The organism is Pseudooceanicola sp. HF7, from assembly GCF_011806405.1.
GTDB lineage: Bacteria > Pseudomonadota > Alphaproteobacteria > Rhodobacterales > Rhodobacteraceae > Pseudooceanicola.
Genome location: NZ_JAATOW010000010.1, coordinates 57,672 through 111,773 on the forward strand (window position 1 = coordinate 57,672; position 54,102 = coordinate 111,773).

The window sequence follows — 54,102 nt, forward strand, 5'->3', positions numbered from 1 at the left end:
ATCGCCCGGCTGGACCTGGTCCAACATCATGGACGAGCTGAGCAAGGGCGACCGCGAGAAAACCGACAAGGTCGGCGCGGATTTCCACCTGTTCGCCCGTGTGGGCGATCCCGAGGAAGTCGCCAGTGCCATCATGTTCCTCTGCTCGGACGAGGCAAGCTTTGTCACCGGCACCGATCTTCGGGTGGACGGCGGCTACACCGCGATGGGTCCGGAACAGGCCGTTCCGGCCATCCCGCGGCTGATCGACTGAAACCAGAATAAAAGACAGGGAGACAAGACAATGAAAAAGATCACCATTATCGGCGGTGGCCAATCCGGCCTGCAACTGGCCATCGGCCTTCTGCAAAACGGCTACGAGGTCACCGTGATCCAGGACCGCACTGGTGAAGAGATCGCCGCCGGTCGCGTACTGTCATCGCAGTGCCAGTTTGATGCGGCGCTAAACACCGAGCGGCGTCTGGGGTTGTCCTTCTGGGAAGACAGCTGCCCGCCGGTCGAAGGGATCTCCTTCACCGTGCCGGCACCGGACGGGCCCGGCAAGGCCATTGGATGGGCCGCGCGCCTTGATGCCCGGGCCATGTCCGTGGATCAGCGCGTGAAGATGCCCCGCTGGCTGGCGGAGTTCGAGACCCTGGGCGGCAAGCTTGTCATTGCCTCCGCCGATATCGCGATGCTGGAGGCCGAGGCGCGCAAATCCGACCTTGTCATCGTAGCCTCGGGCAAGGGTGAGATCGGCAAGCTCTTCGAGCGCGACGCCGAAAAGAGCATGTTCGACGCGCCTCAGCGGGCGCTTGCCCTGACCTATGTCCACGGGATGACACCGCGTCCGGACTATTCTGCCGTGTCCTTCAACCTGATCCCCGGTGTTGGCGAATACTTCGTCTTCCCTGCGCTGACCACGACCGGCCCTTGCGAGATCATGGTCTTCGAAGGGCATCCCGGCGGCCCGATGGATTGCTGGAAGGACGCAAAGACCGCCGCAGACCACCTGGCCATGTCCAAGGACATCCTGAACACCTTCCTGCCCTGGGAGGCCGAGCGCTGCCGCAACATCGAGCTGACTGATGAGAACGGTCGCCTGGCGGGGCGCTTTGCGCCAACGGTGCGCAAGCCCATCGGCGTGCTCCCCTCGGGTGCGAAGGTGCTGGGGCTGGGCGATACCGTCTGCCTGAACGATCCGATTACGGGCCAGGGCGCGAACAACGCGGCGAAGGCGGCGGATATCTACCTGGATGCGATCTTGGCACAGGGCGACAAACCCTTCGATGCGACCTTCATGCAGGGCGCCTTTGATCGCTACTGGGCCTATGCGGAATGGGTCGTGCGCTGGACGAACATGATGCTTCTGCCGCCGCCGCCCTTCGTGCTGGACATCATGGGGGCGGCACAGGTTCTGCCCGGCCTTGCCCCGCGCATCGCCAATGGCTTCGACGATCCGCGCGACTTCTTCCCCTGGTTCGCGGAAGAGGCGGCGGCAAAGGCCTACATGTCAGAGCTGGAAGCCGCATGATGCCGGTCGATAGAGATGCGTTCCGCCAGGCGATGGGGCTGTTCCCCGGTGCCGTCACGCTGATCACCACGGGCCGAGGCGAAGGCCGCCGGGGGATCACCGCCACCGCCGTCTGCTCGGTCACGGACACGCCACCCACCCTGCTGGCCTGCGTGAACCGCAAGACGGGCACCTGCGCGGAAATCCTGAAAAGCGGTCACTTCTCCGTCCAGCTTTTGGGCGCCGACCAGACAGAGATCGCGCTGACCTTCGCCGGGGCAAAGGGCCAGGCGGGCGCGGAAAAGTTCGACTCCGCGCTTTGGTCCGAATGTTCGCTGGGCCTGCCAAGGGTCGATGGCGCGCTAGCCTCTCTCTCCTGTGTCGTGGAAAACACGATGCAGTCGGGCAGCCACCAGGTCTTCTTCGGTCGGATCGAAGGTATCCATGCCGGGGCGGGTGAAGCGCTGATCTATGCCCAGTCCCGCTTCCGCAGACTTGAAGCGGTGGCCTGACTCCCCGCCTGACAAGGAATGGGCGCTTTCGTCAGATCGAAAGCGCCCATTTCACATCAAGGAAAGGCGGCGAGCTTGCGTAGGGACTTCACGAAAGCTGCGCCCCGGGGCTGAGGGCCTCATGAAGTGGGCTTTCTTGACCCGCCATGGCATCTGCCAGAAGGGTTCCGGTGGTGGGGCCAAGCGTGAAGCCCTGATGACCGTGGCCGAAATTGGCCCAAAGGCCGGGCTGACCCGGCAGGGCGCCAACCATGGGCAGCATCCCCGGCAGGCAAGGGCGTGTGCCGTACCATTGCGGTTCTTCCAGCCGCGGGCCCAGTTCAATAAGTGCATCGACCGCCGCTTCGGCCCGGGAAATCTGGCGAGGCGCCGAAGGGGAATCCTGTGCCACGAGCGCCGCGCCGCTGGTCATGCGCAGCCCTGCGCGCATGTTCGACAGGACGACGCCGTTGGCAAGGTCAAGGAAAGGGCGCTTCGGGCGCAGGGGGGCGTCATAATGGGCGTGGTAGCCGCGCTTCAGGATCATCGGCACCCGCAGACCGAAGCGGCGCAGGTACGTGCCGGTCCAGGGACCAAGACACAAGACCACCTGCTGCGCCGTGACGGTCCCGTCCGGCTCATCGATGCTCCAGCCGTCCGTCCCGCGTTGAAGGGTTTCGGCATCGGCTGTCAGGATCTCTCCGCCGCGCTTCTGGAACAGCCGTGCATAGGCCTGGGTCAGGCCACCGGGGTCCGAGACGCTCCAACTGTCGGAGTAATGAATGACGCCCGCCGGGGTAAGGCGCAGGGAGGGCTCCTCTGCCCGCCAGACGGCCCCGTCCAGCAAGCGAGAGGTAACGCCATGATCGCTGCGCAACCGGTCCGCTTCCGCCGCCGCCGCATCAAGGGTGGCTTGGTCGCGGCAGAGGATGGCCAAGCCGTCCCGGCTGACCAATTTCTCTGATCCGGAGGCGGTGATCAGGGGCTGGTGGTCCTCCGTCGCGCGGCGGGTCAGCTGGCTGTAGCTGGCAGAGATCGCGCGATGTCGAGCCGGGGCAGACGCCCGGTAATAGCGCCAAAGGGCCGGCGCCATACGCCGCACACCATTGATCGAAAAGGTCAGGTCGTTGCTGAGCCCAAGCCCGAAACGCATCAGGGTCGCCAGATCACGCGGCATGGCATAGGGCTCTGCCGCTTCGACCTGGATGATGCCCGCATTGCCATGGCTGGTTTCCAGGCCCGGAGCGCGGCGGTCTGCCAGGATGACCTGGTGGCCGTGCGCCTGCAGCGCCAGCGCGGTAGAAACGCCAACCATGCCAGCGCCAAGAACAAGGACGTCGGACATCTGCCCGCCTTTCGGATGTTTCTCCAGGGACTTTGCCCGGTTGAAAGCGCACGGCTGTGCGGTCTTGGAGGCCAAGACGTCGCGCGCCGGAAGCGCCCTGCCCCGCTGACACTCACCCGGTATTCCATCCCGGTCAATAGAAGGTGCCGCCTTGCCAGTAGCCAGCAGCGTGCGCCTGGCGTTCTTTCAGAGACCGACGACTGAAAGACGGCAGGAATACTTCAAGCTGACGCAATCCGTGGTCCAATCACACCTACCGCAATCAGAGGTCTGCTCCCGGAATTTCATTCATGTTTGAAGATAATTCTCGCGTCTTGGATACACCATTTGCTCGGCTGACGTCCGGCCGTTGATCGTCAGATGCGTCGCGTATGCGGCCTGCCTGCGCCAAAATGTGCCATTGGATGTGCCGTCAGGCGCGATGATTTTACTTGAAGTATAAAATACTTTGTGGGAGGGTTGCTTGACCTTGCCAGGCAGGGCCACAGACCCTCAATTTCTCGGGAGGAAATCATGACCGATAAGGTTGTTCCAGTTGTCACCCGCGGCGCCGAGCTTGGCGACAACACGCTGCAATCCGGCGAATGCGTCCGGAAATCCGGCGTCAGCCCGCAACACACCCCCGCCACCAAGATCTGGTTCGGCCGTGTCAGCAATGAACCGGGCCACCGCTCGCCGCCTCACCACCATGAGGAATGCGAAACCGGCGGCTACGTGCTGAAAGGCCACGGCCGGATCTACTTCGGCGAAGACTACAAGGAATACATCGACATGTTCGAGGGCGACTTCGTCTTCGTGCCGCCCTACATGCCCCATGTCGAAGTCAACATGTCCACCACGGAAGAGCTGGTATGGCTGACCTGCCGCACTCCGGACAACCTTGTGACCAATCTGCCGGACGTTCCCGACGAAGCGCTTGAAGGCTACCGCCGCGCGTGAGTTGTATGACGTGAGCGGGTGGGGCCTGTGCCCCGCCCGTCTACGGCAAGAAAGGAAGACATCATGAAACTGCTTCGCTACGGCCCCGTGGGCGCTGAAAAGCCCGGGCTTCTGGATGCCGAAGGCAAGATGCGCGACATCTCGGCCATCGTTCCGGATATCGACGGTGCGGCGCTGACGCCCGAAGGGCTTGCGCGGATCGCTGCCGCTGATCTGGCCAGCCTGCCGCTGGTAGAAGGCGAGCCGCGTATCGGGTCCGCCATCGCGCGGCCGGGCAAGTTCCTCTGCGTGGGTCTGAACTATTCCGACCACGCCAAGGAAACCGGCAAGGAACCCCCCGCGGAACCGATCCTCTTCATGAAGGCTACCTCGGCGCTCTGCGGACCCAATGATGATGTCGAGATCCCCCGCGGCTCGGACCGCACCGACTGGGAAGTCGAGCTGGGCATCGTGATCGGCAGCCGTGCAAAGTATGTCTCTGAAGAAGAGGCGCTGGATTACGTGGCCGGCTATGCGCTGGTCAACGACGTTTCCGAACGCCGCTTCCAGTCCGAACGCGGCGGCCAGTGGGTCAAGGGCAAGAGCCACGACACCTTCGGCCCGGTCGGTCCCTGGATGGTCACCAAGGACGAGATCGCGGATGTGCAGGACATCGCCCTGTGGCTGGACGTGGACGGCGAACGCCGCCAGACCGGCAACACCAACACGATGATCTTCGGCGTGGCGCATCTTGTGCATTACATCTCCCAGTTCATGACGCTGGAACCGGGTGACATCATCGCCACGGGCACGCCTCCGGGTGTGGGCCTTGGGATGAAGCCGCCGACCTTCCTCTCCGAAGGCCAGGTCGTGACCCTGGGCGCTGCGGGACTTGGCGAACAACGCCAGGTCATGGTGCAGGCATGAGCGTCGACTTCCAAAAGGCCAAGGCTGCACTGACGGACCTGTCAGGCAAGACGGCCATCGTGACAGGCGGTGCCCGTGGCCAGGGCGCCGTGGAAACGGAGCTTCTGGCCACCGCCGGTGCCTCCGTGTTGATCTGCGATGTCCTGGAAGAAGAAGGGCAGGCCCTTGAGGCCCGCCTGACCGCCGATGGGTTGCAGGCCAAGTTCCTCAAGCTCGACGTGACCTCCGAAGCGGGTTGGGCCGAGGCCATGGACCTGGTCAAGGACTGGACCGGCCGGCTGGATATCCTGGTCAACAATGCCGGGATCATCAACCGCAAGATCATCCGGGACATGTCCGTGGATGAATGGCGCAAGGTGCTGGACGTGAACGCGACCGGCGCTTTCATCGGCACCAAGCTGGCTGCGCCCCTGATGGCGGAAACCGGCGGCGGGAGCATCATCAACATCTCCTCCAACAGCGGTTTCTCCGGTCACTACGATCCGGCCTATACCTCTTCGAAATGGGCATTGCGTGGTCTGACCCGGACGGCCGCGATGGAATTCGCCGAGGAAGGCATCCGGGTCAATGCGATCTGCCCCGGCCTGATCGTGACCGATCTGAACCGTGGTTCGGCGCACCTGGGCCCGATGATCGGCATGACGCCGATGCAGCGCGCCGGTGAAGCCGACGAGGTCGCCCAACTGGTGCTCTTCCTGGCTTCCGACGGCTCCGGCTTCATCACCGGTGAGGATTTCGTGGTCGACGGCGGGTTCACCGCCGGATCCGGATACCGCCGCGTGGCGAAGGAAACCGGCATCCTCTGAAAATGAAAAGGCCCCGACTTTCCGAAAGTCGGGGCCTCTTTGATTGCTTCGAGATTACTTGGCGGCTTTCTGGCGGACATCCAGCATGATGGAGATCCCCCGCGCCGCATCCGCTTCCGAGACATTGTGGAACATCTCGTCGATCCAGCGCAGATGCTCGACCGTCATTTCATCCATCAAGGTGCGCCCCTTGTCGGTGATGCGCACCAGGAAGGCGCGGCGATCCGTGGCCAGGTTCTGGCGCTCTGCAAGGCCTTCGGACACAAGGCGGTCGACGACGCCGGTCACATTGCCGTTGGAAACGACAAGGTGCTGTGACAGCTCGCTCATCTTCATGCCGGCGGGCTCTGCGTGCAGGGCAGCAAGGACATCGAAGCGCGGCAGCGTCGTGTCATAGCCAGAGCGCAGGCGTTCCCGCAGCGACCCTTCGACGAAACGCACGGCCTTAAGCATCTGCAACCAGAGGCGCAGGCGATGCCGCGCAAGGCTGTCATCGTCGATTTCGTGGATGCTTTCCTGATCCATGTGCCGCCCAGCCCCTTTGGGTCCCGTTATTTATTTCAAGTATCAACTTAAAATCGGGGAGGTAAAGCAAAAGCTGCCCGCAGGCAACCTAGGCAGGCATCACAACCATTGCGGGTGTGCTCAGGCTGCCTCAGTGAAGTTTTCTGGGCTTGCCCTCCGCATCGACAGCAACCAGAAGGACATCCGCCGTCAGGATCTCACGCAGGCTTTCCCCGTCACCACCCCATGCGGAAAGCGACAGGTTAAAGGAAGTGTTGCCCTTGCGCGTCAGCTCCGACCGGATGGCGAAGTCTTCACCGGCATGAAGCGCCGCCTTGAAGGTCAGCTCCCGGATTGACAGGATCAGCGCATCGCCGCCGGTTGCCTTGCGTCCGGCCAGGCCGGCAGCAAGGTCCAGTTGCGTCAGGATCCAGCCGCCGGTCACCGCACCGCGGGGCGTGACGGCATCGAAAGGCGCCATGGTGACCAGGACGGGTGCCGCGTCATTCATGGGGAACGACCGCGGTTGCTTCGATCTCGACCTTGGCTTCGTCTTCCATCAGCGCAACGACCTGCACCACGGCCATGGCGGGGAAGTGGCGGCCGATCACGTCGCGGTAGGCCGCGCCGAAGGCCCGCAGGTTGTCCAGGTATTCCTGCTTGTCCGTGATGTACCAGGTCAGGCGCACCAGGTGTTCGGGGCGCGCCCCGGCTTCAGCCAGAACGGCCACGATGTTCTCAAGAGTCTGGCGGAACTGGCCCACCATGTCCTCGTGCTCCCAGGTCTGATCGGCGTTCCAGCCAACCAGTCCGCCGGTAAGGACAATGCGTCCTTCGGCCATCATGCCGTTGGCGTAGCCCTTGGCCGGAACCCATCCATCAGGTTGAAGGAACATGTGCGGGGTGAGAGCGGTCATGCGTTGGTCTTTCTCATGATTGATCGGCAGAGCTGAGGTAGCGGGTCATTGCGACACGCATCTCATCCGGCCAACGGGTGGCCTTGCTCGCGCCGAGGCTGGCATAGATTACGGTGGCTTCACCGGTGAAGCGCAGTTCGCCCGCGCATTCGCAGCGCAGTTGGAAAGTGGCGGAGGCACCGCCGATGGCAGACAGGTGCAGGCTCAGGTCAAGCCAGTCTTCAAGCCGGGACGGCGCATGGAAACGGACCTGGATGTCGCCCATTGGCGTGCCCATTGCACCCTCCAGACGACCCATCTGGGCCCAGCCCGTGCCGATCGCATCGGCGAAGAAGCGCTCCATCAGCGCCGAGATCATCTCGAAATAGCGCGGATAGAAGACGATCCCGGCCGGATCGCAGTGATTGAACTCCACCTGACGGCGGATCGTGAAAGTCTGGGTCAAGTCTCACCCCCGGAAACCGAAATGCACTGGCCGGTTACCATGTCCGAGCCATCGCCACAAAGCCACAGAACGGCGCGGGCGACATCTTCGGGCGGCACCAGGCGGTGCATGGGGTTCGTCGCTTCCAGGGTCGCGCGGGCCTCTTCGGGGCTGCGGCCCGTCTTGGCGACGATGTTGGCGATCGAACGCTCGGTCATCTCCGTATCAAGGAACCCAGGGCAGACCGCGTTGACGGTCACGCCCTTGCGGGCCTGCTCCAGCGCCACGGATTTCACCATGCCGACAACGCCATGCTTGGCGGCCGCATAGGGCGCGACATAGGGATAGCCTTTCAGCCCTGCAGTCGAGGCGATGGCGATGAGCCGGCCCCAGGGCTTGCCAGACATGGCCTTCAGCCCTTCACGCAGGGTCAGGAAAGTGCCGGTCAGGTTGACGGACATCATGCGTTCGAAGGCAGCAAGCTCCGTCTTGACAAAGGGCCCGCTTTCCGAGGCGCCTGCGTTGGCCACGACGATATCCGGCGCGGCCTCCGCGATTGCCCGGGCCACGGCAGCTTCATCGGTGATGTCGCAAATCGTGGTCGTGATACCCGGCTGAGCGGAGGCCACCGCTTCAAGTGGCTCGGCCCGGCGGCCGCAGATCGTGACCTGCGCGCCCTCACGGGCGAGCAGGGTAGCGATGACGGCCCCGACACCGGAGCCCCCTCCGGTCACGAATGCGCTGCGACCTTCCAGTGTCATTGGGCCATGGCCTTTTCGCGTTCTGCCAGGGTGTTCGCCTGACGGCGGCCCCCTTCGTAGGGCGCGGGCCAAGCCTGCGAGGTATCGCCCAGGTCAACCGCGGCGTGCAGGGTCCAGTAGGGATCGGCCAGGTGCGGACGCGCCAGCAGGACAAGATCTGCACGACCCGCCATGAGGATCGAGTTCACGTGGTCGGCTTCATAGACGTTGCCTGCGACGAGGGTCGGCAGATCGATCTCGTTCCGGACGCGATCCGCGAAGGGCACCTGGAACATGCGGCCGTAGATCGGCTTCTCCGCCTTGTCGGTCTGCCCCGAAGACACGTTGATCGCGTCAGCGCCGGCTTCCTTGAACATGGCCGAGATCTGCACGGCTTCATCCGGGGTGACCGCATCGTCACCCATCCAGTCGTGGGCAGAGATACGAACGGTCATCGGCTTGTCTTCCGGCCATTCGGCGCGCATGGCGGCGAAGATTTCCAGCGGGAAGCGCATCCGGTTTTCCAGGCTGCCACCGTATTCGTCGGACCGCTTGTTGGTCACCGGAGAGATGAAGGAGGCCAGCAGGTAGCCGTGGGCCGCGTGCATCTCGATCATGTCGAAACCGGCGGTCTTGGCGGCGCGGACGCTTTCGATGAACTGGTCCTTGACCATGTCCATGTCGGCGCGGTCCATTTCCTTGGGAACCACGTTGCCTTCCATCAGCGGGATGGCGGACGCGGAAAGAAGGTCCCAGTTCTCGCCTTCCGGCAGGGCCTGGTCGATGCCGTCCCACGCCAGGCGGGTCGACCCCTTGCGGCCTGCGTGGCCGATCTGGGCGCAAATCTTGGCCGGGGTCTCTTCGTGCACGAAGTCCACCAGGCGGGTCCAGGCCGGCACCTGCGCTTCACCGATGCAGGGGCAGCCGGGGGTGATACGCCCTTCCATGCTGACACAGAGCATTTCCGTGAAGACCAGGCCGGCACCGCCCTTGGCGCGTTCCGCGTAATGGACGAAGTGCCAGTCGGTGGGCATGCCATCCTTCGCCTTGTACTGGGCCATGGGGGAGACCACGACACGGTTCACCAGGCTCATGTCACGCAGCTTGAAGGGGGCGAACATCGGGCGGCGGTCGGAGTTGCTGCCGGCTTGGGACTGGAACCATGCTTCGGCAGAGGCCAGCCACTCCGGATCCCGCAAGCGCAGGTTCTCGTGGCTGATCCGCTGGGACCGCGTCAGCAGCGCGTAGTTGAACTGCATCATGTCCAGGTCAAGGTAGCGCTCGACTTCCTCGAACCACTGGGTGGAGTTCCGCGCGGCAGAGGTCACGCGAAGCACCTGCAGCTTGCGCTCGTCCTGGTAGGTTTGCAGCGCCTCGTCCAGCGGCTTGCCGGAGTTCAGCTCATCCGCCAGCGCGATGGCGCTTTCCATGCCCAGCTTGGTGCCCGACCCGATCGAGAAGTGTGCGGTCGCCGAGGCATCGCCCAGCAGCACGACGTTCTCGAAGTACCAGTTTTCACAGGTCACGCGGGGGAACTGGATCCAGGCAGAACCGCGAATGTGGTTGGCATTGGTCATCAAGGCGTGGCCGCCCAGGTGCTTGGCGAAGATCTTTTCGCACAGCGCGATGCTTTCCTGCTGGTTCAGCTTGTCGAAGCCGAACGCCTGGTAGACCTCGGGGCCGCATTCCACGATGAAGGTCGCGGTGTCATCATCAAACTGGTAGGCATGTGCCCAGATCCAGCCATGTTCCGTCTTTTCGAAGATGAAGGTAAAGGCATCGTCGAACTTCTGGTGCGTGCCCAGCCAGACGAAGTGGTTCTTGCGCATGTCGATCTCGGGCTGGAACTCTGCCTCGTAGATCTGGCGGGTGCGGGAATTCAGACCGTCAGAGGCGACAACCAGGTCGTACTCTGCCTTGAGCTGGGTCAGGCCCTCTTCCGTGATGTCGTGTTCGAAGACAAGGTTCACGCCTACCTCGCGCGCGCGCTCCTGGAGCAGCAGAAGCATCTGCTTGCGCCCGATGCCGCAGAAGCCGTGGCCGCCAGAGGTCATGGCCTCTTCGCCGCGGACGACCTTGACGTCATCCCAGTAGGCGAAATGGTCACGGATCATCTTCTCGCTGACCGGATCGTTGCCTTCGAAATTCGACATTGTCTCATCCGAAAGGACCACCCCCCAGCCGAAGGTGTCGTCGGCGCGGTTGCGCTCGTAAACGGTAATGTCGTGCGCGGCGTCGCGCAACTTCATCGAAATTGCGAAGTAGAGCCCGGAGGGGCCTCCGCCCAGTACAGCGATCTTCATGACTCAGTTTCCCTGCTTGGTTCTGCTTCAGAGTATCGAATCCGGAAAGTACTTCAAGACTAAAATACTTTTCGCCGGAGAATTCCGCCGGACCGCCCCATGGCGGTATGTAAAATTTGTTCAGCGATTTCAGGCGTCTGCCAGGTTCTTTCGAGAGTTCTTGACCGGAGCGGCACAGCGCTTATTCTTTAGACACAAAATATTAAGCCGGGCCTTTTCCGACTCGCATCACCTTCAATGGTGCTCGAAAGGGGAGGGGCGGCAACCCTTTCAACGGAATCAGGAGGGCCCGAGATGCCGTTCACCATGTCCAAACCCATGCGCTTCGGCGATTGCGACCTGACCGGGATCGCCTATCACCCGGCCTACCTTTCCATGCTCGTGGACGTGAACGAGGCGATGTTCGCCTCTTTCGGGGTCACCTGGAAAGAGCTCATGTTCGAACGCAAGCTGGGCCTTCCCAGCGTCAAGATGAACATCGAGTTCCGCAAGCCCGCGGTCTACGGCGACGTGCTGGACTTTAACGTCCACGTCCGCAAGATCGGCAAATCGTCCCTGGATCTCTACACGGTTGTCAAGGTTGGTGAGGACGTCATCTGGACGATCGAGCAGCTGATCGTCATGACATCCACCGAGGATCACAAGTCCCATCCCTGGCCGGACGATTGCCGCGAGGGCCTGCAACAGTACCTGCACCCCGAGCTGCTGGCAGACAAAGCCTGACCCCCAGACTTCCTTCCCGCCCCGGCACACAGATGTGCCGGGGCGATTTGCTTCCAGGGTCTGGCGACCTGACGTGAAGCGGTAGCGCCGCCGCAGCGCACCCCCTCTATTTCGACATCGACACCCCTTTTGCGGCAAGGATTCGCCTCTGGCCCATGGCCTGTATGCGCTTGCATTAGTCGAACCCTAAAATTTGCATCCTCAAAGCATCAAAATATTGGCGCGTCCCGGAACCTTAGCCGGAAAAAGCAAAGAACTTGGCTTTCGAGCAAAAAAACCTCTTGCGTGATTTAGTTTAAGCTTAAAAGTATACAGAGGAAGTAGGAGCCCGTTCGATGCATACCGTGCCGTACGAAAAGTCACTGCCGCTGGCCCAGAAGGTCTATGATGGCCTCCTGCAGGATATCGTGCAGAACCGTCGTGGCGCGGGGGATCGGCTTGTCGAGGCAGAGATCGCGCGCGAGCTGGACGTGTCCCGCACGCCCGTGCGGGAAGCGCTCAACCGGCTTCTGAACGATGGGCTGATCGACAGCGCGACCTCCTCCACCGGCTACGTGGTCATCCGCCCCTCGATCGAGGATATCCGTGAGATCTTCGAAGTACGCCGCGCGCTGGAGCCGGTCGGCTTCGCAGCTGTCGTAACGCAGGCGGGCCCCGCGGATGACATCGTGATGCGGGCCCTGCGATCGGGCGTGCGCGAAGCGGAAACCGCCCCGGCCTCCATGCGGGCCAATGGCCGCTTCCGGGATTTCTGGCTGACGCGCATCCCCAACCAGCGCATGCGCAAGACGCTGATGCGGTTTCACCTTCAGGTCCAGGTCGTACGCGTCGCAACGCTGCAAACCCAGAAGGGTCGGCAGGCGGCGGCAGACGGTGCGAACCAGCTGACAGAGGCCTTCCTTAGCCGCGATGCCGCCAACGCCCATGCGGCCATGACGGAATTCGTGGATACCGCCCTGACCTATTACGAACAGGCGGACGCCGATGGTGTCCTGCTGCCTCCCCCGCTTTCACGAAGCGCCGGGCAATAATCCCATGCCACGAAAGAGCCGGCTAACGGACGTGGCACGATCAACAGTGAGGAAAACATGAAAAAATCTCTTCTCAGCAATGCCCTTGCGGCTGCCATCCTTGGGCTGTCGGCGATGTCCGCCCAGGCCGAAGACCTGATCCGCGCGATCACCTTCACCCCCGCGCAGGTGTCCTTCTCGCGCAACTTCCAGGGCTTCGTTGACCTGGTGAACGAACGTGGCGAAGGCGTGGTGCAGATCCAGGTCATCGGCGGCCCGGAAACCATCCCGCAGCCGAAGATGGGCGAAGCCCAGATGAACGGCATCGCGGACATGTTCCTGCTGCCCGCCGGCCTTTACCTGAACATCGTTCCCGAAGGCGAAGCCTTTGCCGGCTCCAATCTTGACCCGATGGCCCTGCGCGCAGCCGGTGGCCTGGAGCTGGTCAACGAGGCCTTCCACGAAAAGGGCAACGCCCATGTTCTGGCCCATGTCGACGGCGGCGCCGGTTTCCACCTCTGGACCACCAAGAAGCCGAGCGTTGGCGAAGACGGACAGCTGGACCTGAGCGGCATCCGCCTGCGGTCCTCTCCGCTCTACCGCGCCTTCCTTGAAGAGCTGGGCGCGACCATCGTCGTTCAGCCCGCCGGTGAGGTCTATACCTCGCTCGAGCGTGGCGTTGTCGACGGCACCGGCTACCCGGTCACCGGCCTGCGCGACTACGGTTGGGACAAATTCCTGAAGTACCGCATCGATCCCGGCTTCTTCCAGACCGATGTTCTGATCTCCATGAACCTGGATTCCTGGGAAGGCCTGTCGCCCGAAGCCAAGGAAATCGTCCAGCAAGCCGCCATCGACCATGAGAAATCTTCCTACGAGGCCAACGTGGCCCTCAACGTGGAAGAAAGCGAAGCCATGGCCGCCAACGGCATCGAAACGATCGAGCTGACCGGCGCACAGCGTGAACTGTTCCTCACGACCGCCTACGACATCGCGTGGGAACGCCTGAAAAGCCGTGACGCCACCCATCATGACGAGCTGAAAGAAGTCTTCTTCGAAGATTTCTAAGGCCCTTGGGGCCGGGTGGTATTGCGCCGCCCGGCCCGCTCCCGATCACACGCCGGTCCTTCGCTCCGCACCCGCCGGGGCCGATGCCGCTTGAACCAAAGGTCCCGTCATGTCCGCTTCCCTGCGCATTCTCGATGCGATCTCGCTATTCCTCTTCCGCCTTGCCTGCCTGCTGGTGCTCGGCATCGTGCTGGTCGTCACCTATGACGTGGCCTCACGGAACCTCGGACTGCCCACTGCCGTCTGGGCGGTGAACTCCGTCGAATACGCGATGCTCTACATTACCTTCCTCTGCCTGCCCCACCTCGTGCTGACCCGCGGCCACGTCTGCGTTGAAATCGTGCTGACCTACCTGCCCGCGAAGCTGCGCAAGCTCTGGGAAGCCGGGCTTCAGATCCTGTCCGCTGCCATCTGCCTTTACCTGGCCTGGCACACGGCCGGCGCCTTCCTGGAGACGCTGACCGACGGCTCATATGAAGTGCGCGCCTTCGACATGCCGAACTGGGCCATCTACCTGAGCATGCCTGTCGGCTTCTTCTTCGGCGGCCTTCAATTCCTGGCCTTCTTCCCCCGCGGCCAGAGCTTCTTCGGCGCTCCGCCCGAAGCCCACGCCGGCGTGTAAGGAGAGACTGACATGATGGACTGGACACTCTCTATCGCGATCCTGATCGGCGGCCTGCTGCTGTCCATGGGGATCGGCCTGCCCGTTGCACTGGGCTTCTTCGTGATCAATATCATCGGCGTTTTCCTGTTCATGGGCGGCGCACGCGGTATCGACCAGATGATCGCCAATGCGACCGTGGCGGTTTCGACCTATTCGCTGGCCCCCGTGCCGCTGTTCCTGGTGATGGGCGCGCTCTTCTTCCATTCGGGCCTGGCGCGCCGGGTGCTGGACGCGATCGACGTGCTGATCGGCCGCCTGCCCGCCCGCCTGTCCTACCTCACGGTGACATCGGGCACGGTCTTCGCGGCGCTCTCGGGGTCCTCCCTGGCCAATACCGGGATGCTCGGCACGCTCATGGTCCCGGAGATGATGAAACGGGGCTACAAGAAACACATGGCAATCGGCCCCATATTGGGCTCCGGCGGCCTGGCCGTGATCATTCCGCCCTCCACGCTGGCGGTGCTCTTCGGCTCTCTTGCGCGGATCGACATCGGCGGCCTGCTTGTTGCGGGTCTTCTGCCGGGGCTGGTGCTCGCGATCCTCTACGCGATCCTGATCTTCGTTCAGGCCAAGTGGGATCCCGAGGCCGCCCCAAGCTACGAATACGTGCCCAAGCCCCTTGGCGAACGGCTCTATATCTTCGCCCGGGACATCCTGCCCATGGCGATGATCATCTTTGCCGTCGTCGGCTCCATCCTGACCGGTATCGCAACGCCCACTGAAAGCGGCGCCCTTGGTATCGTCGCGGTGGCGCTTCTGGCGCTGTTCTTCAAGGCGCTGGACGTCAAGGCGATCACCACGGCCATCTCCGATGCGGCGCGCGTGACCGGCATGACCTTCCTGCTGATCACCGCCTCTTCCACCTTTGCGCAGCTTCTGGCCTTCTCCGGTGCCTCCTCCGGCATGGTTCGCTGGGCCACCTCGATGGACCTGGGACCGACGCAGACGCTGCTGATCATGGCGCTGATCCTTCTGGTGCTGGGCATGTTCATGGACCAGGTCTCCATGATGCTGATCACGCTGCCGATCTTCGTGCCGCTGGCCATGAGCCTGCAGTTCGACATGATCTGGTGGGGCCTCATCATGCTCCTGATGCTGGAGGTCAGCTTCACCACGCCGCCCTTCGGCCTGCTGCTCTTCGTGATGTACGGGGTGAGCCCCCCGGGCACGACACTGCCCGACGTCGCGAAAGCCGCATTGCCTTATATCGCCTGCGTGTTCCTGCTGATCGCGATGGTCATCCTCTACCCGCCACTCGCCACCTTCATCCCGTCGCTCATGTAGCGACGGGCCCGAGACAGAGATGACGAGACAGAGAAAACAAGGAGGGAACCATGAGTTTCCGTGACAGGGTCGCCTTCGATGCAGAGGCCGGAACCTATTTCGACGGCGCCATGCGCTACATCTACATCAAGCCAGAGGCGCTGATGGGCATTGCCCTGGCCATGCCCGAAGATCAGCGTGGCGCCGTGCTTGAGGCGATGGCAGAGAGCGTCTTCATCAACGGCGGCAAGTCCGCCAAGACCTACCAGGAAAGCGGCGCCGCCGACGGAGAGGCCCTGCTGGCCGTCATTCGCGAAACGGCCCCGCAACTGGGCTGGGGCAGCTGGAGCACGGTGGTGGACGGCGATGAGCTGACCGTCACCGTCAAGGGCTCGCCCTTCGCGATGGGATACGGTGCGGCGGACCACCCGGTCTGCGCGCCGATCCTGGGCATGTTGCGCGCGGTGTCCCCCGTCGTCCTTGGCGGACCGACAGAGGTCCGGGAAACCGCCTGCGCCGCCGTGGGCGCAGAGGCCTGCACCTTCACCGCCCGCCGCCTGACCGAGGCCCCGGAATGAGCGATTTCATCACCAGCCTGACAGATCGTTTCGGCCCCGAGGCCATCACCACCGGAGAGGCCATCCCCCCAAGATACCGCCAGGACTGGGCCGGCCTTGCGCCGGTCCTGCCCCTTGGCCTTGCCCGCCCGCGCGACACGGCAGAGGTCTCCGGCATCCTGGCGGCCTGTCATGCCGCCGGCGTGCCGGTCGTGCCCCAGGGCGGGCTGACCGGGATTTCTGGCGCGGCGCATCCCGAAGCGGCCGGGCTGGTGCTCAGCCTGGAACGGCTGAACGTGATCGAAGGCATTGACGCCGACAGCGGCACGCTTACCGCCGGGGCCGGCGTCATCCTGGAAACCGCGCAAGAGGCCGCCCGCGACGCCGGCCTGATGCTGGGCATCGACATCGGCGCGCGCGGCTCCTGCCAGTTGGGCGGGGTGCTGGCCACCAACGCCGGCGGCAATACCGTCATCCGCTACGGCATGGCCCGCGATCACGTCCTTGGGCTAGAGGTCGTCCTGGCCGATGGCACAGTGATCGACGGCATGAACACCATGCTGAAGAACAACGCAGGCCTTGACCTCAAGCAGCTCTTCATAGGCTCGGAGGGGCTGTTGGGCGTGATCACGCGTTGCGTCCTGCGCCTGCATCCCCTGCCCCCGGCGCGCGCCACCGCCTTCCTTGGCTGTGCCGACACGGCAGCGACCATCGCGCTGCTGCGCGCCGCCCGTGCCGCCCTGGGGCCGATGCTCTCCAGCTTCGAGGTGATGTGGCCCAGCTTCTTCCACTACATGTCCAAGGCCACCGGCTTGGGGTCTCCGCTTGCGGGCGAACACGGCACCTATGTCATCATCGAGGCAACGGGCTTCGATGCGACCTTCACGCGCGAAACCCTGGAAACCTTCTTCGAAAAGGCGTTCGAGGATGAGCTGGTCGAGGATGGCGTCCTTGCCAGCTCCGTCAAGGAAGAGCGCGCGCTCTGGGCGGTGCGTGAAAGCCCGGCGGAATACGAAACGGTGCTGGGTCCGGTGATCCCCTTCGACGTGGGCATTCCCATCCCGCGGATGGAAGAGGCCGTCACCGCCATCGAAGCCGGCATTGCAGAGCTTTTCCCAACCGCGCGGGCCCTGTCCTACGGCCATATCGGCGATTCCAACCTTCACGTGGTGGTCAATGTCCCCGAAGCCGGGCGCGATCAGCCTCATGGTCCGGTCAAGGCGAAGATTTACGAGATCGTGCGCGCCCTGGGCGGCACGGTCTCTGCGGAACATGGGATCGGCATGATCAAGCGGGACTACCTGCCCTACTGCCGTAGCCCGCAGGAAATCGCCATGATGCGCCAGATCAAGGCCCTGCTCGATCCGAAGGGGATCCTGAACCCCGGCAAGAGCTTCGATGAAGAGGCCGGCGCATGACAAGCCTGAGGCAGGCGATTGCGGACCGCCGGCCGCAGCGCGGCCCCTTCGTTGCCATTCCCTCGCCCATGGCGGTGGAGATCATGGCCGGGGCCGGGCCGGACTTCCTCTGCATCGACACGGAGCACAGCCCGATTTCCGATGCGCTGCTGACCGACATGCTGCGCGCCGGAGAGCTTTGCGGCCTGCCGATGCTGGTCCGTGTCCGCAGCGCCCTACCTCAGAACATCGCCGCCGCGCTGGACGCGGGCGCGACCGGCGTTCTCGTGCCCCATGTCTCCTCCGTCGAGGCGGCAGAGGCCGTGGTCAAGGCGGCCCGCTTCCCGCCTGAGGGGACACGCGGGGCCGGCCCCGCAAGGGCCGCGAAATACATGCGCAACATCGCCGGCTATCTGGAAACGGCACGGCGCGAGAGCGTCCTCATGATCCAGATCGAGACGGTCAAGGCCGTGACCGATGTGGCCGCCATCCTTGCCGTGCCGGGCATCGACCTGGCGCTCATCGGGCCGGGTGATCTGGCCGTCGATCTTGCCGCGCAAGAGCATGACGAACGCACGCTTGAAACGCTGATCGACCAGGTGATCGCCGCCGGCGGACAGGCCGGCGTGCCCATCGGCATCTTCTCTGCGGACCGGGAAGCCAGCCGGCGCTGGCTGGAACGGCTGTCCTTCGTGATCGAAGGCTCGGACGCCCTGCTGTTGACCCAGGCCTCTGACGCGGCCTGCGCGCCGCTCGACTGATCGGCTGGTTGAGCAAGACAGCGCCCTGCCGCCTGCTTCCCCGGCGGTGGGGACGATTCGAGCACCGATTGGGCAAAGGGCCTACCGGTCTCGGATATCGATGCGCGAACACGGGGATGGCTTCAGCCGCCCGCGAAGGCCCGCGCCCAAGTGCGCGGCCTGATTGAATTTTCCGGCAACTCAAGTGTGTTTCGTGGCCGTCCTTGGATAATGCGGCTTCAAGAATGTTTTAAATCTAAAGTACCGTCGAGACGATCTTCTTGATGGCTCATGTTAACGCGGCAGAAAAGCCGCGGTGCCGTGCCCAGAATCATGCCATTCCTTCGCCTTAACACAGCCGCCCATCACCTAGAGTTTTCTAATAGCCTCGGTGCCCTTTTCGCAACCAAGTCCAGTTTTTGTGCATTCGAAGCTGAACGACAGTCGCCCAGCTAAAAAATATTTTTTTTGCACATTAATTCACTTTGAACTTGAAGAATTACGGTACATGCATTTGCATATCTCTCAGAGACCACACCACTTCCAACAGGAGAGGACGCAAGATGAGCGCTCAGGATACTCTGGCCCAGCTGGCCACTTCGCTGCTCGACGGTTCGATCAAGGTCGTCGATTGCACGGCCCCCCTCGGCCCCGACACCCCGCTGCTGAAACTGCCGGATGAGATCGCCGACCAGACTCCGCCGATCGAGATCCACAAGATCTCCGAATATGGTGATCGCGGCCCCTTCTGGGCCTGGAACTGGCTGAAGCTGGGCGAACACTCCGGCACCCACTACGACGCGCCGCACCACTGGGTGACGGGCAAGGATTTCCCCGACGGCTCCGTCGACACCATCGCCCCGCAGAACTTCGTCGCCCCGGCGAACGTGCTCGATTTCTCCAAGGAAGCGGCTGAAAATCCCGGCTTCCTGCTGACCGTCGATCACGTCAAGGCCTGGGAAGCCGAGCACGGCGAGATCAAGGAAGGCGAATGGGTTCTCTTCCGCACCGACTGGGACCAGTTCAACACCGATGAAGAGAAGTTCCTGAACGACAAGGGCGAAGGCCCCGTAACTCCCGGCCCGACGGCCGAGGTCATCATTTACCTGATGGAAGAGAAGAAGGCGCTTGGCTGGGGCTCCCAGTGCATCGGCACCGACGCTGGCGCCGCCGGCGGCTTCGAAATCCCCTTCCCCGCCCACAACCTGCTGCACAAGCACAACAAGTACGGCCTGGCCTCTCTGACCAACCTCAGCGAACTGCCGGCCAAGGGCGCCGTCCTGGTCACCGCACCGCTGAAGATCGTCAAAGGCACCGGCTCTCCGATCCGCGCCCTGGCGCTCGTGCCCGGCGCATAAGGACCTGACCATGACCGCATCCGCAGATATCGCCATCGTCGGCTCCGGCATCAACGCGCTGGCCGCCGGCGCCATGCTGGCCCGATCCGGCAAACGCGTCGCCGTCTTCGAACGCGCGCCGATCGCCGGTGGCTGCATGCGGTCCGAAACACTGGCCGAGGGGGTCACCTACGATCCCCTCGCCACCACCTTCGTGCTTTGGGTTACCGGGGCCGCGCATGGCGCGCTGGCCGACGATCTTGCACGGCACGGGGTCGAATTTTGTGGCACCGACACGCCCACGGGCGTGCTGCTGCCGGATGGCCGCGCGCTGACCTACCGGATGGACCGCGCGGCGAATGTCGCGGCTTTCGATGCCGAAGCGCCGGGGGACGGCGGCCAGCTTGCCGCCGACCTGGACGCTTTCGCAGCGGATGCCGAATTGCTGTTCGGCCTGATGGGCGGGGATCCCTGGTCCCGCTCGACAGTCAAGCTGCTTGGCAAGGAGGCCTGGAAGCGCAAGCCGCGCGGCCTGGCCACCACCATGGGCGGCGCTCTGCAAAGCATGCGCGGCTGGCTCGAAACCTCTTTCAACGGTGAACTCAACCGGGCGCTCTGGGCGCCTTGGTGCCTGCACGCGGGTCTTGGCCCGGAAGCCTCTTTCTCCGGCCAGATGGGCCAGGTCATCGGCTTCGCGCTTGAGGCCGCCGGTGCCCCCGTGGTCAAGGGCGGCGCGGCCAACATGGTGCGCGGCCTGACCGCCATCATCGAAGAACACGGCGGCGAGGTGCGCTGCAACGCAGAGGTCGCAGAGATCACCCGTGACGGCAATCGCGCCACCGGCCTGCGCCTGACCTCGGGCGAAAAGATCACGGCACCGACCGTGCTGGCCTCGGTCACGCCCAACCAGCTTTACGAAGACCTGGCCCCCGCGCCGGAACGCAAGGACGACCTGCGCAAATACAAGTACGGCAAGGGAAACTTCCAGCTTCACTACCTTCTGAAAGGCCCGGTCAACTGGAAGACGGAAGGGCTTGAGAACGTCCAGCTTCTGCACCTGACCCCGGGTCTTGATGGTGTCTCCAAGGCCGGCAACGAGGCCGAGCGCGGTATGCTGCCAGAGGTGCCGACGATCTGCGTGGGCCAGCCCTGCGCCGCCGATCCCAGCCGCGCGCCCGAGGGGCAGACGGTGCTCTGGCTGCAAATGCCCGAGGCCCCGCGCCACGTGAAAGGCGATGCCGCCGGGCAGATCGATGTGCCCGCGGACGGCCAATGGACCCAGGACCTGCGCGAAGCCTATGCCGACCGGATCGAGGCGATCCTGGCGAGCCATATCAAGGACTTCTCAGAACGCGTCGTCACCCGGCGCGCGATCTCTCCGGCCGATCTTGAAGCCTACAACATCAACCTTGTCGGCGGCGATCCCTACGGTGGGGCCTGCTCGCTTGAGCAGTTCTTCCTCTGGCGGCCCTTCGCGGACAGCGTGCGCCATGACACCGGGCTGAAGGGGCTGTACCATATCGGTGCCTCCACCCATCCGGGCCCCGGCCTGGCGGGCGGCTCCGGCTTCCTGGTGGCCAAGGAACTGGGCGCATGATCGACCGCCCCGAAGAGCTTGAGGAATTCACCCCCTACCTGATGAACCGCATTATCGCGCGGTACAACAAGGGGGTTGAATCCGCGCTGAAGGAGGCTGGCGTCTCCGTAGCGCAGATGCGCGCGCTGGCCGTGCTGACCGAAGGCGGCCCCTGCACGATCGGCGAGCTTTCGGTGCTGACGGTCATCAAGCAATCCACGCTCTCGCGCACCCTCGACACGATGGAACGCGCGGGCCTCATCCTGCGCCAAGCGCAGGACGGGGACAGCCGCTATCGCATGATCAGCCTGACCCCCGAAGGACAGGCCGCCTACGAAGCCGCCTGGCCGGCCATGCTGGGGATGCGGGACACGATGCTCAAGGCCCTGAGCCCGCAAGAGCAGGAAGAGCTCAACCGGATGTTGCTGAGCATTTTCTACGACATCCGCCACCACGATTTCTGACCCGGGTCCCAACCGGGGTTTCCGACGCCGACTGCCAAGTCGATCGCCAACAAGGACAGCTACATGAAACGTGCACTCCTTATCGCTTCCATCGCCTGCCTGCCTGCCCTCGCGCAGGCCGAACCGCTTCCCGGCATGCGGGGCGTCGACCATATCGGGCTGACCGTCCCGGACCTGGACCAGGCCGTGACCTTTTTCGGGGATGTTCTGGGCTGCACGGAAACCACCGGTTTCGGCCCGCTCTCGGATCCCGAGGGGACCTTCATGCAGGACCTGCTGGGCGTGGATCCGAAAGCCGTGATCGAACAGGTCACGCTGATGCGCTGCGGCTTCGGCGCCAACCTGGAGCTGTTCCAGTACAGCGCGCCCGACCAGCAGACCATCACCCAGAAGAACAGCGATATCGGGGCCTACCATATCGCGGTCTACGTCGATGATATCGACGCCGCCGTCGCCTACTTCGACGCGAACGGCGTGAAGCACAACTGGGGTCCCCTCCCCGTCACCGATGGCCCGACCGCGGGTCAGCAGATCATCTACTTCTACGCCCCCTGGGGGCTGCAGATGGAAGCCATCACCTATCCTGACGGCATGGCCTACGAAGGCGACTCGGACACTGTCCTGTGGTCGCCCAAAGCCCCTGCCGAATAACCCTATCATCCAGGAGACCACCCATGGCAGAACGTTCTTTCGCCAAGGAAGTCCAGAAACTCAAAAAGGGTGAGGGCGAGACCTTCACCGGTGAGGGTATCCTTGCCATCACCAAGGCCCTGCTCGAAAACGGCGTGGGCTACGTGGGGGGCTACCAGGGCTCTCCCATTTCCCACCTCATGGACGTGCTGGCCGATGCCCAGGAAATCCTGGGCGAGCTGGGCGTGCACTTCGAGGCCTCGGCCTCTGAAGCCACCGCAACGGCGATGCTGGCCGCCTCCGTGCATTACCCGATCCGGGGTGCCGTGACCTACAAGTCCGTCGTCGGCACCAACGTGGCCTCTGACGCGCTGTCGAACCTCGCCTCCGGCGGTGTCACCGGCGGCGCGCTGATCATCGTCGGGGAAGACTACGGCGAAGGCTCCTCCATCATGCAGGAGCGCACCTATGCCTTCGCGATGAAAAGCCAGGTCTGGATGCTGGATCCCCGGCCCAACCTGCCTTCCATCGTCAAGGCCGTGGGCGACGGCTTCGAGCTTTCTGAGGCCACCAACACGCCGATCATGCTGCAGGTCGGCATCCGCTCCTGCCACGTGCACGGCCATTTCACGGCCTCGGACAACAAGCGCCCCGCGCAGACGGTCTCCGACGCGCTGGAAAACCCCAAGCGGAAGCTGGACCGGATCGTCCTGCCCCCCGCGACCTACCTGCACGAAGCCGAGAAGCTGACCAAGCGCAAGCCCGCGGCCGAGCAGTTCATCCTGGATCGCGGCATCAACGAACGCTTCGGCCAGTCCTCCTCCAAGGTCGGCCTGATCATCCAGGGCGGCACCTACAACACCGTCATCCGGGCGCTGAACCGCCTGGGCCTGGCCGATCTTTACGGCGAGACGGATATCGACATCCTCTGTCTCAACTGCGTCTACCCGCTGGTTGAAACCCAGATCCTCGATTTCTGCGACGGCAAGGATGCCGTGCTGATCGTCGAGGAAGGCCACCCCAACTACGTCGAACAGCAGATCGCCCACATGCTTTACCAGAAGGGCAAATCGGTGAAGCTGGAAGGCAAGGGCAAGCTGCCCATGGGCGGCGAATACACCGGCCAGGTCATGGTCGACGGGCTGGGCGCCTTCTTCTCCGAACATGCGCCGGGCCTTCTGCCGGTGGCCAAGGTTGCCACCAACGAGGAACCGATCGCCATCCCCGACCTGTCGGACACCCTTCCGGCCCGCCCGCCGGGGTTCTGCACCGGCTGCCCGGAGCGCCCGATCTTCGCCGCCACCAAGCTGGTCGAGGAAGAGCTGGGGGAACACCACATCTCCTCCGACATCGGCTGCCACCTGTTCTCCATCATGCCACCCTTCGACCTGGGCGCGACGACCATGGGCTATGGCCTGGGCCCGGCCTCTGCCGCCGCCTTCCATAACGAGGACAAGAAGGGCCGCCGCTCGATCTCCTTCGTCGGGGATGGCGGGTTCTGGCACAACGGCCTGACCTCTTCCGTGGGCAACGCGGTCTTCAACAAGTCCGACAACGTCATCGTCATCGTCGACAACTTCTACTCGGCAGCGACCGGCGGTCAGGACATCCTGTCCTCTCGGGCGGACAACAAGACCAAGCAGACCCAGAACTCCATCGTGGATGCCTGCAAGGGCATGGGCGTGAAGTGGATCCGCCAGATCGACCGCACCTATGACGTAACCAAGGTCCGCGACACGCTGAAAGAGGCCCTGACCACCGAAGAAGAAGGTCCCAAGGTCATCGTCGCCTCGTCCGAATGCATGCTGAACAAGCAGCGCCGGGTGAAGCCGCAGCTGGCCAAGGCCGCCAAGGAAGGCAAGCGCGTCATCCGGCCCCGCTTCGGCGTGGACGAAGACGTCTGCACCGGCGATCACGCCTGCATGCGCCTGTCCGGTTGCCCGTCGCTCTCCGTGAAGGACACCGGCGATCCCCTGCGCGACGATCCGGTTGCCGCCATCGACCAGACCTGCGTCGGCTGTGGCAACTGTGGCGAGGTGGCCGATGCCGCCGTGCTCTGCCCGTCCTTCTACCAGGCAGAGATCGTCTCCAACCCGACCGATGGCGAGAAGCGCCGCGCTTCGCGCGCCAACAAGGTCATCTCCTGGCTGCAAACCCGCCGTGACGCCAAGCGCGTCGCCTTCGCCTGAGGACACGCCCATGAACATGCCAGTCCAGCAACCGATCATCGCCCGCCGCTCCCCCGGTCCTGACGGGGAAAAGGTCATCACCCTTGCCGCTCTCGCCGTCGGCGGGCAGGGCGGCGGCGTCCTGACCAACTGGATCGTCGCCGTGGCCGAGGCCAACGGCTACCGCGCGCAATCCACCTCTGTCGCCGGGGTCGCACAGCGGACCGGCGCCACGATCTACTACGTCGAGATGTGCCGCGACACCGGCCGTATGCCGGTCTTCGCCCTGTCGCCCTCCATCGGGGACGTGGACATCCTGATGGCCTCCGAGCTGATGGAAGGCGGCCGTGCGATCATGCGCGGCTTCGTCACCCCCGGCCGCACCACCCTGATCGCCTCCACCCACCGGATTGCGGCGGTGTCGGAAAAGGTCGCGCCCGGTGACGGCCGCGCCAACAGCGCAGAGGTGATCGAAGCCATGGGGATCGCGGCGGACCATACCGTCGCCTTCGACATGGAGACCGTCGCCAAGGAAGCCGGCTCCGTCATCTCCTCCTCCCTGCTGGGGGCGCTTGCGGGCTCCGGTGCCCTGCCCTTCCCGCGGGAAAGCTACGAAGAGGTGATCCGCGCCTCCGGTCGCGGCGTCGAAGCCTCGCTGCGCAGCTTCGGCGCGGCCTATGACATCGCCACCGGTGCCTCCCCCGCACCCGAGGCCCCCGAAGCCCCGGTCAAACCGGTGCCCGTGCTCAACGTGCCCAAGAAGCTGAAGGCGGACTGGGACAAGGTCGAAGCGCGCGTGGCCGCCCTGCCTGCCGAAGTGCAGGAAATGGCCGGCCTGGGCATCAAGAAGGTCGTCGATTACCAGGACGTCGCCTATGGCGCGCAGTACCTCGACATGGTCGAACAGGTGCTGGCCCTGGACGAAGCCCCCTATGACATGACGATCGCCGCGGCCAAGTATTGTTCCCGCGCGCTCTGCTACGATGACCTGCCCCGCGTGGCGGACATCAAGACGCGGGCCTCCCGCTTCGACCGGGTCCGCGACGAGGTCGTCGTCAAGGATGACCAGCTGATGATGCTGACGGAATACTTCCACCCCCGTTACGAGGAATTCGCCGCCTCCATGCCCAGGGGTCTGGGCCGCTGGCTTCAGAAGCGCAAGGGGCTGGAAGCCTTCTATGGCAAGCACTTCGACAAGGGCCGCCGCATTCGCACCGACTCCCTCAGCGGCTTCCTGATGCTCTGGGTGGTCTCTTCCCTGCGTCCGATCCGCCGCCGCCTGCTGCGCCATGAATCCGAAATGGCCCATGTGGACACCTGGTTCTCCAAGGTTCTGGAAACGGCCAAGACGGACCGCGCCCTGGCCGCAGAGGTTCTGGCCAACTACCGGCTGATCAAGGGCTATTCGGACACCCACGTCCGCGGCCATTCCAAGTTCGCCAAGGTGATGTCGGCGCTCGACATGCTGAAGGGGCGAGAAGATGCCGCCGACTGGATGCGCCGCCTGCGCACCGCCGCGCTGGATGACGTCGAAGGAGAGAAGCTGGACGGGGCCCTTGCCACCGTGCGCAGCTTCGCGGCGTAACCCATGGCAGATCCGATCCTCATCATCGGCGCCGGGATCAACGGCCTTGTCGCGGCGGCGGACCTTGCCGCGCGGGGCCACAAGGTGCGGGTTCTTGAACGCGGCCCCACCCCCGGTGGCGCCGTGCGCACCGAAGAGCTGACGCTGCCGGGCTTCCGGCACGACGTGGCAGCCATGAACCTGTCGATGTTCGCCGGCTCCGCCTTCATGGCGAAACACGGCGAAGAGATGGCGAAGCACGGGATGGACTTCGTGCCCATCGACCGCCCCTTCGCCCAGGCCATGGAGCCCGGCGATTACATCGGCGTCAGCACAGACGTCGAAGAGACCCTGGCCACCTTCGCCTCAGAAGCCGACAAGACCACCTGGCGGGACCTGATGCAGGCCTTCCCGGCCCGCGTGGGCACCATCGGCGGGCTGCTTGGCACGCCGATGCGCCGCGGCGCGCTGGCGAAGTTCCTGTGGAAGACCTGGCGCGGGCTGGGCACGGCGGAAAGCCTTGAGACCGCGCGCTTCCTCATGACCTCGCCCCGCGACTGGCTGGAAGACACCTTCGAGGATCCCCGCCTGCGCACCGCGCTCTCCACCTGGGGGATGCACCTGGACTTCGCGCCCGATATCGCCGGTGGCGCCATCTTCCCCTACCTGGAAGCCATGGGCGGCCAGGCCATGGGCATGGTGATCGGCAAGGGCGGCGCGGATGCCGCCACCAAGGCGCTTGTCTCCATGATCGAAGCCCATGGTGGCACCGTCGAGTGCAACTGCGAGGTCGAAGAGATCCTGCATGCGGGCGGCAAGGTCACCGGCCTGCGGCTGGCGGGCGAAACGATCAAGGCATCGACCGTCTTCGCGGGACTTGCCCCGAAACACCTGCTGCGCCTGATCGGCCGGTCCGGTGATGCGCGCTTTGACACCGGCATGAAGAAATTCCGCCATGCGCCGGGCACCATGATGCTGCACTTGGCGCTGGATGGTCCGGTGCCGTGGAAGGCCCAGGAACTGGGCAAGTTCGCCTATGTCCACGTGGGTCGCTCCATCGACACAGCGGCGCGCACCTATGCCCAGGCACGGGCCGGCCTGCTGCCCGATACGCCGCTCCTGGTCGTCGGCCAGCCCTCCGTCTTCGATCCGACCCGCGCGCCCGATGGCAAGCAGACCCTCTGGGTTCAGGCCCGCGTCGTGCCCGCAGAGATCGCCGGCGACGCCAAGGCAGAAATCACGGCCACCACCTGGGACGAGGCCAAGGAACCGATGACAGAGCGGATCCTGTCGCTGATCGAGGAACAGGCCCCCGGCCTGCGCGGTCGCATTCTTGGGGCCAAGGCGGTCTCTCCGCTCGACCTCGAAGCGGAAAATCCCAACCTCGTCGGAGGCGACCAGATCTGCGGCTCGCATCACCTGACGCAGAACTTCCTGTTCCGCCCCCTGCGCGGCTTTGCCGATGGCAGCACCCCGATCAAGGGTCTGAACATGATCGGCGCAGCCTGCTGGCCGGGTGCCGGCACCGGGGCCGGCTCAGGCTTCTTCGCCGCAGAGACCATAAAATAAACAGGGACCGTGAAGTTTATCCAACGGAACCCTGCGTTTTAGCTTTAACTGTGAACCTTTTAAGCTCAAACTAAATTCGAAAGACGAAGTCCGGCGAACCGGACCGCTACACACCAACAGGAGTCTTGGCACATGAAAGAACTCAGCACTCTCAGCCGGCGCGGCTTTCTAGGCGCTTCGGCCGCCCTTTCGGCCTTGCTTGTCTCCGGCGTCCCGACGCTGGCGCAAGATGGCAGCAACCTGACCATCGCCTACAACCTTCCGGTCCAAAGCTGGGATCCCACCACGGGTCCCGCGGCCGTGAACCCGGCGCTGCAATCGGTCTACCTGGCCGTCTTCGACCGTTTCATCGGCCAGGCGCCCGACCTGTCCTTCGAACCCGGCCTGCTGACCGACTGGAGCTTCAGCGAGGACAAGTCCACCATCACCATGACCGTCCGTGAGGGCGTGAAATGGCACAATGGCGCGGATCTGACCCCGGAAGACGTCGTCTGGTCCCTGAAACGCGCGGCGAACCCGGAAACCGGCAACCCGATGCAGTTCGTCTGGGGCAAGATCGGCAACTTCGCGATCGACGGCCAGGTGATCACCGCCGACGTGATGGAATTCGAACCCGCGCTCTTCAAGTGGATGGCCTTCCTGACCGCCTTCGTCCTGCCCAAGGCATATTACGAGGAAGTCGGCCCCGAGGGCTTCGAGAACGCCCCCGTCGGCACCGGCCCCTACATGGTCGACGCCTTCGAACAGGGCGCCTATGTTCGCCTCAAGGCCTTCCCCGACTACTGGGGTGACGCGCCCGAGTTCGAGACCGTGACGATCAAGTTCGTGACCGATTCCGCCTCCCGCGTGGCAGAGATCGAATCCGGCAACTCCGATATCACCACGAACATCCCCTACGAAGAATACGACCGCCTGATCGCCAAGGACGGCCTGTCCGGCGAAGCGGTGCCGATCACCGACATCGGCATGATCTTCCTCAACGATATCGACGTGATGACCGACAAGAACGTGCGTCTTGCGGCCCACCACGCCATCGACAAGCAGCTGATCATCGACCGCCTGCTGCGCGGCTACGGCGTGCCGATCTCCACGCTGGAAGCACCGGGTTACGCGGCTTACGACGACAGCATCGTTGTGGAATACGACCCCGAGCTCTCCAAGGAACTGCTGGCGGAGTCCGGCTATTCCACCGACAACCCGGTCAAGTTCACCATCCAGACGACCCGCGGCTTCAAGCCCAAGGATTACGAGATGATCCAGGCCATCGTCGGCATGTGGCGCAAGGTCGGCATCGAGGCAGAGATCGAGGTCTACGAGATCGCCAAGCACTACGAGCTGCGCGCGACCGATACCCTGGCACCGGCGGCCTTCTACAACTGGGGAAACTCCATCGGGGATCCCTCGACCTCCACCGGGTTCTCCATGTTCGGCCCCTCGCCCCACGCGGTCTGGGATACCCAGGACCTGATCGACAAGATCGGCCCCCTCTTCGTCGAACCCGACGAGGAAAAGCGGATCCAGGGCTACAAGGACGTATCGAAATACATCGCGGAAGAGGGCTACGTGATCCCGCTGCTGCAATACGTGATGCCGATCGTCTATGCCTCTGACCTCTCGGTCACGCCCTATACCTCCGGCGACCTGCTGCCGCAGGCTGTCTCCAAGTCCTGATACCCGCCGTCAGGCTGGCCCGGTCCGCCCCTTCGGACCGGGCCCCAGAATTCCCGAGGATCCCATGCTGCTCAGAACCGTTCTGATCCGGTTGCTGACCACGGCCATCACCCTGTTCGGTGTGGCCGTCGTTGTCTTTACGCTTGTCCGCGTTGCCCCCGGCAACCCCATTGCCATGATGCTTCCCCCCGGTGCCACCGAACAGGACATCGCCAATCTCACCGCGCTTTACGGCTTTGACAAAAGCCTGCCACACCAGTTCGTCATCTGGCTGAGCGGCGTGGTGCAGGGGGACTTCGGAACCTCGATCACCCTGCGCCGCCCGGTGTCGGAACTGGTGCTAAGCCGCCTGCCCGCCACGCTTGAGCTTTCGGTCATGGCGCTGTTCATCGCCGTTGCGCTTGGCGGCTTCGTGGCCGTGCTTGGCGCACGCCGCCGCAATTCCGCGACCGAGGTCGGGCTGGACCTGTCCAGCGGCGCGGTGCTCTCGATCCCGGATTTCCTCTGGGGTCTGATCTTCGTGCTGCTCTTCGGGGTGCTCTGGCCGGTGCTGTCGATCTCCGGCCGCATCGATCCCCGGATCGAGTTCGATTTCACCACCAACTATTACGTGCTGGAGGGGCTGCTGCGCGGGCGTTTCGATGTCGTCGGCTCCACCCTTGGGCACATGCTGATGCCGGCCATGTCGCTGGCACTGCCCTTGGCGGCCATGATCGCCCAGCTTCTCAAGCAGAACCTGAAGGAAGAGCTGCTGAAGGATTACACCACCCTGACCCGGGTGCGCGGCTTCACCGAAACCGCCGTGATCCTGCGCGAGGCGCTGCGCAACGCCGCACTGCCCACGCTGGCGCTGGTGGGGGTGCAGTTCACCTTCCTGATCGGCGGCACCGTGATCGTCGAACGGCTGTTTGCCTACGAAGGCCTTGGCAATATGGCCATCGACGCGGTGATCAACCGGGACCTGCCGCTGATCCAGGGTATCGTGATGCTCTTCGCCGCGCTCTTCATCGTGATCAACCTTGCCGTCGATCTCTCCTACACCCTTCTGAACCCGAGGCTCCGTCATGGCTGATGTCACCGCCTCCCCCCGCAGTCGCGCTGGCCAGGGCCTGAACCTGCGCCTCTGGCTGCCGCTGACCTGGATCGTGATCCTGATCTGCGCGGCCGTCTTCGCGCCGCTGGTCGCCCCGCAGGACCCGCTGATGCAGGACCTGATGATGGAGCGCCTGCCCCCCTTCTTCATGGACGGCTCCGAACCCGGTTTCTGGCTGGGCACGGACAGCCTGGGCCGCGACGTGCTGTCCCGGATGATCTACGGCGCCCGCATCGCGCTCTTCGTCAGCGTCATCGCGGCGACCACCACCTGCCTCTTCGGCTCTGCCCTTGGCCTGCTGGCCGGCTATTACGGCGGCTGGTGGGATCGCGTGATCTCGCGTCTGGTCGATATCTGGATGGCCTTCCCGCCGGTGCTGTTCGCCGTGCTGCTGGTGGCCGTCATGGGTACCGGCCTCACCTCGGTCATTGCCGCCATCGCCCTGATCGACTGGACCCGCTTCGCGCGTGTCATCCGGGCAGAGACCATGGTTCAGGCGCGCATGGACTACGTTGACAGCGCCCGCATCGGCGGCGCGCGCCGCCTGGCCACGCTGGTCACCGAAATCCTGCCCAACGTGCTGCCCACCATCATCGCCCTGCTGATGCTGGAAATGGGCATCGCCATCATCGTCGAGGCGATCCTGAGCTTCGTGAACCTCTCGATTTCCTCCGACGACCCCACCTGGGGCTCGATGATCGCCGAGGGGCGCGGTGCCATCCACTTTGCCTGGTGGGTGCTGCTGTTCCCGCTGATCGCGCTGTTCTTCAGCGTGCTCAGCTTCTCAACCCTGGGCGAAGGCCTGAAGAAACGTTTCGATCCGGTGCTGCAATGAGCCAACAGACACAACACCGCCACGCGCTGGAGATCATCAACCTCTCCATCGCGCTGCCCAATGGCGTCCGCCTGCTGCGCGACGTCTCCCTGAAGCTGGAACCGGGCGAGGTCCGCGCGCTGGTGGGCGAAAGCGGCGCGGGCAAGTCGATGATCGGCAAGACCGTGCTTGGCATCCTGCCCGACACGCTGAAGATCACCCAGGGTGAGATCATCCTGGAAGGTCAGCACCTGAACATGATGACCCCCTGGACCCGCCGCAAGACGGTGGCCGAGATCACGGCGCTGATCCCTCAGGATCCGCTGACGGCGCTGAACCCGCTGCGCAAGATCGGTCCGCAGATCGTCGATCCGCTGATCCGTATCCGCGGCTGGGAAAAGGACCGCGCCCGGGCCCGCGCGCTGGAACTGCTGGAGCGCGTGCACATCCGCGCGCCCGAACGGGTGATGCAAAGCTACCCGCATGAGCTTTCCGGCGGGATGCGCCAGCGGATCCTCATCGCGGCAGCCTTCGCGCCCTCGCCCCGGCTGATCGTCGCGGATGAACCCACCACCGCGCTCGACGTGACCGTGCAGAAGGAAATCCTGAAGCTGATCCGCGAGCTGCAGAAGGAAACCGGCACCGCCGTCCTCTTCGTGACCCACGACATGGGCGTGGTTGCCAAGATCTCCCAGCAGGTGACGGTGCTCTTTGCCGGCAAGGTGATGGAAGACGCCCCCACGCGGGAGGTCTTCACCAACCCGGCCCATCCCTATACCCGCGCGCTGATCGCCGCGACGCCCAGCTCGGCTGACCTTGATCGGCCGTTCAGCCCCGTCCCCACGGAGCTGATCGCAGAGCTGCACGCCCAGGTCGCCCGGGACGATGCCCTTTGGCAGGGAAAGAAACGATGACTGCGCTGTTCTCCATCCGTGACCTGCACCTGTCCTTCCCGGACCGGGGCAACAAGCCGCTCTTCGGCCCCGCCCCCCGGATCGAGGTGCTGAAAGGCCTGACGCTGGACATCCCCGAGGGCCGGATCACCGGAATCGTGGGTGAATCCGGATCGGGCAAATCCACCTTCGGGCGGGTGCTCGTGCGGCTGCTCGATCCCGATTCCGGCCAGGTGCTCTTTGACGGCAAGGATATCGCCACCCTGGATGAAGAGGCGATCCTGCCCCTGCGCCGCGATCTGCAGATGATCTTCCAGGACCCGATGTCCTCTCTCAACCCGCGCCACCGGGTCTGGCGGCTGATCGCCCAGCCGCTCAAGCGCTACGGGCGCGGTGGCACCAAGGCACAGGCGACAGAGGCCCTGGCCCGCGTCGGCCTGCCCGCCGCCTTCGCCGATCGCTACCCGCACCAGCTGTCCGGTGGCCAGCGTCAGCGCGTCGGCATCGCCCGCGCCATCGCGCTTGAGCCGCGCTTCATCCTGGCGGATGAGATCGTCTCGGGCCTCGATGTCTCAAGCCAGGCTCAGGTGCTGATGCTGCTCAAGCAGCTGGCAGAAGAAATGGGGCTGACGGTCGCTTTCATCAGCCACGACCTCTCGGTGATCCGTCACCTCTGCGACAACGTGGTGGTGCTGAACCACGGAGAGATCGTGGACGCCGGCCCCGTGGCCGAGGTCTTCGAGAATCCGCAATCCGAGGTGACCCGGAAACTGCTGTCGGCCATCCCCTTGCCGGAGATGGATGACGATTGGTTCAACGATTGAACCTTCGGGGCTGCCCCAGGCAGCCCCGGGCGGATCACTCCGCCGCCAGCGCGTGGAACCTGGAGCGCGCATAGACCAGTGCGCCGCGTTCCGGGGCCAGCCGCACATCCGTGATCTTGCCGATGAAGACCCGGTGACTGCCGTTCAGGCTGTCGCTGGTGACCTCGCAGGCGATGGAGGCCAGGGCAGAGCCAAGCCGCGGCAGGCCGGATCCACAGGTCTCCCAGGCGCCCTCGCGGAACTTCTCCGCACCGCGCGCGCCCTTTGCACCGGCGAAATGCAGGGCAAGCCCCTCGGCCTCGTCAGACAATAGTTGAACGCTGAACTTTCCGGTCTCACGGATCGCGGCGCAGGTCTCTGTGCCGGCGTTCACGCAGACCAGCAGGCTGGGCGGGCTGTCCGTCAGCGAACAGACGGCGGTTGCGGTCAGGCCGCGCCGGGCCGCGCCCTCTCCGGCGGTGATCAGGGTCACCGCGCCGGGGAATAGCCCCATGGCCTCGCGGAACTGCTCACGCGTGATGGTCGCGTCGGAAAGGCTGTCGTTGGTCATACTGACATCTCCACTGTTTCGGCCAGCAACCCGTGCAACCAGGTCAGGCCGGGGTCGGAGGCAAAGCTCTCGTGGACCCAGAAGTTCACATCGAAACCGGACACGTCGAAGGGCAGTTCGGCAAACCCGAACTCGCCATGCCGGTTCATCAGCGCGCAGACCGAATGCGGAAAGAGCGCAACGAAATCAGTGCGCCGGATGATCTCCGGCACGATGGTGAAGTGATCGACCTGGGCGACGACCCGGTAGGGCACGCCCAGTTCGGCAATCCGTTCCCGCGCCATGCGGTAGCCGGTGGCATCCTGCCCGACGTCCAGGAAGGACAGGCCGGCAAAGCTGGCCGGCGTCCAGTCCTGCCCGCACAGGGGATGACCCGCGCGGAACAGGCAGATGATCCGGTCCTTCATCACCGGCCAGCCCTGGCAGCTGGTCTCAAGCAGGCGCGGCTGGTAGCCGATGGCCGCATCCACCTGCCCCGTGCGCAGGGCAGAGGCGATCGTGTCGGGCGGCACCCGGGTGGACTGGACCCGAACGCCCGGCGCCACCTTCTGAAGGGCCGCCAGCAGGCGCGGCAGGATGACGAATTCGCCGGTGTCGGTCATGGCCACGCGGAACTGGCGTTCCGCCGTGGCCGGATCAAACCGGGTTGTCGCCTGCATGGTATCCGCCACCAGCCGCAGCGCCTCCTCGAAAGAGGCGCGCAGGGTGACGGCCATCTGCGTGGGCTCCATCCCGTTGCCGGAGCGCACGAAAAGCGGATCGTCGAATTCGTCGCGCAGGCGGCGCAGGGCATGGCTGACGGCGGGCTGGGTCAGGCCCAGCCGACCGGCAGCCTGGGTCAGGTTGCCGCTTTCCCAGACCGCAAGGAAGACCTTGATCAGGTTCAGGTCGAACCTCAGAAGGGTCTTGTTGTCCATGCGCCCTGCCCCTTTTCCCGGCTCAGGGGTAGCCGCGCGGCGCGTCCAGCCCCGCCAGCACCCGGCCCGCGCTTTCCATGGTCATTTCGGTGACGGCAGCGTGCTGCGTCACGACCATGGCATCGCGCAGGTGGCGCTGCATCGGGCTTTTCTTGCTGATCACGCCCATGCCGGCAATCCGGTAGGCCTGCTGGACCACTTCGGCACCCTTGAGGGCCGCGGTGGTGGCGCTCAGGCGCAGCATGTTGACCTGGTCAAGCGGCACCGGGTCACCCTTCATCAGGCTGTCCCATGCCTCTTCGGCGGCCTCGTAGAAGAAGGCGCGGATGGAGCGCAGCTTGGCTTCGCATTCCGCGATGCCGGTCAGGAAATAGGGGCGGTCGCACAGGCGCGCATGACCCACGTTGATCTTGGCCGCGCCGGAGACGGACTTGGCGTATTCGATGGCCGCCCGGGCCAGGCCCAGGTTGCAGGCCGCGTGGACCTGCGCCTGGTAGGCCATGGCGGGGTACTTGTAGAGCGGCTCGTCGATCACGCCCGGCGCGCCGCGTTCGCAGATCCACATGTCGGCGTAGAACTTGTCCTTGACCGTGGTGTCGTGGCTGCCGGTGCCCTGCATGCCCGAGACTTCCCAGGTCTCAATGATGTCAACCTCTTGCGCGGGGGCGACGGCCATCATGACGGTGGGCGTATCCTCTCCGCCCTGGGGCGCACCGGCGATGCCGACACCGATCCAGTCAGCGCCCATGCAACCAGAGGCGAACTTCCAGCGGCCCGAGACATTCCAGCCGCCCTCGACCCGCGTGGCCTCCTGCACCGGGTGCAGACCGCCGGCAAAGACCTGGTCGGGACCATCGGCGTACATCACCGCCTGGGCCTCTTCGCAGAGTGCCGCGGTATAGGTATTGGCCGACCCGAAGGCCGAGACCCATGCAGCGGAGCCATCGACGGTGCCGATCTTGTCGACCATCTTCAGGAAATGATGCGGCGCCATGGCGTCACCGCCGAATTTCTTCGGCGTGGCAGAGCGGAAGATCCTGGCCTTTTTCATGAGGTCGATCACGTCGCGGGGGACATGGCGCAGGGTTTCGAACTCATCCCGGCGGGCTTCCAGAACCTCGAGAAGATGGGTGAATTCCGGAGTCTCGGTCAGGCGGGAGAAATCAACCGTCTCAGCCGGGGCGCCGGTCAAGGCCTTGTCTACATGGGTCATGATGCGTTCCTTTATCCTGAGACCATCCTGACCGCAGAGGGGCACATTCCGGAAATTCATATTTATTATCCTCATCATGCAGCGGATTCATTCGCGCTGGCAAGGGGGGCGAGGGTTTTCGGGAGGATTCTCTAGAGCCCTGAAATATAAGGGATTCAGGTGCGGTGGAGTGCCCGTGCAAATCGGCGCTGGCCCCTGAGAACCCGCCAGAAAAATCCCCGGACCCGCTCCAAATTTGGGCGGTTTTGCAGAAGAGCGGCAGGCCCACGGTGCTCTTTGGCGGGCGGTGTGGGCTTGCTGGGCCGGGGACTCCCGGCTTGGGCGGGGGCCGCAAGGCGCGCTGTCCGAGGGGGTCCTGGGGCCGCGGAAAGGGCCTGGAATGGCCGTCGGTGCGGCGTCTGTTTTGCGTCGGTATCACGTCGGTATTGCGCCGGTGCGCGGCGAACGGGGTGTTAGGCTTGTGTTAAGTGCTGGCGGGGGGCTTTGCCCCCCACGAAACTGGGGGGCTCGATGCCCCCCGGTTTCGTTCCCCCCAGAGTTTTTCGGCAAGAAGAAAGGCGGGGGCCGCGTGATTGGGGATTTCCCGGAGGGGGTCTTGAGGAGCAGGCAAAGGGGCTCTACCAAGGGCGGGCGTCGCGGGTGCGCAGGTCCCGGCCCTGCTGTTGCGGCCGTTCAAAATGGGGCTGGTGCCTGGGATCGTCCGGCTGCGGTTCTTGTGGGCCTCTTGCCCGCCCCCTGTGTGCCCGGTTCGCGCCTGCCCGGATCTTCGCGTTTCTCTGACTGCCCTGAAGGACCCCTCTCTTGGATCACACCTATTACGATTTCGCCGCCTTCGAACCGGTTGAGCGCTACAGGATCATGGCCAATGCGATCACCCCGCGGCCCATCGCCTTTATCACCACGCGCAGTGCGGCCGGCGTGGCCAATGCCGCGCCCTTTTCCTTCTTCGGGCTGCTCAGCCACGATCCGGCCACGCTGGCCGTGGGGATCGAGCCGCGCCTGGATGGGCGGCGCAAGGATACGGCGCAGAACATCCTGGAGACCGGGGTTTTCACCGTGCATATCGCCGATGTGGCCCTGGCCGCCCAGATGGATGCCTGCGGCGCCCCGGTGGAGCCGGATGTCGATGAGCTGAGCCTGTCCGGCCTGCCGGTGACATCCGGGCAGAACATCGACGTGCCGCGCATCCTGACGGCGCCGCTGGCGATGGAGTGCCGCCTGCATTCCTCGATCGAGCTGGGGCCGGCACGGGACGTGATCATCGGCTCCATCCTGGGGCTTTTCGTGCGCAGCACGGCCGTGGATGCCGACGGGCGCTTCATCCAGCAGGAGCTGGACGTGATCACCCGCGTCGGTGGGGGCGCCTATGCCACCAGCCGCGACCTGTTCAGCGTTTAGGATTTTTTCCGGCTGCGCGATGCAGGGCGTGCCGGGCAGGCCTAGAAGCCGGAGAAGACCATGTCGAGCGCGCCGCGGATCTCGTAATCCTGCGCGCTGAGGTCGGCCAGGGGCGCGGATTTCAGCAGGTGGCCGGGCACGGCCGCCATTTCGGCCGTATGCAGGACATGGGCCTGTCCCGCGACCTGCAGGATCGGCTCAAGCCGGGTGAAGGGCCGGGGGCCCTCCCCTTCGGGGATCAGGGGCGCGACAACCCTTGTGCCGGTCTCCATCAGGTCCGCCTGCAGGTCGAGGACAAGCTGGCCACCGGGCAGGCGGTAGACATGGAATTGCATCAGTCGGTCTTCAGCACCTGGTAGGCCGCCAGCGGCGTGCCATTGGCGGCGATCCAGTCCCGGCGTTCCCTGAGCGCAGCGGCGTTTTCCGCCGCCCAGCTTTCTGCCGCGGCCTCGCGCACGGCCCGGGCCAGCGCCGCTTCGCTGATGGCAGAGACATTCAGGTTCAGCGCCCGCGCCTGCGTCAGCGTGCGGGCATCCACGGTGATATTGGTGCGTTGCTTTTCGGCGCTGCGGGTCGTGGGGGTCATCGTGGTCATTGGGGGGGCACTCCTTGCCGGTGCCCGAAATATACACACTTTGAGTGTGCAGGGCAATGGACATGGCAGAGGGTGCTGGCAGGGGGGGGGCTGGCAGAGGGCAGCCGGTCAGCCGCCCTCTGCCAATCAGGCCTCAGCCGGCGCGCGGCACCAGCGCCAGTACGCGCAGGGGGCTGCCCGTGCCGTTGCGGATCTTGAGCGGCGCGGCCAGCAGCATCGCGCCCCGGGGCGGCAGCAGGTCCAGGTTGGCGAGGCATTGCAGCCCGTAGCGCCCGGCCCCGTGCAGGATGTGGTGCGCGGGATAGGGCGGCGTGTAATGCGACCCCTGCCCGGCGTCCGTCCCCACGGTTTCGGTGCCAAAGCCGCGAATGCCGCGCTCATGCACCAGCAGCTCCACCGCCGCAGGCACCGGGCCCGGGGAATGGGGGCCATCGTCCTTCATGTTCAGGTAGGCCTCTCCGCGCCGCCGGGACCAGTCGGTCCGCATCAGCACCCAGGAATCCTTCGGAATGCGGCCATGGGTGGCTTCCCAGTCCAGGATCACCTGCGGCGTCAGCTCGAAATCCTCGTCCGCGGCGGCGCCTTCGGAGCAGTCGATCACGCAGACCGGACCGACGAAGCGTTCCGGCGCGATCTCATCCACGGCACCATTGGGCACGTCGCGGCCGCTGATCCAGTGGGAGGGCGCATCGAAATGGGTGCCGGTATGTTCCGAGCAGGTGAAATTGTGCCATTTCCACGCCGGGCCCCGGTGATCGTAGGCCGAGATTTCCTCCATCCGGAAGCGCGCGCATTGGCCGAATTCCGGCGGCAGGACGATGACCGGGAAATCCGGGTCCAGCGTATGGGTCAGGTCGACCACGTCCACGTCGCCGCTGACCAGTGCGGTGGCCAGATCTGCCAGCATGGCGGTTGCCCCCTGTGCGTCTTCGGTCATGCGTCACCTCCACCCATGCGGGTCAATTCGTATTCCAGTACTTTCGGATCCTCGCGCCAGCGCGCCAGCATGTCCTTGGCCACATCGCCCACGGCGACCTCTTCCAGCCCGCCGCGCAGACCGGAGATCACGGCGCGTGCCAGGGCCTTGGGCTGGACCTTGGGCGGTGGCAGCGGCTGGTGCCAGGCATCCTCGGTCGGGCCGCTGAAGACGTTCATCACCCGCAGCCCGCCGCCGTGCACCTCGGCCCGCAGGGCCTGGGAGAGCGACAGCGCCGCCGCTTGCGAGGCCGCGAAGGGGCCGATCTGGGGCAGGTTGGACAGCGCATGGACCGACAGCAGGTTGACCCAGGCCACGGCGTTATTGACCCCGTCGGCCCCGCGCCCGGCCATCGCCGGACCAAAGACCTGGGCCAGGCGCATCAGGCCGAAGTAGTTCACTTCCATCTCGTCGCGGGCAAAGGTCACGTCGCCGCGCGCGAACAGCCCGCCGGGCCGGATGAAGCGGGCATTGTTGACCAGGATATCCGTCTTGCCGCCGATCTGGCCGGCCAGCTCCTGGACTGAGCGGGTGTCGGTCACGTCCAGCGGCAGGATCTCCACCCCCTCCAGCGCGGAAAGGGCGGCGCGTTCGGCGTGGCCGCGCCATTGCTCGGATTCACCCATGAAGACCTTTGTGGCCCCGGCGTCGAGGAAGGCCTTGGCCAGGGCCAGGGCATCGGGCGCACGGGCATCGGTGATCAGCACCCGGCGGTGCCGGGGATCGCATGTCATTTCGCGCAGGATCTTGTCATCCTCCATGTTGGGGGTCGCGCGGGGCGGCATGGCCACCAGCACGCCCTGCCCGGCCCGGTCCAGCCGCGCGGTCATCCGCACGGGCCCGGCCTGTTCCACGTCGCCATGCAGGTAGGCCATGACAGAGACGCCGACCGCAAGGCGCACGGTGCCGATCCGCCAGTCGCCGCGTTCGCGGAAATAGGGCGCGGTGGAGACGCGCACGGTGCTTTCGGCGATCACCTGGCCGTTGGGATCGGTGTCCTGCCAGCGCAGGTCGCCGGACAGGCATTTCCCGCAGGCATCGCGCGGCGGATATTGCACAGCGCCGCACTCGCCGCAGTGCTGCAGCATGAAGCGCCCCTCTGCCGCCGCCGCCGTCAGGCCAAGCGCGGCGCGGCTGCGCGGCACCGGCGGCAGGGTCGGCACCGGGGTGCGCAGCTGCGGGTTCTTCTTGCCGGGTCTCTCGATCGGAACGCTCATGCGCCTTCCCCTGTCAGAATGGCCGCGCCGGTGCACAGCCCTCGGTCATAGTTGATCATCCCGAAGCCCGAGACCATGGCCTGTTTCGCCCCCGCCACCTGGGTCGGACCGGCCTGGCCGGTCACCTGGCGGATCGCCTCGACAATCCCGATAAAGCCGCCGGCCGCACCGGGCTGTCCGCCCGAAAGCTGCCCGCCAGAGGTGTTATGCGGGAAATCGCCTTTGATCGTCAGGTCATGGGCGCGCAGGAATTCCGGCCCCTCGCCCTTGCCGCAGAAGCCCAGGTCCTCGATCTGCATCACGCAGATGACCGGGTAATCGTCATAGGTCTGAAGCAGGTCGATCTGCTCCGGCCGCGTGCCGGCCATCTGGTAAAGCTCGTCGACATCCATGGCCCAGCCGCCGCGATCCTGGATCGGATCCTCGGGGAAGGCATTGTGGCGCTCGATCGCGCCGGTCAGGCGGGCGAAGGGAATGCCCTGGGCCTGCGCATCCTCTTCGCGCATCACCAGGAAGGCCTCTGACCCCGCGCAGGGCATGACGCAATCAAACAGCGCGATCGGATCAGAGATCATCCGCGCGTTCATGTATTGCTCCATCGTCAGCGGAGTCTTCATCAGCGCGTTGGGATTGCGCAGGGCATTGTCCCGCTGGGACACGCAGATGCGCCCGAAATCCTCGCGCTGCGCGCCATGGGCGGTCATGTAGTGATCCGTCAGCAGCGCGAAGCAGCTGTTCGGCCCGCCCGCGCCATAGGGATAGCTAGCATCCTGGGCAAAGCGGGAAAAGCCCGACAGGCTGCGGCGGAAACTGTCCACGTGATTGGCATCGCCCGCCACGCAGGCCACGACATCCGCATCACCGGCCTGGACCGCCCGCGCGGCGCGGCGCAGACCGACCAGCCCCGCAGCACCGCCCATGGGAATGTGATCCAGCCAGCGCGGGGTAAGCCCCAGGTGCTGGGTCAGCCCCACCGCGCTGTCCGGCCCAAGCGAGAAACTGGTGACGGAGAAACCGTCCACGTCCCCAGGTGTCAGCCCGGCGGCCTTCAGGGAGTTGCGCAGCGCCCCGGCGATCCACCAATGGGCGGTCTTCGTGGAGAACCGCTCATAGGCCATGCCTGCCGGCGCGGCCAGGACCACGCCGTCATAGCCCTGCCGCTTGCGTCGCCCGGCCATCAGCCTGCCACCTTCGGGCGCGCGGGGGCGCCATTGCGCGCCACCACGTAACCGGCCTTGTCCCGGTCCCAGGTCTGCGGGCCGACGCCCTGTTCGCGCAGCGGGAACTTGGTCACCTTGCCATTGGCGGTGGTCGGCAGGGCCTCCACGAAATCCAGGAAGCGCGGCACGGCGAAATAGGGCATCCGGGGGGTGCAGTGATCCAGCAGCGCCTCCGGCGTCAGGCTCTTGCCCGGCTTGAGGACCACGGCGGCCATCACCTCGTCCTCGGCCAGTTCGGAGCGCACGGGGAAGGCGGCGGCATTGGCCACATCGGGATGGCTGACCAGCACCTGCTCCACCTCGAAGGAAGAGATATTCTCGCCCCGGCGGCGGATCGCGTCCTTCATGCGATCCAGGAAGCGGAAGTAGCCATCGGGCTCCTGCACTACGCGGTCGCCGCTGTGGAACCAGAGGTTCTGCCAGGCCTCGACCGTCTTTTCGGGCATGCCGAAATAGCCGGTGGAAAAGGCATTGGCCTCATCCGCGCGCAGCAACAGTTCGCCGGCCTCGCCCGGGGGCACGGGCTGGTCGTTTTCATCCACGACGCGCGCCTCGAAGCCGGGGCGCAGCTTGCCCATCATGCCGTTGCGCTGCTCATCGGGCGTGGCGCCGATGACAAAGTTGGTCTCTGTCGCGCCGTAGCCGTCCACCAGCCCGATGCCGAACCTTTCGCGGAAACTGTCGAACATGTCGCCGGGCGTGGCCGGGGCCAGGGCGATGCGGCAGCGGTGGGTCCGGGTTTCCGGCCCCTCGGCGCGGGCCATCAGCATCGGGACCATGGCGCCCAGCAGGTAGGTCACCGTCGCCTTGTGCTTGTCGAGCGCGGCAAAGTAGTTCGACACGGAGAAGCGCGGCTCGATCACCACGGTGGCGCCGGTCAGCAGGGCCTGGAAGCAGGTGTTCATGGCATTGGTGTGGAACAGCGGCAGCGATGTCAGCAGCACGTCATCCGCGGTCACGCCCAGCAGGGCGGCGGTGTGATAGCCCCACCAGAAGAACTGCGCATGGGGGCAGCAGACCCCCTTCGAGGGCCCCGTGGTGCCGGAGGTGAAGAGGATCAGCAGCGTCTCGCTGGGCTGCACATCGGCGGCAGGCAGCGCCTCGCCCCCCTCGGGCAGCGGCTGGCGGATGCCGTCCGTTTCTTCGCCGTCGATCACCCAGATGGACTTCAGGTCCGGGGCGGTAACGGTATCCAGCGCCGGCAGCAGGTCCTTTTCGATCACCAGCAGGCAGGCGCCGCTGGTCTTCAGGATATGTTCGAACTGCATCCCGCGCGTGGCGGTATTGACCGGCACCGCGATGGCGCCCAGCCAGCCGCAGCCCAGCAGAAGGCGCAGGAACTCCGGCCGGTTGCCCGCCAGGATCGCCACGCGATCGCCGCGCTTGATCCCCGCTGCGGCCAGCGCCCCCGCCGTCTGCGCCGCGATCCGCATCGCATCGGCGCAGGTCCAGCTTTCCTGCCGGAACACGGCCAGCCGCCGGTCCGGGTGGGCCTGGGCCTGCTGGGTCAGCATCCCCGGCAAGGAGCGCGTCTCCGGCGGGAAGGTTTGCTTCAGGGCTTCTACGGAGTCGATCACTGTCACCTGCTGGGTTCCTTTTTCCTTGTCCCGCCCAGCATTCGGCCAGAGCCGGCGCGGGTCAAACAACTATCATTGCCCCTATCATGACTTATTCTTATATTGCACCCACCCCGGGGGATCTTCCATGGAATTGCGTCAACTCAGGCACTTCGTGACCATCGTGCGGTTCTCCAGCTTCAGCCTGGCCGCCGAAAAGCTGAACCTGACGCAGCCCGCGCTCAGCAAGAGCATCCGCACGCTGGAACAATCGCTGGGCCTGAAGCTGCTGGACCGGGGGCCGAACGGCGTGCGCCTGACGGTCTTCGGGGAAAGCCTGATGGGCTATGCAGAGCTGATCCTTTCGCTGACAGAGGAAGCCGCGGATGAGCTGGACGCGCTGCGCGGCGTGCGCAGCGGCACGCTTGAGGTCGGGGCGATGGCGGCGGTGCTGGGCTCCCTCCTGCCGCGCGCCGTGCAAAGCTTCATGGCGGCCCGCCCGGATATGGAGATCATCGTGCACGAAGGGCTGAACGACGCCATGCTAGAGGCGCTTTATGCCGGCAAGCTGGACGTGGTGCTGACCGTGCCGCCGGTGGATCACCTGCATGACGAATACGAATGGACCCCGCTGCGCAAGGAACCGATGGATATCGTGGTGGGCAAATCCCATCCGCTGGCGGATCGCGACGGGGTGGAGCTGGCCGATCTGACGCCCTTTTCCTGGGTGGTGCCCCCCCGGCCGGAACCGGACCGGATCAGCCTGGACGCGCTGTTTCTCAGCGCCGGCCTGCCCAAGCCCGCCATCGCGGTAGAGACGACATCGGTCACCTTCCTGGCCGGCATCCTGCTGCAATCGGATCACCTGAGCTACCTGACCCGGTCGAACATGTACACGACCTACACCGCCCTGAACGCCCTGACGACCCTGAAGATGACCGCCCCCACGTGGGATCGCACGGTCTGCGCGGTCTACCGGCGGCGCGGCACCATCCGCCCGGCGGTGCTGGCCTTCATCCAGGAATTGCAGGGCATCTTCAGCTAAACGCGGGGCCGTCACAGCCCTTCGCTGATGGGGGAGACCCCGCTGACCAGCAGTTCCGGCAGGTCGCGCAGACTTTGCAGATCGAAGGTCTCAAGGAAGGTATCGGTGGTGACGAACGTATGCGGCGCGCCGGTGCGCGGGGATCGCGGGCCACTGGCGATCAGCGATTTCAGGCGCAGGCGCGAAAGCAGGTCGCGGCTGACCTTCTTGCCGAAGATCGCCACCAGCCCGGCGCGGTCGATGGGCTGGTGATAGGCAATGGCGCAGAGCACGGCCATCTCCATCTCCGTGAACTCCAGGCCGCGTTCAGAGGCCGGTTTGACCGCCAGGATCGCCTCGGCGAACTCGGTGCGGGTGCGAAAGACCCAGCCCCCCGGCACCTGCGCCAGCACATAGGGCCGCCCGGTCAGCTCGGCCCGGATATCCTCGATCAGATCGGCGAGCGGGACCCCCTCTCCGACGATGCGCGCCAGGTGCTGGGGCGGGATGGGCACCGGGCTGGCGAACAGCGCTGCCTCTATCCGGCCCATCCAGATGCGCCGGCGCTGCGCGGGCGCAAGATCGGCAAGCTCCCGATCAAAGGGCGGCGGATCCGCAGAGCCGCTGGCGGAGGCCGTCTTCGCGCCCTTCGTCATGGCAGGATTCCGTAGAGGCGGAAGGTCGGGCGGCCCGTCAGCTCCCGCGCGACGCCAAGGCTGACCAGCCGGTCGCAGAACCGCCGCGCGGCGCGGTCGGTCATGGCAATGGACGTGCCCCGGATGCGCGGCGACAGCATGCCAGAGGGGGCAACGGCATCTTCGCTCAGGAACAGCTCCACCGCCGCGTCGGAGGCCTTCGAGCGCAGCTTGGGCGCGACGCGGCGCAGCGCCTCGGCCCGGCGGGACAGGTCCTGTGACAGCGCGATCGCACCCCGGACAGAGCGGAAGAGCGCGCGGCTGAGGGCCAGGTCGGCCCCCGGCCCGGTCCCCTCAAGCGCGCGCAGGTCGCGCTTGGCCAGGTGCAGGGCCGTCAGCGGCAGGATCTGACTGCGCCGCAGGGCGCGCGCCAGCACCACGTCCGACATGAGGCAGGCGATGCCTTCGGCGCGGTCATCGGCCAGAAGCACCGCGCGCATGATCCCGGCGCAGGCGGTGAGCGGCCCCTGGGTCTTCAGCTGATCGAGCGCCGTGGCCAGCCAGCCCTCCAGGTTGGGCCCCAGGCCGGGGCCGACCAGATCGGCCAGCTCCGCCTGCCATCCCCTGGTCCCAAGGCGGATCTTCAGCGCCGCGCGCCAGAAGACCAGCAGATCGCCATCGGGGCCGGGGGCCTCTCCCGGCGGGGTCAGGTGATAGGCGTCGCGGATCTCGCCCTCCTGCGCCAGACGCCCCTCAAGGGCAGAGGTCGCGGCAGAGGCGCTGAGCGCCAGGCGGTTGGCCAGCAATGCCTGCGGCACGGCAGCGTCAGGATCCGCCAGCAGCCCCTCAAGCAGGGCAAGGCCGGCACCGCAGAGAAAGGCCGCGTTCTCAGGGCTTTCCGGCATCCGCGCCGTCAGCCAACCGGGCAGGCCCGGCAGCGGGGGCAGCGCCGCAAGGGGGGACGGGGGATGGGCTGTCATGGGGCAAGCTTGTCCAATACCGGCGCTTATGTCCAGCGAACCCTGGGCGAACCGCCGCCCCGAAGCAGCCCGTCAGCCCGCCTGCTCTGCCGCCGCCTGTTCAGCCCGCGCGCGCAGCACCTCAAGGAATCCCCCCAGAAGCGGCGAGCGATCGCCCTGCCGGTGCAGCACATGCAGCGCCTGGGTCACGTTCAGATCGCGCACCGGAGCAAAGCGCACGCCATGGGGCGGGCGCCAGGCCTGCATGGCATTGGCCAGCCCCAGCCCCGATCCCATGCCCACCAGCGCCAGCATCTCTGCCTCGTTCACCGGATCGGCGTTGAAGCCGGGCGCGAACCCGGCCGCGGATAGCGCCGCACTCAGGTCATCGAACAGCCGGGGGCTGGCCGCGCGCTGGAACCCGACCAGCGGATAGCCCTTCAGATCACGCAGGTGCAGCTCCGGCAGGGCCAGCAGCGGGCAATCCTCTGGCAGGGCCAGGACGATGGGAATCCGCGCCAGGCAGATCGACACCAGGTCCGCCACCCCAAGCGGGTTATAGAGGATCGCCGCATCGACCTCATTCCGGCGCAGGGCGGCCAGCAGGGGGGCATGGGCCATGGTCGACAGGGTCACATCGGCCTCTGGCGTGGCCTGGCGGTAGGCGCGCAGCGCATCCGGCACCAGCCCGTGCCAGGCCGCGCTTTCGATCAGCCCCAGCCGCAGGATGCCATGGCGCCCCGCCGCTGCCTGCCGCGCCCGCCCGATGCCCGATTGCAGGCGCTGCTCCACCTCCTTCATCTCGGCCAGCATCACCTGGCCGGCGCGGGTCAGCCGCACGCCCCGGGGCAGGCGCTCGAACAGGGCAAAGCCCAGCTCTGCCTCAAGCAGGCGCACCTGGCGGCTCAGCGCGGGCTGCGCAATGCCCAGGCGCAGCGCCGCACGGCCGAAATGTTCGTCTTCCGCGACGGCGATGAAATAGCGAAGTTTTCTTGACAGCATGGCAACCGATAGCATTTCGGCATCGGTCCTGCCAATGCATTGAATTGGACCACCCCCCCGGCCCCGCCCCACAAAGACGGCAGACCAGCCCCCCGGGGCCCCCGTGGAAAGGACCGGAATGATCGACCCGCATTGCCATACCAGCAGCATCAAGGTGGCCCGCCCCGCAGACCAGGTCTTTGGCCTGATGGCCGACGGCATCCAGCAGGGCCAGTGGGCCTGGGGCAGTTTCGACCGCGAGGACCTGGGCCAGGGCGTCTATGCCGGCACCTCCATGTTCGACGGCGGGCGCACCTTCGTGCGGCTCAACGTCGATGCCGACCGCCTGCTGGTGGATTACGACGTGGGCCGCGCCCCGGATGCCCTGGCTTTTCGCAACAGCGCCCGCGTCCTGCCGGGGGTCCTGCTGGGCCATGAAGAGGGCAGCTGCGTCGTCACCCTGATGACCTGGCGCCACGTGAACCAGGACGAAGCCGCCTGGCTTCAGACCTCCACCATCCACGAAGCGGAAATGTTCCTCATTCGCGGCCTGGCCGAACGCGCCGCAGGTTAAGGCGCGCGACGGGCACGACAGACACAACAGGAAAGGCAAGCCAAAGATGGATCTGAGCGGAAAAACAGCGCTTATCACGGGCGGCACCCACGGCCTTGGCGGCACCATCGCGACAGAGCTGCACGCAGCCGGCGCAAACGTGCTGATCACCGGGATCGAGGACGAGGCGGGCAAAGCCCTGGCCGGGACCCTGGGCGAGCGCGCGGCCTATCACCGTATGGACCTGTCCCGTGACGGCGATATCGACGCCGCGCTGGCCGACTGCCGCGACCGTTTCGGCAAGCTCGACATCATTGTGCACAACGCCTGCTCCTACCTGGATTCCGGCCTGTCCACGGCGCGGGAGGATTGGCTGACCTCTCTCAACATCAACGTGGTCGGGGCCTCTGTCCTGGTGGACAAGGCGCGGCCCATGCTGACCGCTCCCGGCGGCGTGGTGGTGCTGATCGGCAGCGTGTCGGGCAAGTCCGGCAACCATTCGCGCGGCCCCTATTCCGTCAGCAAGGCCGCCATCGCGCAGCTGGCAAAGCTGATGGCGGTGCAACTGGGCACCGATGGCATCCGCGCGCTGACCGTCAGCCCGGGCTGGACCTGGACCCCGCCGATGGAGGCGATGACCGATGGCGACCGCGACATCGCTGACAAGGCCGGCGCAAAGGTGAACCTGCTGGGCCGTGTGGGGCGTCAGAAGGAAGTGGCCAACGCGGTGGTCTTCGCCGCCTCTGATGCCGCCTCCTGGGTGACGGGCTGCGACATCCCGGTGGACGGCGGCTTTACCACGCTGGCCTCTGACCAGGGCCTTGGCCCGCGCCACTGGTGCAGCGTGATCGCGTCAGAGCAGTCCTGAACCGGGCATGAAGGTACTGCGGGGCGCCATGGTGCGCCCCCGCACATTACCAAACCGCTGCCCCACCGCGCGCTGCGCACCGACGTGATACCGACGTCATACCGACGTGAAACAGACATGGCACCGACGCGGTCCGCAGCCCCCGCCGCGCCCCTGCATTTTTGCACAGAAAGCCCTTGTTTTGCGGGTGTTCAGCGGTGCCGGATCACTCGATCCGGGGGGCCAGTCCATCCAGGCAGAAGCCCCGGTTGCGCTGCGTGCGGATCTCGAAACCAAAGTCCCGCCCGGCCAGTTTTCGGCGCAGGTAGCCGATGTAGACATCCACCACATTTTCGGTGCTTGAGCCCTCTCCGGCCCAGAGCGTATCGAAGATTTTCCCCCGGGACAGCGGCGTTCCGGCATTCTCCGCCAGCGTCTGCAACAGGTGAAATTCCCGCTCCGTCAAGGTGATAGCCATGTCCGACAGGCGCAGGCTGCGGTCCGCCACGGAGAGGATCGCCGGCGTGGGGCGGCTGTCATGGGCGCGTTTTTCCTGCACCTTCAGGCGCGCGATCAGCTCATCGAAGTCGAAGGGTTTGACGATGTAATCATCCGCCCCGGCCTCAAGCCCCGCAGCGCGGTGATCGACATCCGACAGGGCCGACAGCATGATGATCGGCGCGCCGACCCCGGCAGCGCGCGCCGCCCGGACCAGTTCCACGCCGGTGTCCGCGCCCAGCATGACATCGCAGATGACCCCGTCGAAGGCCTCGCTCGTCAGGCGCTGCAATCCCCGGTCGGCCCGATTTTCTGCAGCAGTTTCATAGCCATGCATCGCCAGCCCCCGCGCCAGGGCAGCGGTGATTCCGGGGTCGTCGTCGATGATGAGCAAACGCGCGGCCATGGAACCTTTCTATGCCTCGCGGCGCGGAAAGCGAATGGAAACCTTGGTCCCGGTCGCCGCGCCGATGGCCTCTGCCCGGGCCACGGGGCTTTGCAGGGCGATCTGGCCCTCCTGCGCCTCCACGACCCAGCGGGCCAGCGCCAGCCCGATGCCGAACCCGACAGAGCTTGCCCCGCGCACGAAACGGTCGAACAGGTGGTCCTGCTCTGCCTCGGGAACCCCCGGGCCGTTGTCCAGCACCGTGATCCCCACGACACCCGGTTCCGCGATCGGCTCCAGCCGGATCGCGCCGCCCTCCCGCGCATGGCGGATGGCGTTGCGCACAAGGCCCACCGTGACCTGACGCAGCCAGTTGGCATCGGCCATGGCCGGCAGCGCGGGCCCCGGCACCAGCTCAAGCATCATGCCGGCGCTGTCGCATTCGGCCCCCACCTCTTCCTGGACCTGGGTGAGAATGACAGACAGGTCAACCTGTTGAACATCCAGCGCAAGTTCACCGCTTTCAGAGCGCGCCACGCGCAGAAGGTCGTCGATCCGCCGGTTCAGCCGCTCTGCCCGCTCACCGATGCGGGTAAAGGCTGGATCGGCCTCTGGCCCCTGTTTCACGCCGATCTGCGCCTCCATCAGGATGACGGTCAGGGGCGTGCGCAGCTCATGGCCGATATCGGCAAAGAAGCGGCGGCGGTTCTCATCCGTGCGGGCCAGCTCTGCATTGGCTGCGCGCAGTTCGGCGGTGCGCTGCAGGATGGTTTCGTTCAGGGCATCGCGGTCCGCGCGCACGGTGGCCTCGCGCTGTGACAGGGCCTGGGCCATGCGGTTGGTTTCCGCGTAAAGGTGGCCGATCTCGTCATCGCGGGTTTCAGGCAGGGCGACCGCGTAATTCTCATGCCCGATCTGGCGCGCGGCATCCCGCAACCGGTCCAGCCGCAGGAACTGGGGCCGCACCAGCCCGAAGTAGAAGGCCAGCGCGATGCAGACCGACAGCGCCCCGATGAGGACCGCCACAAGGGACAAGCGGTGCCGCAGCCGTTCGACCCCGGCCAGAATATCGTTGCGAAACAAGAGCTCTGCGTTGACGGCCTGGTTGAGCAGCGGATCGAAGGAAGAGGCAAAACCGTTGATCCGCGCGCGCAGCTGATCCTTGTCAGCGTCTCGACCGGACAGCCCGACGATGGTACTCTCCAGCAGGGCTTGCATGCGTGCCAGGCCAAGCGACTGGGTTCCGAAGCGCGATTGCGCGTCCAGTCCCAGGGCCTCGACCTGGATGACAGCCTTTTCAAGATCGGCCCGAAGCAGGCCGAAGGTCTGGGCTATGTCCCGGACGACCGGCGCGATCCTGTCGCCCAGGTCGGGTCCCGTCAGCTCTGCTTGGATTGCTTCCGTCGAGACGACCAGAAACGTGGACACCTGGGTAGAAAGGTTCGAATAGCGCGAAATACGCGTTTCAGCGTTCAGGGCCATCTCAAGCCGGTCCCCAACCGCTGTCATGCCGAAATAGAGCGTTGCGACGGTCAGAATCGTTCCTGCGGTCAGCAAGGCGCCCCCTGCCCCCAGTCGTGCCTTCAGGGAAAAGTTTCTGCGTCGCAGCATCCCACGCCGCCCAATTCTGCGGCGAAGCGGGCGGATTTGCTCCGATATCATGCAAACTCCCCAAGGATCTGCCCGATGGCACGACCGCGCTTCACCGGATGATAAGGCATGCCGGGCCAGGGTCGAATACGACCAAAGGATGTATTGCTAAGGGATTTGTCATGATCGAATTGCTTTTCGTCACCTGCATGGCCGCCACGGCCCCCCAGTCCGAAGCCTGCCGCGAACGCAGCCTGCTTTTCACCGATGTCACCCCGATGATGTGCATGATGGGCGCCCAGCCCCAGCTTGCCAAGTGGGTCCAGGAGCATCCGGGCGAACAGGTCAGAAGCTGGAAATGCCGCGTCGTGGATAATTCGGAACGCGACGCCTGAGGGCCGCGCTTTCAGACCTTGCGCTTCATCAGACCCCGGGCCGGATCGTAACCCCATAGCGCCAGAACCGCGAAAACCGCCGTGGTGCCCAGCACCCAGAGAAGGGCGGACAGGTTGAATTGCAGGTAGAGCAGGAAGCGGACCAGCTCGACCACGTGGGTGAAGGGGTTGAGCGCACAGATCCGGTAGAGAAGCTCAGAGCTTTCGGCCATCTTCCACAGCGGGTAGAGCGCCGAGGACAGGAAGAACATCGGGAAGATGACAAAGTTCATCACCCCGGCAAAGTTTTCAAGCTGGCGGATCAGGCTGGACAACACCAGGCCAAGCGCCCCCAGCATCAGCCCCCCCAGGAACAGCCCCGGCAGCGCGGCGACATAGCCCCAGCCGGGCATGGTGATGTCGAAAAGCGCAGCAATGCCAAGGAAGGCATAGACCTGCAGCACGGAAATCGCGCTGGAGCCCAGCAGGCGGCAGAACAACAGCCACCAGCGGGGCAGCGGGCTGGTCAGCAGCAACCTCATCGAGCCCATCTCGCGGTCATAGACAAGCGACAGGGAGCTCTGCATCCCGTTGAACAACAGGATCATCGCGCAAAGGCCGGGCACGATGTAGGTCTCATAGGTGATGTAGGTCTGATAGGGCCGGATGATCGACACGCCAAGCGCGGCGCGAAAGCCGGCGGCGAAGATCAACAGCCAGACCAGCGGGCGCACGAGAGCGGACAGGAACCTCTCGCGCTGATGGATGAAGCGCAGGAACTCGCGCCCGACGATGGCGCGCAGGGCGATCAGCCAGCCGTTCATGCCGGGGCTCCGGTCACGCTTTGAAACCAGTCCGACAGGCTGAGCGCACCGCGGATCTCTCCGCTGCGGCCCGCCGTCAGGATTTCACCCCGGTGCAGGACCAGCAGGTCGTCGCTGTCGCGCACCTCGTCCGTCAGGTGGGTGGTCCAGAGCACGCAGAGCCCCTGGTCGGCCAGGTCATGCACATGCGCCACGATGCTGGCGCGGGAGGCCGCATCAAGACCCACGGTCGGCTCATCCAGCAGCAGCACCTGGGGATCATGCAGCAGGGCGCGGGCCAGCTCGGTGCGCCGGCGGTGCCCGCCGTTCAGCGAGCGCACCTTTTCATGGGAGCGTTCCGCCATGTCGAGCCGGGAGAGCACGGCGTCGATCCGCGCGTTCAGCCCGCGGCGCGGAATGCGGTGCAGGGCGGCGAAATAGGCCAGGTTCTGGCGCACGCTCAGGTCCAGGTCCAGGGTCGGCTGCTGGAAGACCACGCCCAGCCGGGCCAGCGCCTTGCCCGGGCTGCGCCCCAGGTCCTGTCCCGCGATATGGATCGCACCGGAGGGTGAGACCAGCAGTCGCGTCAGCAGCGACACCAGCGTCGATTTCCCCGCGCCGTTCGGCCCCAGCAGGGCACAGAAGCGCCCCGGCGGCACGGCAAAGCTGACATGGTTCAGCGCTTGTTTCGCCCCGTAGCTGAAGCTCAGATCCTGCACATCCAGACCGCCGGTCACGCTGCATCCGCCTTTTGCGACAGGGTTGCGGGGCGGCCTGAAAGCGCGATCACCCGGTCGGCCAGCCGGTCGGCCTCGGCCCTTGCATGGGTGACGAAAAGGGTCGCCGGGCGTGCCTCGGCGATGAGGGTTTCGGTGAGAGAGAGCATCTGGTCGGCCATTTCGGGATCAAGGGAGACGAAGGGTTCATCCATAACCAGGAACTCCGGCGCGCCGGCAAAGGCGCGCGCTAGCGCCAGGCGGCGTTGCTGGCCCAGGGACAGCTGGCCCGGAAAGGCCTCGTCGCGCCCGGCAAGCCCGACCTTTTCCAGCGCCTCGCGCGCAGCCACTGCCCCCAGGGTCGGGTGCGGGATCAAGAGGTTGTCCAGCGCATTGCGCCAGGGCAGCAGGTTGGGTTCCTGGAAGACGATGGCCATGTTTTCAGGCCGCGTCACCCGGCCTTCGAAACGGGTGTCGATCCCGGCCATGATCCGCAGGATGGTGGATTTCCCGATGCCCGAGGGCCCCAGAAGCGCCACGGTTTCCCCCGGCGCGATGGTGAACTGCACCTGCCCCAGAACCTGCTGTTCGCCAAAGAACTTCGATGTGATGTCAGCCCGGATCACGCGGTTCTCCACCGCCGGACGCGGCGCTCCCAGGGTTGCAGCAGCGCCCATTCCACCGTCAGCATCACGGCGATGAAGGACAGCGCATAGACCAGCACCATGGTGACGTCGAAGAGCTGGAAATATAGGTGGATCTGGAAGCCGACGCCGTTCGAACGGCCCAGGAATTCGACCACCAGGACGATCTTCCAGATCACCGCCACGCCGGAGCGGGCCGCGGCGGTGATGAAGGGCGCCAGCTGCGGCAGGGTGACATGGCGCATCCGCGCCCACCAGGACATGCGATAGACCTTGGCCATCGCATCCAGCTCTGGGCTGAGCGCGCGCGCCCCTTCACGCACGACGGTAGCGACATTGGGGATCTTGTTCAGCGTCACGGCAATGATCGCCGCCGTCTCATTGAGCCCGATCCAGAGATAGCACAACACGATCAGCACCAGCGCGGGCAGGTTCAGGAAGATCACCAGCCAGGGATCGAGCCAGCGATTGACCCGCTCGGACCGCCCCATCGCCAGGCCCAGCGTGACCCCGATCGCCATGGCCAGCGCGAAGGCCCAGATCACCCGCAGCAGCGTCGCGCCCAAGTGATAGAGCAGCGTGCCAGAGGCAAGCTCCCGCGCCGCCGGGGCAATCAGCGCCCAGGGTTGGGGCAGGACCGTCGGATCCGCCGTCAGGGTGGCGCAGACGACCCAGAGCAGCAGCAGACCGACGATCGACAGGACGGGCGTGGTCACGCCGGAATGGCGCATCAGGGCAGCCGACCTCACTTGATGTCGGCAAACAAGCCGTCAGGCACGGAGGTCGCCTTGCCCACCAGTTCCTCGCCGCCCAGATCGTTCATCAGGGCCAGCAGCTTGTTCGCGCCCTCGATATCCACCGGGCCACGGGCGGGCGTGCCGGCCAGCCAGTCGGCCTTGAGCACGTCGAATTGCGCGTCATTGGCCGCATTCATGGCAGGGCGGATCGCCTCCCAGGCGGCGGGGTCGGTGGCCAGCAGATCCTTGGCATCGCGGCTGGCATCGTAAAGTGCCTGGGCGATGTCGGGGTTCTCTGCCAGGTAGCTTTCCTTCATGAAGTAGCCCAGCAAAGGCGTGTCGGTGTTCAGCCCAAGCGCCTTGCCCGCAGTCTCGACCGAGATCACCTCTTCCATGCCGGCGGCCTTCATCTTGGCCAGGAAATGCCAGAAGTTGATCGCCCCTGTCAGATCCCCGCTGAGCCCGGTCTTGAAGATCAGCGGCGGCGCGCCGTAGACCTGTTCGGTCACCTCGGCCAGGTCCATGCCGTATTCCTGCTGGGCATAGGCGCGCAGGATCAGCCAGGATTTGTCGAGCGGCCCGCCCGCGATGCCGACCTTGCCCCCGGCCAGCTCCTGCAGGGTTTCCATGCCGCTGCCCTTGGGCGCGACAAGCCCGCCGACCGCCTTGGAATAGGGGACAAAGACGTAATCCTTGCCAGCCGCCCGCTGCCGCGCGACCCAAATCCAGTCGGCCACGGCGATATCGGCCTCTCCGCCCTCCACGGCGACGCGGGTCGCGCCGTTGTCGGCATAGGGCATGACCTCAAGCTCGAAGCCATTG

At 65.3% G+C, this 54,102-nt stretch carries 57 protein-coding genes (2 of these 57 running past the window's edge); 31 read left to right on the forward strand and 26 right to left on the reverse strand.

Features of this window, described 5'->3' with window-relative positions; genetic code table 11:
* The 3 genes in view from HCZ97_RS07860 to HCZ97_RS07870 are tightly spaced (at most 30 nt apart) and all read left to right on the forward strand, a layout consistent with a single transcriptional unit that may run on beyond the window.
* Positions 1-253: the 3' end of an SDR family oxidoreductase gene (locus tag HCZ97_RS07860; RefSeq protein WP_167688148.1), read on the forward strand. 521 nt of this gene lie to the left of the window's left edge; the window shows 253 of its 774 coding nt (coding positions 522-774); the start codon falls outside the window, past its left edge; it ends in the stop codon at positions 251-253.
* Between the two features lie 30 nt (positions 254-283).
* The gene (locus HCZ97_RS07865; protein WP_167688149.1) at positions 284-1,513 is read left to right on the forward strand and encodes a styrene monooxygenase/indole monooxygenase family protein; all 1,230 of its coding nucleotides are present in this window, start codon (positions 284-286) and stop codon (positions 1,511-1,513) included.
* Positions 1,513-2,004, forward strand: coding sequence for a flavin reductase family protein (locus tag HCZ97_RS07870; RefSeq protein WP_167688150.1), 492 nt, complete (start codon positions 1,513-1,515; stop codon positions 2,002-2,004). The genes HCZ97_RS07865 and HCZ97_RS07870 overlap by 1 nt, the downstream gene beginning before the upstream one ends.
* An 88-nt stretch (positions 2,005-2,092) precedes the next feature.
* Here HCZ97_RS07870 and HCZ97_RS07875 read toward each other — a convergent pair whose 3' ends face one another.
* The gene (locus tag HCZ97_RS07875; protein WP_167688151.1) at positions 2,093-3,328 is read right to left on the reverse strand and encodes an FAD-binding oxidoreductase; all 1,236 of its coding nucleotides are present in this window, start codon (positions 3,326-3,328) and stop codon (positions 2,093-2,095) included.
* Positions 3,329-3,841: 513 nt separating this feature from the next.
* Here HCZ97_RS07875 and HCZ97_RS07880 point away from each other — a divergent pair.
* From HCZ97_RS07880 to HCZ97_RS07890, 3 genes are all read left to right on the forward strand, one after another.
* Complete coding sequence (locus tag HCZ97_RS07880; RefSeq protein WP_167688152.1) at positions 3,842-4,267, forward strand: cupin domain-containing protein; 426 nt, start codon at positions 3,842-3,844, stop codon at positions 4,265-4,267.
* A gap of 63 nt (positions 4,268-4,330) precedes the next feature.
* Positions 4,331-5,173 carry a fumarylacetoacetate hydrolase family protein gene (locus HCZ97_RS07885; protein ID WP_167688153.1) on the forward strand — a complete coding sequence of 281 codons (843 nt, stop codon included), beginning with the start codon at positions 4,331-4,333 and terminating at the stop codon, positions 5,171-5,173.
* Entirely contained in the window at positions 5,170-5,979 is an 810-nt protein-coding gene (locus tag HCZ97_RS07890) for an SDR family NAD(P)-dependent oxidoreductase (RefSeq protein ID WP_167688154.1), read from the forward strand. The genes HCZ97_RS07885 and HCZ97_RS07890 overlap by 4 nt, the downstream gene beginning before the upstream one ends.
* A gap of 54 nt (positions 5,980-6,033) precedes the next feature.
* Here the strand turns inward: HCZ97_RS07890 and HCZ97_RS07895 are convergent, their stop codons facing one another.
* From HCZ97_RS07895 to HCZ97_RS07920, 6 genes are all read right to left on the reverse strand, one after another.
* Positions 6,034-6,504: a MarR family winged helix-turn-helix transcriptional regulator gene (locus tag HCZ97_RS07895; protein WP_167688155.1), complete on the reverse strand. Its 471-nt coding sequence runs from the start codon at positions 6,502-6,504 to the stop codon at positions 6,034-6,036.
* Between the two features lie 130 nt (positions 6,505-6,634).
* A complete protein-coding gene (locus HCZ97_RS07900; RefSeq protein WP_167688156.1) occupies positions 6,635-6,994 on the reverse strand; it encodes a hotdog domain-containing protein in 360 nt (119 codons plus the stop codon).
* Entirely contained in the window at positions 6,987-7,400 is a 414-nt protein-coding gene (locus tag HCZ97_RS07905; protein ID WP_167688157.1) for a RidA family protein, read from the reverse strand. The genes HCZ97_RS07900 and HCZ97_RS07905 overlap by 8 nt, the downstream gene beginning before the upstream one ends.
* A gap of 13 nt (positions 7,401-7,413) precedes the next feature.
* Positions 7,414-7,845 (reverse strand): thioesterase family protein, encoded by a 432-nt coding sequence (locus tag HCZ97_RS07910; RefSeq protein WP_167688158.1) that lies wholly within the window; start codon positions 7,843-7,845, stop codon positions 7,414-7,416.
* Complete coding sequence (locus HCZ97_RS07915; RefSeq protein WP_167688159.1) at positions 7,842-8,585, reverse strand: SDR family NAD(P)-dependent oxidoreductase; 744 nt, start codon at positions 8,583-8,585, stop codon at positions 7,842-7,844. Before HCZ97_RS07915 ends, HCZ97_RS07910 begins: the two co-directional genes overlap by 4 nt.
* Positions 8,582-10,867, reverse strand: a complete 2,286-nt coding sequence (locus HCZ97_RS07920; protein ID WP_167688160.1) for a bifunctional salicylyl-CoA 5-hydroxylase/oxidoreductase — start codon at positions 10,865-10,867, stop codon at positions 8,582-8,584. Before HCZ97_RS07920 ends, HCZ97_RS07915 begins: the two co-directional genes overlap by 4 nt.
* A 294-nt stretch (positions 10,868-11,161) precedes the next feature.
* Here HCZ97_RS07920 and HCZ97_RS07925 point away from each other — a divergent pair, with 294 nt between their 5' ends.
* The 20 genes from HCZ97_RS07925 to HCZ97_RS08020 all read left to right on the forward strand — a co-directional run bounded on the left by HCZ97_RS07925 (position 11,162) and on the right by HCZ97_RS08020 (position 32,892).
* On the forward strand, positions 11,162-11,590 hold the full coding sequence (locus tag HCZ97_RS07925; protein ID WP_167688161.1) for a thioesterase family protein: 429 nt from the start codon (positions 11,162-11,164) through the stop codon (positions 11,588-11,590).
* Positions 11,591-11,925: 335 nt separating this feature from the next.
* Positions 11,926-12,621, forward strand: a complete 696-nt coding sequence (locus HCZ97_RS07930) for a GntR family transcriptional regulator (RefSeq protein ID WP_167688162.1) — start codon at positions 11,926-11,928, stop codon at positions 12,619-12,621.
* Positions 12,622-12,678: 57 nt separating this feature from the next.
* Entirely contained in the window at positions 12,679-13,668 is a 990-nt protein-coding gene (gene dctP / locus HCZ97_RS07935; protein WP_167688163.1) for a TRAP transporter substrate-binding protein DctP, read from the forward strand.
* Positions 13,669-13,777: 109 nt separating this feature from the next.
* A complete protein-coding gene (locus HCZ97_RS07940; protein ID WP_167688164.1) occupies positions 13,778-14,290 on the forward strand; it encodes a TRAP transporter small permease in 513 nt (170 codons plus the stop codon).
* 12 nt (positions 14,291-14,302) lie between these two features.
* A complete protein-coding gene (locus tag HCZ97_RS07945) occupies positions 14,303-15,616 on the forward strand; it encodes a TRAP transporter large permease subunit (protein ID WP_368484337.1) in 1,314 nt (437 codons plus the stop codon).
* 50 nt (positions 15,617-15,666) lie between these two features.
* Positions 15,667-16,173 (forward strand): V4R domain-containing protein, encoded by a 507-nt coding sequence (locus tag HCZ97_RS07950; protein WP_167688165.1) that lies wholly within the window; start codon positions 15,667-15,669, stop codon positions 16,171-16,173.
* A complete protein-coding gene (locus tag HCZ97_RS07955; protein ID WP_167688166.1) occupies positions 16,170-17,570 on the forward strand; it encodes an FAD-binding oxidoreductase in 1,401 nt (466 codons plus the stop codon). Before HCZ97_RS07950 ends, HCZ97_RS07955 begins: the two co-directional genes overlap by 4 nt.
* Positions 17,567-18,310, forward strand: a complete 744-nt coding sequence (locus HCZ97_RS07960; protein WP_167688167.1) for an HpcH/HpaI aldolase/citrate lyase family protein — start codon at positions 17,567-17,569, stop codon at positions 18,308-18,310. Before HCZ97_RS07955 ends, HCZ97_RS07960 begins: the two co-directional genes overlap by 4 nt.
* Positions 18,311-18,852: 542 nt before the next feature.
* Positions 18,853-19,647, forward strand: a complete 795-nt coding sequence (locus tag HCZ97_RS07965) for a cyclase family protein (protein ID WP_167688168.1) — start codon at positions 18,853-18,855, stop codon at positions 19,645-19,647.
* Positions 19,648-19,657: 10 nt separating this feature from the next.
* A complete protein-coding gene (locus tag HCZ97_RS07970) occupies positions 19,658-21,223 on the forward strand; it encodes an NAD(P)/FAD-dependent oxidoreductase (protein ID WP_167688169.1) in 1,566 nt (521 codons plus the stop codon).
* Complete coding sequence (locus tag HCZ97_RS07975) at positions 21,220-21,666, forward strand: MarR family winged helix-turn-helix transcriptional regulator (RefSeq protein ID WP_167688170.1); 447 nt, start codon at positions 21,220-21,222, stop codon at positions 21,664-21,666. The genes HCZ97_RS07970 and HCZ97_RS07975 overlap by 4 nt, the downstream gene beginning before the upstream one ends.
* A 63-nt stretch (positions 21,667-21,729) precedes the next feature.
* Positions 21,730-22,317 carry a VOC family protein gene (locus HCZ97_RS07980; protein WP_167688171.1) on the forward strand — a complete coding sequence of 196 codons (588 nt, stop codon included), beginning with the start codon at positions 21,730-21,732 and terminating at the stop codon, positions 22,315-22,317.
* A gap of 23 nt (positions 22,318-22,340) precedes the next feature.
* Positions 22,341-24,485 (forward strand): indolepyruvate ferredoxin oxidoreductase subunit alpha, encoded by a 2,145-nt coding sequence (locus tag HCZ97_RS07985; RefSeq protein ID WP_167688172.1) that lies wholly within the window; start codon positions 22,341-22,343, stop codon positions 24,483-24,485.
* 16 nt (positions 24,486-24,501) lie between these two features.
* Entirely contained in the window at positions 24,502-26,049 is a 1,548-nt protein-coding gene (locus tag HCZ97_RS07990) for an indolepyruvate oxidoreductase subunit beta family protein (RefSeq protein ID WP_167688223.1), read from the forward strand.
* Positions 26,050-26,052: 3 nt separating this feature from the next.
* Entirely contained in the window at positions 26,053-27,597 is a 1,545-nt protein-coding gene (locus HCZ97_RS07995) for an NAD(P)/FAD-dependent oxidoreductase (RefSeq protein WP_167688173.1), read from the forward strand.
* 132 nt (positions 27,598-27,729) lie between these two features.
* On the forward strand, positions 27,730-29,268 hold the full coding sequence (locus HCZ97_RS08000; protein WP_167688174.1) for an ABC transporter substrate-binding protein: 1,539 nt from the start codon (positions 27,730-27,732) through the stop codon (positions 29,266-29,268).
* A 64-nt stretch (positions 29,269-29,332) separates the two neighbouring features.
* Entirely contained in the window at positions 29,333-30,340 is a 1,008-nt protein-coding gene (locus HCZ97_RS08005) for an ABC transporter permease (protein WP_167688175.1), read from the forward strand.
* On the forward strand, positions 30,333-31,196 hold the full coding sequence (locus HCZ97_RS08010) for an ABC transporter permease (protein ID WP_167688176.1): 864 nt from the start codon (positions 30,333-30,335) through the stop codon (positions 31,194-31,196). Before HCZ97_RS08005 ends, HCZ97_RS08010 begins: the two co-directional genes overlap by 8 nt.
* On the forward strand, positions 31,193-32,089 hold the full coding sequence (locus HCZ97_RS08015; protein ID WP_167688177.1) for an ABC transporter ATP-binding protein: 897 nt from the start codon (positions 31,193-31,195) through the stop codon (positions 32,087-32,089). The genes HCZ97_RS08010 and HCZ97_RS08015 overlap by 4 nt, the downstream gene beginning before the upstream one ends.
* Positions 32,086-32,892, forward strand: a complete 807-nt coding sequence (locus HCZ97_RS08020; protein ID WP_167688178.1) for an ABC transporter ATP-binding protein — start codon at positions 32,086-32,088, stop codon at positions 32,890-32,892. The genes HCZ97_RS08015 and HCZ97_RS08020 overlap by 4 nt, the downstream gene beginning before the upstream one ends.
* Before the next feature lie 34 nt (positions 32,893-32,926).
* Here HCZ97_RS08020 and HCZ97_RS08025 read toward each other — a convergent pair whose 3' ends face one another.
* The 3 genes from HCZ97_RS08025 to HCZ97_RS08035 are packed head-to-tail and all read right to left on the reverse strand — an operon-like array spanning position 32,927 to position 35,572.
* Positions 32,927-33,442 carry a flavin reductase family protein gene (locus HCZ97_RS08025; protein WP_167688179.1) on the reverse strand — a complete coding sequence of 172 codons (516 nt, stop codon included), beginning with the start codon at positions 33,440-33,442 and terminating at the stop codon, positions 32,927-32,929.
* Positions 33,439-34,359, reverse strand: a complete 921-nt coding sequence (locus HCZ97_RS08030; RefSeq protein ID WP_167688180.1) for a LysR family transcriptional regulator — start codon at positions 34,357-34,359, stop codon at positions 33,439-33,441. Before HCZ97_RS08030 ends, HCZ97_RS08025 begins: the two co-directional genes overlap by 4 nt.
* 22 nt (positions 34,360-34,381) lie before the next feature.
* Positions 34,382-35,572, reverse strand: a complete 1,191-nt coding sequence (locus HCZ97_RS08035; RefSeq protein ID WP_167688181.1) for an acyl-CoA dehydrogenase family protein — start codon at positions 35,570-35,572, stop codon at positions 34,382-34,384.
* Between the two features lie 801 nt (positions 35,573-36,373).
* Here HCZ97_RS08035 and HCZ97_RS08040 point away from each other — a divergent pair.
* Positions 36,374-36,970, forward strand: a complete 597-nt coding sequence (locus HCZ97_RS08040) for a flavin reductase family protein (protein ID WP_217701746.1) — start codon at positions 36,374-36,376, stop codon at positions 36,968-36,970.
* A gap of 41 nt (positions 36,971-37,011) precedes the next feature.
* On the opposite strand, the gene HCZ97_RS08045 is transcribed toward HCZ97_RS08040, so the two are convergent.
* The 6 genes from HCZ97_RS08045 to HCZ97_RS08070 all read right to left on the reverse strand — a co-directional run bounded on the left by HCZ97_RS08045 (position 37,012) and on the right by HCZ97_RS08070 (position 42,561).
* Positions 37,012-37,305: a CcdB family protein gene (locus HCZ97_RS08045; RefSeq protein WP_254871416.1), complete on the reverse strand. Its 294-nt coding sequence runs from the start codon at positions 37,303-37,305 to the stop codon at positions 37,012-37,014.
* Entirely contained in the window at positions 37,305-37,565 is a 261-nt protein-coding gene (locus HCZ97_RS08050; protein WP_254871417.1) for a type II toxin-antitoxin system CcdA family antitoxin, read from the reverse strand. Before HCZ97_RS08050 ends, HCZ97_RS08045 begins: the two co-directional genes overlap by 1 nt.
* A gap of 133 nt (positions 37,566-37,698) precedes the next feature.
* Positions 37,699-38,502, reverse strand: a complete 804-nt coding sequence (locus HCZ97_RS08055; protein ID WP_167688182.1) for a cyclase family protein — start codon at positions 38,500-38,502, stop codon at positions 37,699-37,701.
* On the reverse strand, positions 38,499-39,758 hold the full coding sequence (locus HCZ97_RS08060) for an SDR family NAD(P)-dependent oxidoreductase (protein ID WP_167688183.1): 1,260 nt from the start codon (positions 39,756-39,758) through the stop codon (positions 38,499-38,501). Before HCZ97_RS08060 ends, HCZ97_RS08055 begins: the two co-directional genes overlap by 4 nt.
* Positions 39,755-40,936 (reverse strand): thiolase family protein, encoded by a 1,182-nt coding sequence (locus HCZ97_RS08065; RefSeq protein WP_167688184.1) that lies wholly within the window; start codon positions 40,934-40,936, stop codon positions 39,755-39,757. Before HCZ97_RS08065 ends, HCZ97_RS08060 begins: the two co-directional genes overlap by 4 nt.
* Positions 40,936-42,561 (reverse strand): ATP-dependent acyl-CoA ligase, encoded by a 1,626-nt coding sequence (locus HCZ97_RS08070; RefSeq protein ID WP_217701747.1) that lies wholly within the window; start codon positions 42,559-42,561, stop codon positions 40,936-40,938. The genes HCZ97_RS08065 and HCZ97_RS08070 overlap by 1 nt, the downstream gene beginning before the upstream one ends.
* A gap of 121 nt (positions 42,562-42,682) precedes the next feature.
* On the opposite strand from HCZ97_RS08070, the gene HCZ97_RS08075 reads away from it, so the two are divergent.
* Positions 42,683-43,579 carry a LysR family transcriptional regulator gene (locus tag HCZ97_RS08075; protein WP_167688185.1) on the forward strand — a complete coding sequence of 299 codons (897 nt, stop codon included), beginning with the start codon at positions 42,683-42,685 and terminating at the stop codon, positions 43,577-43,579.
* Positions 43,580-43,590: 11 nt separating this feature from the next.
* On the opposite strand, the gene HCZ97_RS08080 is transcribed toward HCZ97_RS08075, so the two are convergent.
* The 3 genes from HCZ97_RS08080 to HCZ97_RS08090 form a co-directional block, all read right to left on the reverse strand.
* Positions 43,591-44,214, reverse strand: coding sequence for an SMC-Scp complex subunit ScpB (locus tag HCZ97_RS08080; protein ID WP_167688186.1), 624 nt, complete (start codon positions 44,212-44,214; stop codon positions 43,591-43,593).
* Positions 44,211-45,173: a DUF1403 family protein gene (locus HCZ97_RS08085; protein ID WP_167688187.1), complete on the reverse strand. Its 963-nt coding sequence runs from the start codon at positions 45,171-45,173 to the stop codon at positions 44,211-44,213. Before HCZ97_RS08085 ends, HCZ97_RS08080 begins: the two co-directional genes overlap by 4 nt.
* 72 nt (positions 45,174-45,245) lie before the next feature.
* Positions 45,246-46,154 (reverse strand): LysR substrate-binding domain-containing protein, encoded by a 909-nt coding sequence (locus HCZ97_RS08090; RefSeq protein ID WP_217701748.1) that lies wholly within the window; start codon positions 46,152-46,154, stop codon positions 45,246-45,248.
* A gap of 118 nt (positions 46,155-46,272) precedes the next feature.
* Here HCZ97_RS08090 and HCZ97_RS08095 point away from each other — a divergent pair, with 118 nt between their 5' ends.
* Positions 46,273-46,707 carry a hypothetical protein gene (locus HCZ97_RS08095; protein ID WP_167688189.1) on the forward strand — a complete coding sequence of 145 codons (435 nt, stop codon included), beginning with the start codon at positions 46,273-46,275 and terminating at the stop codon, positions 46,705-46,707.
* A gap of 46 nt (positions 46,708-46,753) precedes the next feature.
* Positions 46,754-47,554 carry an SDR family oxidoreductase gene (locus HCZ97_RS08100; protein WP_167688190.1) on the forward strand — a complete coding sequence of 267 codons (801 nt, stop codon included), beginning with the start codon at positions 46,754-46,756 and terminating at the stop codon, positions 47,552-47,554.
* 205 nt (positions 47,555-47,759) lie between these two features.
* Here HCZ97_RS08100 and HCZ97_RS08105 read toward each other — a convergent pair whose 3' ends face one another.
* A complete protein-coding gene (locus tag HCZ97_RS08105) occupies positions 47,760-48,437 on the reverse strand; it encodes a response regulator transcription factor (protein WP_167688191.1) in 678 nt (225 codons plus the stop codon).
* Positions 48,438-48,446: 9 nt separating this feature from the next.
* Positions 48,447-49,973, reverse strand: coding sequence for a HAMP domain-containing sensor histidine kinase (locus HCZ97_RS08110; protein ID WP_254871418.1), 1,527 nt, complete (start codon positions 49,971-49,973; stop codon positions 48,447-48,449).
* 215 nt (positions 49,974-50,188) lie between these two features.
* Here HCZ97_RS08110 and HCZ97_RS08115 point away from each other — a divergent pair, with 215 nt between their 5' ends.
* Positions 50,189-50,401, forward strand: a complete 213-nt coding sequence (locus HCZ97_RS08115; RefSeq protein ID WP_167688193.1) for a hypothetical protein — start codon at positions 50,189-50,191, stop codon at positions 50,399-50,401.
* Positions 50,402-50,412: 11 nt separating this feature from the next.
* Here the strand turns inward: HCZ97_RS08115 and HCZ97_RS08120 are convergent, their stop codons facing one another.
* The 5 genes in view from HCZ97_RS08120 to HCZ97_RS08140 are tightly spaced (at most 14 nt apart) and all read right to left on the reverse strand, a layout consistent with a single transcriptional unit that may run on beyond the window.
* Positions 50,413-51,204: an ABC transporter permease gene (locus HCZ97_RS08120; protein WP_167688194.1), complete on the reverse strand. Its 792-nt coding sequence runs from the start codon at positions 51,202-51,204 to the stop codon at positions 50,413-50,415.
* Positions 51,201-51,920, reverse strand: a complete 720-nt coding sequence (locus HCZ97_RS08125) for an ABC transporter ATP-binding protein (protein ID WP_167688195.1) — start codon at positions 51,918-51,920, stop codon at positions 51,201-51,203. The genes HCZ97_RS08120 and HCZ97_RS08125 overlap by 4 nt, the downstream gene beginning before the upstream one ends.
* Complete coding sequence (locus HCZ97_RS08130; protein ID WP_167688196.1) at positions 51,917-52,525, reverse strand: ABC transporter ATP-binding protein; 609 nt, start codon at positions 52,523-52,525, stop codon at positions 51,917-51,919. Before HCZ97_RS08130 ends, HCZ97_RS08125 begins: the two co-directional genes overlap by 4 nt.
* The gene (locus HCZ97_RS08135; protein WP_167688197.1) at positions 52,522-53,274 is read right to left on the reverse strand and encodes an ABC transporter permease; all 753 of its coding nucleotides are present in this window, start codon (positions 53,272-53,274) and stop codon (positions 52,522-52,524) included. Before HCZ97_RS08135 ends, HCZ97_RS08130 begins: the two co-directional genes overlap by 4 nt.
* Before the next feature lie 14 nt (positions 53,275-53,288).
* A protein-coding gene (locus tag HCZ97_RS08140; protein WP_167688198.1) for an ABC transporter substrate-binding protein crosses the window boundary here: on the reverse strand, positions 53,289-54,102 show its 3' portion. Its footprint extends 164 nt past the window's final position; the window shows 814 of its 978 coding nt (coding positions 165-978); its start codon lies beyond the right edge, outside the window — the gene reads right to left on this strand; its stop codon occupies positions 53,289-53,291.

What these genes read in the sequence shown, in the direction of transcription:
- HCZ97_RS07865 (WP_167688149.1), top strand. Translation starts at nt 284, where the DNA reads ATGAAAAAGATCACCATTATCGGCGGTGGCCAATCCGGCCTGCAACTG.
- HCZ97_RS07870 (WP_167688150.1), top strand. Translation starts at nt 1,513, where the DNA reads ATGCCGGTCGATAGAGATGCGTTCCGCCAGGCGATGGGGCTGTTCCCC.
- HCZ97_RS07875 (WP_167688151.1), bottom strand. Translation starts at nt 3,328, where the DNA reads ATGTCCGACGTCCTTGTTCTTGGCGCTGGCATGGTTGGCGTTTCTACC.
- HCZ97_RS07880 (WP_167688152.1), top strand. Translation starts at nt 3,842, where the DNA reads ATGACCGATAAGGTTGTTCCAGTTGTCACCCGCGGCGCCGAGCTTGGC.
- HCZ97_RS07885 (WP_167688153.1), top strand. Translation starts at nt 4,331, where the DNA reads ATGAAACTGCTTCGCTACGGCCCCGTGGGCGCTGAAAAGCCCGGGCTT.
- HCZ97_RS07890 (WP_167688154.1), top strand. Translation starts at nt 5,170, where the DNA reads ATGAGCGTCGACTTCCAAAAGGCCAAGGCTGCACTGACGGACCTGTCA.
- HCZ97_RS07895 (WP_167688155.1), bottom strand. Translation starts at nt 6,504, where the DNA reads ATGGATCAGGAAAGCATCCACGAAATCGACGATGACAGCCTTGCGCGG.
- HCZ97_RS07900 (WP_167688156.1), bottom strand. Translation starts at nt 6,994, where the DNA reads ATGAATGACGCGGCACCCGTCCTGGTCACCATGGCGCCTTTCGATGCC.
- HCZ97_RS07905 (WP_167688157.1), bottom strand. Translation starts at nt 7,400, where the DNA reads ATGACCGCTCTCACCCCGCACATGTTCCTTCAACCTGATGGATGGGTT.
- HCZ97_RS07915 (WP_167688159.1), bottom strand. Translation starts at nt 8,585, where the DNA reads ATGACACTGGAAGGTCGCAGCGCATTCGTGACCGGAGGGGGCTCCGGT.
- HCZ97_RS07920 (WP_167688160.1), bottom strand. Translation starts at nt 10,867, where the DNA reads ATGAAGATCGCTGTACTGGGCGGAGGCCCCTCCGGGCTCTACTTCGCA.
- HCZ97_RS07925 (WP_167688161.1), top strand. Translation starts at nt 11,162, where the DNA reads ATGCCGTTCACCATGTCCAAACCCATGCGCTTCGGCGATTGCGACCTG.
- HCZ97_RS07930 (WP_167688162.1), top strand. Translation starts at nt 11,926, where the DNA reads ATGCATACCGTGCCGTACGAAAAGTCACTGCCGCTGGCCCAGAAGGTC.
- dctP (WP_167688163.1), top strand. Translation starts at nt 12,679, where the DNA reads ATGAAAAAATCTCTTCTCAGCAATGCCCTTGCGGCTGCCATCCTTGGG.
- HCZ97_RS07940 (WP_167688164.1), top strand. Translation starts at nt 13,778, where the DNA reads ATGTCCGCTTCCCTGCGCATTCTCGATGCGATCTCGCTATTCCTCTTC.
- HCZ97_RS07945 (WP_368484337.1), top strand. Translation starts at nt 14,303, where the DNA reads ATGATGGACTGGACACTCTCTATCGCGATCCTGATCGGCGGCCTGCTG.
- HCZ97_RS07950 (WP_167688165.1), top strand. Translation starts at nt 15,667, where the DNA reads ATGAGTTTCCGTGACAGGGTCGCCTTCGATGCAGAGGCCGGAACCTAT.
- HCZ97_RS07955 (WP_167688166.1), top strand. Translation starts at nt 16,170, where the DNA reads ATGAGCGATTTCATCACCAGCCTGACAGATCGTTTCGGCCCCGAGGCC.
- HCZ97_RS07960 (WP_167688167.1), top strand. Translation starts at nt 17,567, where the DNA reads ATGACAAGCCTGAGGCAGGCGATTGCGGACCGCCGGCCGCAGCGCGGC.
- HCZ97_RS07965 (WP_167688168.1), top strand. Translation starts at nt 18,853, where the DNA reads ATGAGCGCTCAGGATACTCTGGCCCAGCTGGCCACTTCGCTGCTCGAC.
- HCZ97_RS07970 (WP_167688169.1), top strand. Translation starts at nt 19,658, where the DNA reads ATGACCGCATCCGCAGATATCGCCATCGTCGGCTCCGGCATCAACGCG.
- HCZ97_RS07975 (WP_167688170.1), top strand. Translation starts at nt 21,220, where the DNA reads ATGATCGACCGCCCCGAAGAGCTTGAGGAATTCACCCCCTACCTGATG.
- HCZ97_RS07980 (WP_167688171.1), top strand. Translation starts at nt 21,730, where the DNA reads ATGAAACGTGCACTCCTTATCGCTTCCATCGCCTGCCTGCCTGCCCTC.
- HCZ97_RS07985 (WP_167688172.1), top strand. Translation starts at nt 22,341, where the DNA reads ATGGCAGAACGTTCTTTCGCCAAGGAAGTCCAGAAACTCAAAAAGGGT.
- HCZ97_RS07990 (WP_167688223.1), top strand. Translation starts at nt 24,502, where the DNA reads ATGCCAGTCCAGCAACCGATCATCGCCCGCCGCTCCCCCGGTCCTGAC.
- HCZ97_RS07995 (WP_167688173.1), top strand. Translation starts at nt 26,053, where the DNA reads ATGGCAGATCCGATCCTCATCATCGGCGCCGGGATCAACGGCCTTGTC.
- HCZ97_RS08000 (WP_167688174.1), top strand. Translation starts at nt 27,730, where the DNA reads ATGAAAGAACTCAGCACTCTCAGCCGGCGCGGCTTTCTAGGCGCTTCG.
- HCZ97_RS08005 (WP_167688175.1), top strand. Translation starts at nt 29,333, where the DNA reads ATGCTGCTCAGAACCGTTCTGATCCGGTTGCTGACCACGGCCATCACC.
- HCZ97_RS08010 (WP_167688176.1), top strand. Translation starts at nt 30,333, where the DNA reads ATGGCTGATGTCACCGCCTCCCCCCGCAGTCGCGCTGGCCAGGGCCTG.
- HCZ97_RS08015 (WP_167688177.1), top strand. Translation starts at nt 31,193, where the DNA reads ATGAGCCAACAGACACAACACCGCCACGCGCTGGAGATCATCAACCTC.
- HCZ97_RS08020 (WP_167688178.1), top strand. Translation starts at nt 32,086, where the DNA reads ATGACTGCGCTGTTCTCCATCCGTGACCTGCACCTGTCCTTCCCGGAC.
- HCZ97_RS08025 (WP_167688179.1), bottom strand. Translation starts at nt 33,442, where the DNA reads ATGACCAACGACAGCCTTTCCGACGCGACCATCACGCGTGAGCAGTTC.
- HCZ97_RS08030 (WP_167688180.1), bottom strand. Translation starts at nt 34,359, where the DNA reads ATGGACAACAAGACCCTTCTGAGGTTCGACCTGAACCTGATCAAGGTC.
- HCZ97_RS08035 (WP_167688181.1), bottom strand. Translation starts at nt 35,572, where the DNA reads ATGACCCATGTAGACAAGGCCTTGACCGGCGCCCCGGCTGAGACGGTT.
- HCZ97_RS08045 (WP_254871416.1), bottom strand. Translation starts at nt 37,305, where the DNA reads ATGCAATTCCATGTCTACCGCCTGCCCGGTGGCCAGCTTGTCCTCGAC.
- HCZ97_RS08050 (WP_254871417.1), bottom strand. Translation starts at nt 37,565, where the DNA reads ATGACCACGATGACCCCCACGACCCGCAGCGCCGAAAAGCAACGCACC.
- HCZ97_RS08055 (WP_167688182.1), bottom strand. Translation starts at nt 38,502, where the DNA reads ATGACCGAAGACGCACAGGGGGCAACCGCCATGCTGGCAGATCTGGCC.
- HCZ97_RS08060 (WP_167688183.1), bottom strand. Translation starts at nt 39,758, where the DNA reads ATGAGCGTTCCGATCGAGAGACCCGGCAAGAAGAACCCGCAGCTGCGC.
- HCZ97_RS08065 (WP_167688184.1), bottom strand. Translation starts at nt 40,936, where the DNA reads ATGGCCGGGCGACGCAAGCGGCAGGGCTATGACGGCGTGGTCCTGGCC.
- HCZ97_RS08075 (WP_167688185.1), top strand. Translation starts at nt 42,683, where the DNA reads ATGGAATTGCGTCAACTCAGGCACTTCGTGACCATCGTGCGGTTCTCC.
- HCZ97_RS08080 (WP_167688186.1), bottom strand. Translation starts at nt 44,214, where the DNA reads ATGACGAAGGGCGCGAAGACGGCCTCCGCCAGCGGCTCTGCGGATCCG.
- HCZ97_RS08085 (WP_167688187.1), bottom strand. Translation starts at nt 45,173, where the DNA reads ATGACAGCCCATCCCCCGTCCCCCCTTGCGGCGCTGCCCCCGCTGCCG.
- HCZ97_RS08090 (WP_217701748.1), bottom strand. Translation starts at nt 46,154, where the DNA reads ATGCTGTCAAGAAAACTTCGCTATTTCATCGCCGTCGCGGAAGACGAA.
- HCZ97_RS08095 (WP_167688189.1), top strand. Translation starts at nt 46,273, where the DNA reads ATGATCGACCCGCATTGCCATACCAGCAGCATCAAGGTGGCCCGCCCC.
- HCZ97_RS08100 (WP_167688190.1), top strand. Translation starts at nt 46,754, where the DNA reads ATGGATCTGAGCGGAAAAACAGCGCTTATCACGGGCGGCACCCACGGC.
- HCZ97_RS08105 (WP_167688191.1), bottom strand. Translation starts at nt 48,437, where the DNA reads ATGGCCGCGCGTTTGCTCATCATCGACGACGACCCCGGAATCACCGCT.
- HCZ97_RS08115 (WP_167688193.1), top strand. Translation starts at nt 50,189, where the DNA reads ATGATCGAATTGCTTTTCGTCACCTGCATGGCCGCCACGGCCCCCCAG.
- HCZ97_RS08120 (WP_167688194.1), bottom strand. Translation starts at nt 51,204, where the DNA reads ATGAACGGCTGGCTGATCGCCCTGCGCGCCATCGTCGGGCGCGAGTTC.
- HCZ97_RS08135 (WP_167688197.1), bottom strand. Translation starts at nt 53,274, where the DNA reads ATGCGCCATTCCGGCGTGACCACGCCCGTCCTGTCGATCGTCGGTCTG.